This window comes from Pseudomonas marginalis (genome assembly GCF_008692035.1).
Lineage (GTDB): Bacteria > Pseudomonadota > Gammaproteobacteria > Pseudomonadales > Pseudomonadaceae > Aquipseudomonas > Aquipseudomonas marginalis.
On record NZ_VTFG01000001.1, the window covers coordinates 4,172,856 to 4,228,472 of the forward strand.

Consider the following 55,617-nt stretch of genomic DNA (forward strand, 5'->3'; position numbering starts at 1 on the left):
GGTACTGGCCCTGGGTGTGCAGCACATCATCGTGTGCGGGCACTCCGATTGTGGCGCCATGCGCGCGGTCCTCAACCCCGCCAGCCTGGAGAAGATGCCAACGGTAAGGGCCTGGCTGCGGCACGCCGAAGTCGCCAAGTCCATGGTCGAGGACAACTGCGACTGTGCCAACGAAGGCGAGAGCATGAAAGTGCTCACCGAAGAAAACGTCATCGCCCAACTGCAGCATTTGCGTACCCATCCTTCGGTGGCGTCGCGCATGGCCAACGGTCAGCTGTTTATTCACGGCTGGATCTACAACATCGAGACCAGTGAAATTCGAGCCTACGATGCTGATCAGTCGGCGTTCCGACCGTTGAGCGGCGAAGGGCCGATTCCTTCCGCGACGCCTAAAGCGCGCTTCTAAACACTTCCCTGCCGGGTAAAGCGGTGGCTGCCATGGATGCAGCCAGGCTTTGCCGCGCCCGGCGAATACCTCGGGAGAGCCATCATGCGTGCTGCTCAATTGAAAGCTGTATTGCCACGGGAGCTGCTCGCCTCCGTGGTTGTGTTTCTGGTCGCCCTGCCCCTGTGCATGGGGATCGCCATCGCGTCCGGCATGCCGCCGGCCAAGGGCCTGATCACCGGGATTATCGGTGGCCTGGTGGTGGGCTGGCTGGCGGGTTCGCCGCTGCAGGTCAGCGGCCCGGCAGCGGGGCTGGCGGTCTTGGTGTTCGAGCTGGTGCGCCAGCACGGGATGCTGATGCTCGGGCCGATCCTGCTGCTGGCCGGCTTCCTGCAACTGGTGGCCGGGCGCCTGCGCCTGGGTTGCTGGTTCCGCGTCACGGCGCCGGCGGTGGTGTACGGGATGCTGGCGGGGATCGGCGTATTGATTGTGCTATCGCAGATCCATGTGATGCTCGACGGTGCGCCCAAGCCCTCAGGGCTGGATAACCTGGCGGGCTTCCCCGCCGCGCTGGCGGAGGCGATTCCTACCTTGGGTGGCGGCCTGGGTTGGCAGGCCGGATTGCTCGGGTTGTCGACGATGCTGGTGATGTACCTGTGGGATAAATTCCGTCCGCAAACCCTGCGTTTCGTGCCGGGAGCCCTGTTGGGCGTGGGCCTGGCAACGGTGGCCAGCCTGGTGCTGGCGTTGCAGGTCAAGCGTGTGGAAGTCCCGGAGAATCTCGCCGACGCCATCGATTGGCTGCGTCCCAGCGACCTGTTGAGCCTGGCTGACCCTCAGTTGTTGATCGCTGCGTTTGCGGTGGCGTTTATCGCCAGTGCCGAAACCCTGCTCTCTGCGGCAGCGGTCGACCGCATGCACAGTGGCCAGCGTTCTGATTTCGATAAGGAATTATCCGCCCAGGGTGTGGGCAACATGCTGTGCGGCCTGGTGGGTGCCCTGCCGATGACCGGTGTGATCGTGCGCAGCTCGGCCAACGTGCAGGCCGGTGCCACCACGCGGTTGTCAGCGATGTTCCATGGCGTATGGCTGTTGGGGTTCGTACTGTTGCTGTCGAGCGTGCTGCAAAGCATTCCTGTGGCAAGCCTGGCGGGTGTGTTGGTGTACACCGGGATCAAGCTGGTGGACATCAAGGCCTTCAAGGCCCTCGGTCGTTATGGGCGTATGCCGATGTTTACCTACGCGGCCACGGCGTTGGCGATCATTTTCACCGACCTGCTGACCGGTGTGCTGGTGGGCTTCGGGCTCACACTGGTCAAGCTGGCGCTCAAGGCCTCGCGCCTGAAAGTCAGTCTGATCGACCTGCCCCTGGAGGGGGAAATGGAGCTGCGTTTGACCGGTGCGGCGACTTTCCTGAAAGTGCCGGCGTTGACCCAGGTGCTGGCGACGGTGCCTCCGGGCACGACTGTGCACGTACCGCTGAGTAACCTGAGTTATATCGACCATTCCTGCCTGGAGTTGCTGGAGGAGTGGGGCCGGGCGAATGCGGCCAAGGGCTCGAAGCTGGTGATCGAAGCGCGTGGGTTGAAGCGCAGGCTCGAAGGCCGGGTCAGGATGACGACAGGGATCGGCTCGGCGCCCTCAATCGGCTGAGGGAGTGGGATCAACATGTGGGAGGGGGCCTGCCCCTCCCACATTCGTTCTCTGTGTAATTCAGGATTTAAGCTGGCTGGTCCAGCGCCAATTCAACCCCCAGCTGGCGGGACAGGCACGGCCAGCGCTTCCACGCGGCTTCCGTTGCCGGGCTTTTCAGCTGTTCGCGATATGCTTCGACAGACTCCAGTGCAAAGCTGTCTTCGTTGAGCATTTCATCCACCGCATGATGAACGGCTTCATCCAGCTGGTTGGCGAATGCTTCGCCGATCAACTGATGGGCAATCACGTTGGCCACGGTGGTATCTGCCGGAATCAGTGGCTGGCCAAAGTGTTTGATGTACAAATCGTTGACCTCTTCCACCAGGCGATGGGCCAGGTAAGCCTCGTCCAGCAGACCGTCGAGCCCTTCATGGCCGGCCAGGATGGCGGGGGGCTGCAGGAAGAAATGCTCGGCGATTTTCAGCACTGGCTTGATCTGGCTTTCGATACCGGCCTCGCGGGCCACGTCGTTGGCGGCGTCCAGCAGGTCCGGTACCAGATCGATGTAGGCCGTGACGAAGCGGGTCATGACAATGTTGCGATCGCCATCAGCCAGGGAAATGGCCGAATGCAGGTGCGGCAATTGCTCTTCCAGCTGCTTGGCCAACTGGCCAGTGCTGGATTCGTGTTGATGGGCACGGGAAATCTGCTCGCGCAATGCGGCGGTGTTCATGAAGGCTCCAGTGAAGCAGGCGTAGGAATAGGGACAGCATAAAGTAGCTCGTTTATACGAGCGCCTAAGACGCATTTGTCATAATTATTTCATGGTTATGCACAGGCGTTATATCGAATTGCCATCGTTGGTCGGATAAACGATTCCGCACCCGGTTTTATTAGGCCTGGCCACTCATTTTTGCTCATTTGCCCCTACACATTGCGGGGTTGCAGAGCGTGTCTATACTCGGGTTTGTACGCGATTAGCTGATGACGCCAGACTGCATAAGCAGGTAAGGCTAAGCGGTTGTAAGCAGTATGGAAGCCGCTCCCTTCGACGCAGGTGCAAACCGGCGGGATAACAAGAACGATAAGGGGAACCCGCAATGACGCGACATCCACATGTTTGGATGGGCCTCCTGTTGTGGTCGGTATTCGGCCAGGCGCACGCCGCCTGGACAACGAATATGGCGCCAGGGGCAACTGAAGTCAGTCACGCTGTGTTCGACCTGCACATGACCATTTTCTGGATCTGTGTAGTGATCGGCATTGTCGTTTTTGGCGCGATGTTCTGGTCGATGATCCTTCATCGCCGCTCTACGGGCCAGGTCGCGGCCAAATTCCACGAAAGCACCACCGTGGAAATCCTCTGGACCGTGGTGCCCTTGCTGATCCTGGTCGCGATGGCCATTCCGGCGACCAAGACCTTGATCAATATCTACGACAGTACCGAGTCGGATATCGATATCCAGGTCACCGGCTATCAGTGGAAGTGGCATTACAAATACCTGGGCCAGGACGTGGAGTTCTTCAGCAACCTGGCCACGCCCGCCGAGCAGATCCATAACCAGGCCACCAAGGGCGAACATTACCTGCTGGAAGTCGACCAGCCGCTGGTGCTGCCGGTGGGCGCCAAGGTGCGCTTCCTGGTGACCGCCGCCGACGTGATCCACTCCTGGTGGGTGCCGGCCTTTGCGGTCAAGCGTGACGCCATCCCGGGGTTCGTCAACGAGGCCTGGACCCGCGTCGAGAAGCCCGGCATCTACCGTGGCCAGTGCGCCGAACTGTGCGGCAAGGACCACGGTTTCATGCCCATCGTGGTCGAGGTCAAGTCCAAGGCCGACTACGACACCTGGCTCGGCGAGCGCAAGGCAGAGGCCGCCAAGCTCAAGGAGCTGACCTCCAAGGAGTGGACGCTGGAAGAGCTGGTGGCCCGTGGCGACAAGGTCTACCACACCACCTGCGTGGCCTGTCACCAGGCCGAAGGCCAGGGCCTGCCACCGATGTTCCCGGCGCTCAAGGGTTCGAAGATTGCCACCGGGCCTAAGGAAGCCCACCTGAATCTTGTCTATCACGGCAAGGCCGGTACGGCGATGGCGGCTTTCGGCAAGCAGCTCTCGGAAGTGGATATCGCCGCCGTGGTGACCTACGAGCGCAACGCCTGGGGTAACAACAAAGGCGACATGGTCACGCCTAAAGACGTGCTGGCCATCAAGCAGGCGGAAAGCAAATGACTTCATTCATTGCGTATGCCCCGAACCGCCCCGCCCACTCGCTTGCAGGAGAACGGCCATGAGCGCTGTGATCGATGACCATGGCCACGCCGGTGACCATGCCCACGGCCCCGCCAAGGGTTTGATGCGCTGGGTGCTGACCACCAACCATAAGGACATCGGCACGATGTACCTGTGGTTCGCGTTCACCATGTTCCTGCTCGGCGGCTCGTTCGCCATGGTGATCCGTGCCGAGCTGTTCCAGCCTGGCCTGCAGATCGTCGAGCCGGCGTTTTTCAACCAGATGACCACCATGCACGGCCTGATCATGGTGTTCGGTGCGGTAATGCCGGCGTTTGTCGGCCTGGCCAACTGGATGATTCCGCTGATGATCGGCGCGCCGGACATGGCCTTGCCGCGCATGAACAACTTCAGCTTCTGGCTGCTGCCGGCGGCGTTCCTGCTGCTGGTCTCGACCCTGTTCACGCCCGGTGGCGGGCCGAACTTCGGCTGGACGTTCTACGCCCCGCTCTCCACCACCTACGCGCCGGAAAGCGTGACGTTCTTCATCTTCGCCATCCACTTGATGGGCATCAGCTCGATCATGGGTGCGATCAACGTGGTTGCCACCATCCTCAACCTGCGTGCGCCCGGCATGACCCTGATGAAGATGCCGCTGTTCGTCTGGACCTGGCTGATCACCGCATTCCTGCTGATCGCGGTGATGCCGGTGCTGGCCGGCTGCGTGACCATGATGCTGATGGACATCCACTTCGGTACCAGCTTCTTCAGTGCGGCCGGTGGCGGTGATCCGGTGCTGTTCCAGCATGTGTTCTGGTTCTTCGGCCACCCCGAGGTGTACATCATGATCCTGCCGGCGTTTGGCGCCGTCAGTTCGATTATCCCGACCTTCTCGCGCAAGCCATTGTTCGGCTACACGTCGATGGTCTACGCCACGGCGAGCATCGCGTTCCTCTCGTTTATCGTGTGGGCGCACCATATGTTCGTGGTGGGCATTCCGTTGGTCGGCGAGTTGTTCTTCATGTACGCCACGTTGCTGATTGCGGTGCCCACCGGCGTGAAGGTGTTCAACTGGGTCAGTACCATGTGGCAAGGCTCGCTGACCTTCGAGACGCCGATGCTGTTTGCCGTGGCCTTCGTGATCCTGTTCACCATCGGCGGCTTCTCCGGATTGATGCTGGCGATTGCCCCGGCGGACTTCCAGTACCACGACACCTACTTTGTGGTGGCGCACTTCCATTACGTACTGGTGCCCGGTGCGATCTTCGGCATCTTCGCCTCGGCCTACTACTGGCTGCCGAAATGGACCGGCCACATGTACGACGAAACCCTGGGCAAGCTGCATTTCTGGCTGTCTTTCGTGGGCATGAACATGGCGTTCTTCCCGATGCACTTCGTGGGGCTGGCCGGCATGCCGCGCCGGGTACCGGACTACAACCTGCAGTTCGCCGACTTCAATATGGTCTCGTCGATTGGCGCGTTCATGTTTGGCGCCACGCAGATCTTCTTCCTGTTTATCGTGATCAAGTGCATCCGTGGCGGCCCGCCCGCGCCGGCCAAGCCGTGGGATGGCGCCGAAGGCCTGGAGTGGAGCGTGCCCTCGCCCGCGCCGTACCACACCTTCACCACGCCACCGGAGGTCAAATGAACAGGGTAAGCGGAGGTGGTCATGGCTGACTCCGTGCCTCTCAAGCGCCTGGTTACCCGCCTGCTGATCCTGGTGGTGGCGATGTTCGCCTTCGGCTTTGCCCTGGTGCCGATCTACGACGTGATGTGCAAGGCATTCGGCATCAACGGCAAGACGGCCGGGCAGTACGAAGGCGAGCAGGTCGTCGACCTCACGCGCCAGGTACGGGTGCAGTTCCTGTCCACCAATGCCATCGACATGGTCTGGGAGTTTCATTCCAAGGCTGATGAGGTGGTGGTCAACCCCGGTGCCGTCACCGAGATGCTGTTCGTGGCCTACAACCCTACTGACAAGCCGATGACCGCCCAGGCGGTGCCGAGCATTTCCCCCGCCGAAGCGGCCATGTATTTCCACAAGACCGAATGCTTTTGCTTCACCCAGCAAGTGCTGCAGCCAGGCCAGCGCATCGAGATGCCGGTGCGTTTTATTGTCGACCGTGACATGCCCAAGGATGTGAAGCATTTGACCCTGGCGTACACGCTGTTTGATATCACTGCGCGCCAACCGCCCGTGGCTGTCCGTACCGGCGGCTAGCTACTGTTTGCCCGCTCAATCAGGAGAGCGAATACATGTCGACTCATGATACGTACTACGTACCAGCGCAAAGCAAATGGCCGATAATTGCCACGATTGGCATGCTGGTCACCGTGTATGGCCTGGCCGTGTGGTTCAACGACCTGAAGGCGGCACGCCCGGAATCCCACGGGCCGTGGATCTTTTTCGTCGGAGGGCTGTTGCTGGCCTACATGCTGTTTGGCTGGTTCGGGGCGGTGATCAAGGAAAGCCGCGCCGGTTTGTACAGCGCCCAGATGGACCGCTCGTTTCGCTGGGGCATGACCTGGTTCATTTTTTCCGAGGTGATGTTCTTTATCGCGTTCTTCGGTGCGCTGTTCTACGTGCGCCACTTGTCCGGCCCCGCGTTGGCCGGCGAAGGCCCCAAAGGTATTGCGCACATGCTGTGGCCGAACTTCGAGTTTGCCTGGCCGTTGCTCAACAACCCGGACCCGAAACTTTATCCCGCGCCGGAGGGCACCATCAGCCCGTGGGGCTTGCCGTTGGTCAACACCATCCTGCTGGTGAGTTCCAGCGTGACCATCACCATTGCCCACCACGCCTTGCGCAAGGGGCATCGCGGCGCGCTGAAGATCTGGCTGGCGATCACCGTCTTGCTGGGCCTGGCATTCCTCGGGTTCCAGGCCGAGGAATACATCCACGCCTATAAAGAGCTGGGCCTGACCTTGGGTTCGGGGGTGTACGGCGCGACGTTCTTTATGCTCACGGGCTTCCACGGTGCCCACGTGACTATCGGCACCATCATTTTGTTTGTGATGCTGATGCGCATCCTGCGCGGGCATTTCAATGCCGAGCATCAGTTCGGTTTCGAGGCGGCCAGTTGGTATTGGCACTTCGTGGATGTGGTGTGGATCGGGCTGTTTTTCTTCGTCTACGTGCTGTGAGGCGACTTACCAGGGCGCATGAGATACCAGCTGGCCGCTGAAAAATCCCCAGGCGATCAACGCCACGGTGATCACGGCCAGTACCACACGCACGGTCAAGGCCGTGACGAGGCGGTTGGAGTTGCCCTCGTCCTTGACCAGGAAGAACAGGCCACTGAACAGGCTCACGACGGTCGCGATCAGCATCAGGGCAATGGCTGCTTTGAGCATGGTCTGGTTCCTGGCGTTGGTGGGCATCAAGGGGATGGGCGGGCAATGAAAACAAGTATAGCCAGCGCCATGAAACGCTTTCGTCCAGGTATCGCACCGACCGTGGTGGTGGTGATTCTGCTGCCTTTGATGGTGGGCTTGGGCGTCTGGCAGCTGTCGCGCGGCCATGAGAAGCAGTTGCTGGTGGACAGCTATGCCGAACGCCGCGCCGCTGAGCCGATCAGCAGTGTGCAACTCGGGGATATGGCGGACCCGGCCTTTCGTCGCGTGCATCTGCGCGGCCAGTTCGATGCCGAGCACAGCGTATTGCTGGATAACCGCATGCGCGACGGCAGGGCGGGTGTCGAGTTGCTGCAACCCTTTCATGACCAAGCCAGCGGCCTGTGGCTATTGCTCAATCGGGGCTGGTTGCCGTGGCCTGATCGGCGCACCCCGCCCGTCTTCACTACTCCCGCTCAGCCCTTGAATCTCGACGCCTGGGTGTATGTCGCGCCCGGCGAAACCTTCCAGCTGCATGCGGACCCCACGACCGTGCAATGGCCGCGCCTGTTGACCGCGCTGCACCCCGCCGCGCTGTGGGCCGAGCTGGGCCGCAACGGTTTTGCCTACGAACTGCGCACCGAAGCCGGCCCCGGCACGTACGAAACCACCTGGCCCATCGTGGCGATGGGTCCGGAAAAACACCTGGCCTACGCGGTGCAGTGGTTCGCCATGTCCCTGGCGCTACTGGCTCTTTACCTCTACCTCGGATGGCACACCACAAAGGAGAAGCCCCATGGGAACGGCCACGAATCCACTCAACATGTCTGAGGTACCTGATCGGCGCAAAGGCCGCTGGCAGTTGATGCTGATCCTGCTGATGGTGATCGGTCCGATGGTGCTGGCCACCTTCATGTACAAACTGCAGTTCTGGGTGCCGGACAGTCGCAGCTACCACGGAGAAATGATCGGTAACGGTCAGACCCGCGCCGATATTGGCGTGCAGGCCGATGAACAGCGCTGGCAGTTGCTGGTCACCGCGCCTGCCGCCTGCGCCGCCGATTGCCAGCAACTGGTGTACCTCGCGCGCCAGTTGCAGATCGGCCTGGGGCGCGACGCTTCACGCGCCAGCCATGCCTTGGCCAGTGCGCAACCGGTCGCTGCCGACTATGACACCAAGCTCAAGGCCGAATACCCGCAATTGCAGCGCTACTCACTGGACCTCTCGACCTTCACCAAAAACGCCGCCGCGCCGGGCGCTGCGCAACTGTGGATCGTCGACCCCCACGGCAACCTGGTGCTGCGCTACGACGCCAAGGTCAAGGGCAAGGACTTGCTCAATGACCTGCGCCACCTGTTGAAACTGTCGAACATCGGATAAGGGCATCGTCATGGCCAAACCTGGATTTCGCCTCGCGTTGTTTGCCACTCTGCTGGCGCTGATCGTCGTGCTGCTTGGCGCCTACACCCGCCTGACCCACGCCGGCCTCGGTTGCCCGGACTGGCCGGGCTGCTACGGGTTTATCAGCGTGCCGCAAAGCGAGGCCCAGCTGGCCCATGCCGAATTGCATTTTCCCGATACGCCCGTGGAGGCTGACAAGGGCTGGGCGGAGATGACCCATCGCTATTTCGCCGGCACCCTGGGCCTGTTGATTGTGCTGTTGGCGGCGCGTTCGTGGAGCCATCGGCGTGATCCGGGCCAGCCAGTGAAACTGCCGTTGTTTCTGTTGATGGTGGTGTTCGCCCAGGCCGCGTTTGGCATGTGGACGGTGACCTTGAAGCTGTGGCCCCAGGTGGTGACGGGGCATTTGTTGGGCGGCTTTGCGACCTTGAGCCTGCTGTTTCTGCTGACCCTGCGCTTGTCTGGGGTGTTGCCCGCGTTGATCGTGCCCAGGCGCCTGCAATATTGGGCCACGGCCGGCCTGGTGCTGGTGATCGGCCAGATCGCCTTGGGCGGCTGGGTCAGTTCCAACTACGCGGCGGTGGCCTGCATCGATTTACCCACCTGCCATGGCCAGTGGTGGCCTGCGGCGGACTTCGCCAACGGCTTTCACCTGACCCAGCACATCGGCCCCAATTACCTTGGCGGCCAACTCGACAGCGACGCGCGCACCGCTATCCACCTGACCCACCGCATCGGTGCGGTGCTGGTCACCCTGGTGCTTGCGGGGCTGGCCTGGCAGCTGCGTGCGGTGGGTATGACGCGGCTCGCGGGCCTGCTGTTGATTGCCCTGGCGGTACAAATCAGCCTGGGCCTGAGCAACGTGTATTTCCACCTGCCACTGCCGGTTGCGGTCGGCCATAACGCCGGCGGTGCGGCGCTGTTATTGACCCTGGTGCTGGTCAATTACCACGCCCGCACCAGTCTGGTCCGGGTGCGTCACCAGTTGCCGTTCGGCTGGCGCTTCAGCCCGCGCAAACACGTATCGGGCCTCATCACCCTTAAAGGAGAGATGCCATGGCGACCTTGATCGGCGCGCGCCACAGCCAGGCGATCTGGCGCGATTACCTGGAGCTGACCAAGCCGAAAGTGGTGGTGCTGATGCTCATCACCTCCCTGGTCGGCATGTTCCTCGCGACCCGCGCCGGTGTGCCGTGGGCGGTGCTGATTTTCGGCAACCTGGGAATAGCCCTGTGTGCCGGTGGTGCGGCGGCGGTGAACCATGTGGTGGACCGACGGATTGATGCAGTGATGGCTCGCACCCATAAGCGGCCGTTGGCGGAGGGACGTGTGTCGCCGGTGGCGGCGCTGGCCTTTGCTTTGTTTCTAGCCGTTGCAGGATTGGCCTTGTTGCTGGCGTTTACCAACCCTCTGGCGGCATGGCTGACGCTGGCTTCGCTGCTCGGTTACGCGGTGGTCTACACCGGTTTTCTCAAGCGGGCGACGCCACAAAATATTGTTATCGGAGGCCTGGCCGGTGCCGCGCCACCGCTGTTGGGTTGGGTCGCCGTTACCGGCCATGTCAGCGCCGAGCCCTTGTTGCTGGTGCTGATCATCTTCGCCTGGACGCCGCCGCACTTCTGGGCCCTGGCCATTCACCGCAAGGAGGAATACGCCAAGGCCGATATCCCGATGCTGCCTGTCACTCACGGCGAGCACTACACCAAGGTGCATATCCTGCTCTATACCTTCGCCCTGTTGGCGGTGAGCCTGATGCCCTATGTGATCCACATGAGCGGCCCGCTCTACCTGGCCTGTGCGCTGGTTTTGGGCGGACGCTTTCTGCAATGGGCCTGGGTGCTGTACCGTGGCGCTCAGCCGCACGCGGCGATCAACACCTTCAAGTACTCTATCTGGTACCTGTTCCTGCTGTTTATCGCCCTGCTCGTAGACCACTACTTACTGTTGAACCTATGACTCGAACTCAAAAAACCGTCTTTATCCTGGTGGCCATCGTCGCGTTGATCATGGGCCTGACCGTTAACAAAGTGCTCTCGGGCAAGGGCCAGGGCGACCCTACGGCATTGATTGATGCCGGTATCATCCTGCTGCCGCAAAGCCGCCAGCTGCCGTCGGTGAGCATGACCAACCAGGAAGGCCAGCCGGTGCTGGTCAACGAGTTGAAAGGCAAGTGGAGCCTGCTGTTCTTCGGCTACACCTTCTGCCCCGACATCTGCCCGACCACCCTCGCCCAACTGCGCCAGATCAAGAGCGAGTTGCCTAAGGAGGCTGTGGATAAGTTGCAGGTAATCCTGGTCAGCGTCGACCCGAACCGCGACACCCCGACCCAGCTCAAGCAGTACCTGGGCTACTTCGACCCGCAATTCCAAGGCCTCACCGGTGCGAACGTAGAGGATGTGCAGAAGGTTTCGAATGCCGTGAGCATCCCGTTCATCCCGGCAGACACCAACAAGCCCAACTACACCGTCGACCACAGCGGCAACCTCGCGCTGATCGGTCCGGATGGTACCCAGCGCGGCTTTATCCGTGCGCCGTTGAACAACCAGAAGCTGGTGGCGCAACTGCCGGGGCTGTTGCAGCGCAAGTAACAGGCAATGCACAACACATGTGGGAGGGGGCTTGCCCCGATGGCGGCAGATCAGTCAGCTCATGCAGCGACTGATACTCCGCAATCGGGGGCAAGCCCCCTCCCACATTTTTTGATCTCCAGCGTGTTGGAGACCGAGTCGGATCAGAACGCCGGCAGGATCGCGCCTTTGTACTTCTCTTGGATGAATTGCTTCACCTCAGGGGTGTGCAGGGCTGCAATCAGCTTTTTCATCGCGTCCGAATCCTGGTTGTCTTCGCGGCTCACGAGGATGTTCACGTAAGGCGAGTCATTGCCTTCGATCACCAGGGCGTCCTTGGACGGGTCCAGCTTGGCTTCCAGCGCATAGTTGGTGTTGATCAGCGCCAGGTCGACCTGGGTCAGCACGCGCGGCAGGGTGGCGGCTTCCAGTTCGCGGAATTTCAGGTTTTTCGGGTTTGCGGTGATGTCCTTGATGGTCGACAGGATATTGGTCGGGTCCTTCAGGGTGATCAGGTTGTGCTTGGCCAGTAGCAACAGCGCGCGGCCACCGTTGGTGGCGTCGTTCGGGATCACCACGTTGGCGCCGTCAGGCAGGTCTTCCAGTTTTTTGTACTTGCTGGAGTAAGCGCCAAGAGGCTCCAGGTGCACAGCGCCGACGCTCACCAGGTGAGTGCCTTTGGCTTTGTTGAATTCATCCAGGTATGGCTGGTGCTGGAAGAAGTTCGCATCCAGGCGCTTTTCCGCTACCTGGACGTTGGGCTGTACGTAATCGGTGAAGACTTTGACTTGCAGGTCCACGCCTTCTTTGGCGAGGGCAGGCTTCACGAATTCCAGGATTTCCGCGTGGGGCACCGGCGAGGCAGCGACTTTCAGGGTCTCGGCGGCGTGGGCGGAAAACGCGGCAACGGCGGCGAAAGCAACCAGTAGTTTTTTCATCCAACAAGCTCCTTGTTCGGGCATGTGCCGGCTTTTGACCGGCAATGGCCGTTATTTTCGAGAAAAGTGCACCACCAGCTTGTCGCCGACGGTTTGCAGAATTTGCACCAGGATCAACAGCATTACCACGGTGACCACCATCACGTCGGTCTGGAAGCGCTGGTAACCGAACCGGATCGCCAGGTCACCCAGGCCGCCGGCGCCGACAACACCGGCCATGGCCGTGTAGGACACGAGGGTAATCGCCGTCACCGTTATCGCCGCGAAGATGCCGGGGCGTGCTTCGGGCAGCAGAGCGTTGATGATGATCTGGCGGGTGCTGGCGCCCATGGACTGGGTGGCCTCGATGATGCCGCGGTCCACTTCACGCAAGGCGGTTTCCACCAGGCGCGCGAAGAATGGCGTGGCCCCTACGACCAGCGGCGGGATCGCCCCCGCTACGCCCAGGGAGGTACCGGTGATCAGCACAGTGAACGGGATCATCACGATCAGCAGGATGATGAACGGCAGCGAGCGCAGGATGTTCACGATCAGCGACAGCAGCGCGTACAGGCCTTTTTGCTCGAACAGCTGGCGTGGGCTGGTCAGGAACAGCAGCACGCCCAAAGGCAGGCCCAATACCACGGTGAAGAACAGCGAACCGAACAGCATGATCATGGTGTCGCCGGTGGCGAGCCAGATTTCGGACCAGTCGATATTGGCGAAGAAACTCAAGAAAACGTCCATCAGCGCAGCACCTCCATGTGGACGTCTGCGGCGGTAAAGCGGGCAAAGGCCGCTTCCATGTCACCGCCGGTGACCGCAAGGGTCAGTTGCCCGTAGGGGATGTCTTTGATGCGGTCGATGCGGCCGGCGAGGATGCTGTAGTCCACCCCCGTTTCCCGGGCGACGGTGCCCAGCAGTGGCGCGTAGGTCGCTTCGCCCTGGAACGTCAGCCGTACGATGCGACCCGGTACATGGGCGAAGTCATCGCGCTGCTCGCCTTCATCGACCTGCTCGGCTTCCTGCACGAAGCGCTTGGTGGTCGGGTGCTTGGGGTGCAGGAACACGTCGGCCACCGAGCCTTGCTCGACGATCACGCCGGCATCCATCACGGCGACTTGGTCGCATACGCGGCGGATCACATCCATTTCATGGGTGATCAGCACGATGGTCAGTTTCAACTCGCGATTGATCTCGGCCAGCAGTTGCAGGACCGAGGCGGTGGTTTGCGGGTCGAGGGCGCTGGTGGCCTCGTCGCACAACAGGATTTTCGGCTTGGTCGCCAGGGCGCGGGCAATGCCGACGCGTTGCTTCTGGCCACCGGACAACTGCGCCGGGTACTTCCTGGCGTGGTCCGACAGGCCGACGCGGGCGAGTAGCTCGGCGACGCGTTGGTCGATGTCCTTGCGCGACAATTCGCCGGCCAGGGTCAGTGGCAGGGCCACGTTGTCGGCAACGGTCTTGGACGCCAGCAGGTTGAAGTGCTGGAAGATCATCCCGACCTGCTGGCGGAAACGGCGCAGGCCGTTGGCGTCCAGGGCGGTGACTTCTTCGCCGTCCACCGTGATCTGGCCGCCACTGGGTTCTTCCAGGCGGTTGATCAGGCGCAGCAGCGTGCTTTTACCTGCACCCGAGTGGCCGATCAGGCCAAACACCTGGCCGTTTTCGACGCACAGGCTGGTGGGGTACAGCGCGGGAATATCCTTACCGGCGACGCGGTAGGTTTTATGGACGTTTTGAAACTCGATCACGTAGCGAACCTTGTGGGGCGCATTGAAAAGGGATCAGCGGTTAGCCGGGCGCGCATTTTAGCCTGTCCGTATAGCGTTTCTTAGCATTTATTTCGCATTCAACCAGTGATTTGGCAATAACGCGATCAAAGGTCATAAAAAAGGAACGGCAGAAAACCGTGTCAGTCACTACTTAAGCAACTCGATTTCCCAGGTGCCGTGCCTGGGGTTTTGCTCAAACGAGCCGGGGACCGCTCTGGCCACTTTGAATAAGGAGTTTTGACTGATGAGTACCAAGAAGCCAGCCACCCCGTCGAAGAGTGAACTTGCAGGCACCGACACCCTGGACCGTGGCAACACCAACGCCAAGCTGCAGGCTCTGGAGGAATTCCGTTCCGATGCGACCGGCCAGGCCCTGCGTACCAACCAAGGCGTGAAGATCTCCGACAACCAGAACACCTTGAAAGTCGGTGCCCGCGGCCCCTCGCTGCTGGAAGACTTCATCATGCGTGAAAAAATCACGCACTTTGACCATGAGCGTATCCCCGAGCGCATCGTGCATGCCCGGGGCACCGGCGCCCATGGCTATTTCCAGACCTATGAAAACCATTCCGCGCTGAGCAAGGCAGGTTTCCTGCGTAACCCCGAGCATAAAACCCCGGTGTTCGTGCGTTTCTCCACCGTGCAGGGCCCGCGTGGTTCGGGCGATACGGTGCGTGACGTGCGCGGTTTCGCGGTGAAGTTCTTCACCGACGAGGGCAACTTCGACCTGGTCGGCAACAACATGCCGGTGTTTTTCATTCAGGATGCGATCAAGTTTCCCGACTTCGTGCATGCGGTAAAACCTGAGCCGCACAACGAAATTCCTACCGGCGGCTCGGCCCACGATACATTCTGGGATTTTGTTTCGTTGCAGCCGGAGTCGGCGCACATGGTGATCTGGGCGATGTCTGACCGCGCCATTCCAAAAAGCCTGCGTGCCATGCAGGGGTTTGGCATCCACACCTTCCGCTTGATCAATACCGAAGGTAAGTCGAGCTTTGTGAAGTTCCACTGGCACCCGAAGGTCGGCACCTGCTCCCTGGTGTGGGACGAAGCGCAAAAGCTGGCCGGTAAAGATACCGATTACCACCGTCGTGACCTGTGGGAGGCGATTGAAAGCGGCGACTACCCTGAGTGGGAGTTGGGTGTGCAGATCGTTGCGGAAGAAGACGAGCATAAGTTCGACTTTGACCTGCTCGATCCGACCAAGATCATCCCCGAGGAACTGGTGCCGATCACACCGCTGGGCAAGATGGTGCTGAACCGCAACCCGGATAACTTCTTTGCCGAAGTCGAGCAGGTCGCGTTTTGCCCGGGCCACATCGTGCCGGGTATCGACTTCACCAACGACCCGTTGCTGCAAGGTCGTCTGTTTTCCTACACGGATACGCAGATCAGCCGTCTCGGTGGGCCGAACTTCCATGAGCTGCCGATCAACCGGCCGGTAGTACCTTTCCACAACGGCCAGCGCGACGCCCAGCATCGCACCGTGATCGACAAGGGCCGTGCTGCTTACGAGCCGAACTCGATCGATGGCGGCTGGCCGAAAGAAACGCCACCGGCTGCCCAGGATGGCGGTTTCGAAACCTATTACGAGCGCGTCGATGCCAATAAGGTACGTGAGCGCAGTGAGTCATTTGGCGACCACTTCTCCCAGGCCGCGCTGTTTTTCCACAGCATGAGCCACCATGAGAAAGAGCACATTATCGCGGCCTACAGCTTCGAGTTGGGCAAGGTGGAGCGTGAGTTTATCCGCGCGCGGCAGGTCAACGAGATTCTGGCCAATATCGATCTGGAACTGGCCAAGCGCGTGGCGCAGAACCTTGGTCTGCCGGCGCCGACCAAAGGCACGGTAGCGCCGCGTGAGTCTTCGCTGAAAGAGTCGCCGGCATTGAGCCAGGTGAACCTGCTGTCCGGCGATATCAAGACGCGCAAAGTCGCGATTCTCGCGGCTGACGGTGTGGATGGCGCGGCTATCGATGCGCTGAAAAAAGCCCTGGCGGCAGAAGGTGCCCATGCCAAGTTGCTGGGGCCGACCTCGGCGCCGGTGAAGACGGCCGATGGCAAGAGCCTGCCGGTGGATGCGTCGATGGAAGGCATGCCGTCGATTGCGTTTGACGCCGTGTTTATCCCGGGCGGAAAAGAGTCGGTGAAAGCACTGAGCGGTGATGGTGTGGCGCTGCATTACGTTCTGGAAGCCTACAAACACCTGAAGGCGATTGCGGTTGCCAGTGACGCGAAGCCACTGCTGGATCTGCTGAAGCTGGAGACGGATGCGGGGTTGATCGTGGGGTCGGATGCTAAGGCGTTCAAGGCGTTTTTTGCCGCGATTGCACAGCATCGGGTTTGGGATCGTGAGCCGAAGGCTAAGGCGATTCCGGCTTAATTTATTGGTTGCTTGTTGGATCGCTATCGGGGGCAAGCCCCTCTCACAATTCAAATGTGAGAGGGGCTTGCCCCCGATGCGTTATTCCGCCTTGCGCGGAGTCAGCACAACCTGCGCCGGAATATGTTTCAGAATCTGCCGGTGAATCTTCAGGTCATACCCTGAATCAATACGCTTCACCCGTTTGGTCAGCAACGTGGCCAGCCACGGGTAATCCTGGGTGCGTGGCGCCTGGATCGTCACATCACACTGGTAATTCACCACATCGGTGGCAATCGCATCCAGCTGATGGCGCAGCGCTTCAATATCAGTGAGGTTCAGCGCCACGGTGGTGCTTGGCGCGGCCGGGTCGATGACCTTGGCAGCGGGCTTGGCTTCGGCGGCCTTGAGGGCCTCTTCGGCTTTATCCAGCTCGACTTTACGGGCGTGGGTGATGGCGCTGTTGACGCCACCGGTCAGCGCCGGCGCCTTGGGCATCAGCGCGCGGGCACGGCTCAAGGCGGTGGCGGCGGCGTTTACATCGCCTTTTTGCAGCACGATCTGGCTGCGCTGCAGGTAAGCCTCGGCCAATTGCCGTTGGTAGGGTTCCAGCGTCGGGTCATTGGGCGACTGGGCCTGCAGTGCGGCCAGTTGGTCTTCGGCGGTGGCCAGCTCACTGCTGGCCAGGTTTTGCTCCAGCTGCGCGATGGCCGCAGCACGCGGATCCGGGGCCTCTGGGGCGGCGGGCGGTGTGCTTTGACAGGCGCCCAGCAGCAGGGAAAACGCGGCAAGGAGCAGATAACGGGAGGTGAACAGCTTCATTCCTGCGACTCTCTATTTGCGCAAAAAGCGAGCAAGTCTACACCCCTCGACGGGGCAGGACAAAACTCAGCAGAAACAGGGCGGCCGCCGTGACTACAATCGACGGTCCGGCAGGCGTGTCCTTGAACCATGACAACGCCAGGCCCCCGCACACTGCCAGCATCCCCAACAGGCTGGCACCGATCGCCATCTGCTCCGGTGAGCGGGCGTGGCGCTGGGCGGCGGCGGCGGGAATGATCAACAGCGACGTGATCAACAATACGCCGACAATCTTCATCGCGACAGCGATCACCACGGCAATCAGCAGCATCAGGGCCATGCGCAACGCTGGTACGGGCAAACCTTCGACCCTGGCCAGTTCTTCATGCACCGTGATGGCCAGCAGTGGGCGCCACAGGGCGACCAATAGCACCAATACGGCGGCGCTGCCGCCGAGAATCCAGGCAAGATCGGTGGGGCTGATCGCCAGCAGGTCGCCGAACAGATAGGCCATCAGGTCGATGCGCACTTCATGCATAAAGCTCAGCACCACCAGGCCCAGGGACAGCGTGCTTGGCGCCAGGATGCCCAGCAGGGTGTCCGAGGCCAGTGGCTGGCGCTGTTGCAGGGTCACCAGCAGCACCGCCAGCAGCAGGCAGCCCACGGTCACGGCGATGGTCGGGCTCACATCCAGCAGGAAGCCCATGGCCACGCCCAGCAGCGCGGCGTGGGACAAGGTGTCGCCAAAGTACGCCATGCGCCGCCAGACCACGAACGAGCCCAGTGGGCCCGCCACCAGCGCCAGAGCCAAGCCTGCCAGCAGGGCGTAAAGCAGAAAATCAGCCATGCTTGCAGCTATCTCCATGAACGTGGGTGTGGGGCGTCGCGGGATCGTCAACGACAGCACCATGCAGGTCATGGGCGTGATCGTGATGGTGGTGATAGATCGCCAGGCTCTGGGCGTTTTTGCCGAACAGTTCGACGAACGCCGGGTCGCTGCTGACTTGTTCCGGGTGGCCCGAGCAGCACACGTGGCGGTTGAGGCATACCACCTGGTCGGTGGTGCTCATCACCAGGTGCAAGTCATGGGAGACCATCAGCACGCCGCAGCCATGGCGGTCGCGCAGGCGGGTAATCAGGCTGTACAGCTCGGCCTGGCCGGCGACGTCGACGCCCTGCACGGGTTCATCCAGCACCAGCAACTCGGGCTCGCGCAACAGGGCGCGGGCCAGCAGCACACGCTGCATTTCGCCGCCGGAGATGCTTTGCACCGGGCTGTCGATGACCTGCTCGGCACCGACTTCCTTGAGGGCGGCCTGCGCGCGGGCGCGGTCCACGCCGGGCACCAGGCGCAAAAACCGCAGTACGGACAAGGGCAAGGTTGGATCAACGTGCAGCTTTTGCGGCATGTAGCCCACGCGCAGCCTGGGCTTGCGCCACACGCTGCCGGTGTCGGGCTTGAGCAGGCCGAGTACGGCGCGCACCAGGGTGGTCTTGCCGGCGCCATTGGGGCCGATCAGGGTGACGATCTGCCCCGGCTCGACGCTCAACGCGATGTTGTCCAGCACGTTTTGCCCGGCAAACGTGACGCCGACCTGCTCCAGGCGAATTAACACATTGCTCATCAAGCCCCCTGGCAGCCCGAGCACAGGCCGACCACTTCGACCGTCTGCCCTTCGACCCGGAAGCCTACGTCGGCGGAGCTCTTGATGATGGCGTCGCTGATGCTCTTTTGTTCAAGCTCGATGGCGGCGTGGCACTCGCGGCAGATCAGGAACTGGCCCTGATGCGCGTGTTCCGGGTGGTTGCAGCCGACAAAGGCGTTGAGCGAGGCAATGCGGTGCACCAGGCCGTTTTCCAGCAGGAAATCCAGCGCGCGGTACACGGTCGGCGGCGCGGCCCGGCGGCCGTCCTGCTCGCTGAGCACGCCCAGGATGTCGTAGGCACCCAGGGGCTTGTGGCTCTGCCAGACGAGTTCCAGCACCCGGCGACGCAGGGCGGTCAGGCGCAAGCCTTTCTGTGCGCACAGGGTGTCGGCCTCCGACAGCGCGGTATGCACGCAGTGAGAGTGGTCGTGTGGACGGCTGGCAAGCGGTGTTTTAGGCATGAGCGGCGACAGATATTTGATAGAGACGTTATTATGTTACCCGTTCCTACGTCATTGAGTGGTCATCGTGTCCCGACTTTTTCCCGTTTTTGTCGTATTTGTCACCAGTTTGTTCCTCGCTGGGGCCGCTCAGGCCGAGGTCAAGGTGCTCACGAGCATCAAGCCATTGCAGTTGATTGCCGCTGCCGTGCAGGACGGTGTGGCGGTTCCGGAGGTGTTGCTGCCGCCGGGTGCATCGCCCCATAACTTCGCCTTGCGCCCATCCGACGTACGGCGTGTGCAGTCGGTCGATCTGCTGTATTGGATCGGGCCGGACATGGAGGGCTTCCTGCCTCGCGTGCTCAAGGGGCGTACCGCACCGACCGTAGCGGTTCAAGACCTGCCCGGGCTGAAATTGCGTCGGTTCGCCGAAGATAGCCATTCCCACGCCGACGATGCCGACGAACATGACCATGATCACCGCCCGGGGAGCCTGGATGCGCACCTTTGGCTGTCCACGGTGAACGCTCGGGTGATCGCAGCGCGCATGGCCGCTGACCTCAGTGCTGCCGACCCCGTGAACGCCGCGCGTTATCAGAGCAATGCCAAGGCTTTCGACGAGCGCCTTGATGCACTGGATGCGCGCCTGAAAAAACGCCTGGCGAGCATCGGTGACAAACCTTACTTCGTGTTCCACGAAGCCTTTGATTACTTCGAAGACGCCTACGGGCTCAAGCACACTGGCGTGTTCAGCGTTGCTGCCGAAGTGCAGCCTGGCGCCCAGCATGTGGCGGCGATGCGTACGCGTTTGCAGGAAGTGGGCAAGACCTGTGTGTTCAGTGAGCCGCCGTTGCGTCCGCGTTTGGCCGAAACCCTGGTGGCAGGTTTGCCGGTGAAGCTGGCGGAATTGGATGCGCTGGGCGGCTACACCCCGGCCACGGCCCAGGGTTACGAACAGGTGCTGGAGAAGTTGGGGAACGACTTGGCAGGGTGCCTGGAGTCGTTATAAGCCGCAGCGCAGATCAAATGTGGGAGGGGGCTTGCTCCCACATTTTGACCGAGTTGGTCCTTAGAGCGCGAATGGCAGGTGGACGCTGACCTGCTGACGCTGCGTCAACCGATGCTCGAACTCGGCGGGATCGTGGATCAACACATCCTGCCCGGCAAACGATTCAGCGGCGATCAGGCGCGACAGCCAGAACCGCACGCACGCCACCCGCAGCATGGTCGGCCATAGCTCGGCCTCCTTGGCCGTGAACGGCCGCAGGCCCGCGTAGGCACCCAGCAGCGCACGGGCGCGCGGGCCATCAATCACGCCATCGGCGTCCGAACACCAGTCATTCAGGGCGATCGCCACGTCGTACAGCATCGGGCCCGAGCAGGCATTGTAGAAGTCGATCAGACCCGTCAGGTGCGTGCCCTCGAACATCGCGTTGTCACGGAACAGGTCGGCGTGCACGTTGGCGCGTGGCAGGGCGAGGATCTCGGCCTTATGGGCCTCGATTTCAGTCAATGCTGCTTGCAGCAGGCTTTGCTGCGCATCGTCCAGGTGCGAAATCAGCTGCGCACCTTCGCTGAGCATCCAATCCAGCCCGCGATCGGTCTTGCGCTCCAGCACCTTCTCGCCCTGCGTCGCCAAGTGCAGATGGCCGAGCAGGTCGCCGACCTGGGCGCAATGCTGTGGGTTGGCCTCCTTGATGTGTTTGCCGGCCAGGCGCGGTTGCAGCAGTGCCGGTTTGCCGGCCAATTCGCGCAGGGCCACGCCATCGGTGGTGCGCAGAGCGTAGGGCACCGGCAGGTCGGCGTCGTGGAGCACGTCGAGCAGTTCGATGAAGAACGGCATTTCCTGCACGGGGCCGCGCTCAACCAGGGTCAGGACGTACTCGCCCTGTTCCAGGCTGATAAAGAAATTGGTGTTTTCGCTACCAGCGGCAATCCCCTGGAAGTCAAGCAGGCGGCCGAGCCCGTAGGGGGCGAGAAAGGTTTCCAGCTCGGGCCGAGCCAGGGGGGTGAACACAGACATGGTTAAAACTGCCAGTACGGGCGCCGCGGTGCGCGGCGCCAATTGAAGTTAAGAAATCATTTCCATTCGAAGATCTTCCATGACGGGATCAGCATATCCGGCTGGTCAGAGCGGATGAAGTTCGCGTCGGTTCCGTCTGCGCGTACCAGGAAATACGGCGGTGCGCCTTTTACGGTCACCTTGATTGCATACAGGAAACCGTTTTGACGGTACTCCTGGATGGTCCGGTCGCCTTCCGTGCGAATGGTCACTTCCGGATCACCCGAAGGCGCGCCGTCTGCCGCCATGGCAGCCATCGGAGCGAGTGCAATCAGGCCGGTCAACAGCAGGCGATTGAATGTACGCATGATAACCTTGTCCCTTTGTTTTCATTGGTCCGGCTATTCTAGCGCCTGACCCGCCGAAAAGGTTGATCCTGCTCATGAGCCAAGCCCCCCTCGTCCTGGTGGACGGTTCGTCTTACCTGTACCGCGCGTTCCACGCGCTGCCACCGCTGACCACCTCCAAAGGCCTGCCGACCGGTGCGGTCAAGGGCGTGTTGAACATGCTCAAAAGCCTGCGCAAGCAGTACCCGGACAGCCCGTTCGCGGTAGTGTTCGACGCCAAGGGTGGGACGTTTCGCGATGACATGTACGCCGAATACAAGGCCAACCGCCCAAGCATGCCCGATGACATGCGCGTGCAAATCGAGCCCCTGCACCAGAGCGTGATCGCCCTGGGCTTCCCTTTGCTGTGCGTCGAAGGCGTCGAGGCCGATGACGTGATCGGCACCCTGGCCCGCAGCAGTGCCGCCGCTGACCGTCCGGTGGTGATCTCCACCGGCGATAAGGACATGGCGCAGTTGGTCGACGGGCACATTACCCTGGTCAACACCATGACCGGTAGCTCGATGGACATCGAGGGCGTAAAGGAGAAATTTGGCGTCGCTCCGGAGCAGATCATCGACTATCTGGCGTTGATGGGCGATTCGTCCGACAACATCCCGGGCGTTCCGGGCATTGGTCCGAAGACCGCTTCCGGCTTGCTGGTGGGGGTGAACGGCGGCCTCAAAGAACTTTATGAGCAGTTGGATATTGTGCCGAGCCTGCCGATCCGGGGTGCCAAGACGCTGCCGGCGAAGCTGGAAGAGCATAAGGAGATGGCATTCCTCTCCTATCAGTTGGCGACGATCAAGATCGATGTGCCGCTGGACGTGGGTCTGGACGATTTGCACCTGATTGAACCGGATCGCGAAAAGTTGCTGGAGCTTTACACCCTGCTGGAGTTCAAGAGCTGGTTCGATGAGATTCAGCGCGATGCCAAGCGAGTGGAGCTCAAGGCCGCGCCTGTTGCCGAAGAGGTTATTGAAGCTACTCCTGCGGCACCCGCAGAAACGACCTACACCACGATCCTCGACCAAGCCACATTCGATGTCTGGCTGAAGAAACTCAACGACGCGACGTTGTTCGCTTTCGACACCGAAACCACCGGGATCGACGCTCAACAGGCGCAACTGGTGGGGGTTTCCTTCGCCGTGCAGCCCCATGAAGCCGCCTACATCCCGCTGACCCATTCCTACATCGGTGCGCCGCAGCAGCTGGATCGCGACACCGTGCTGCTGGCCTTGAAGCCATTATTGGAAGACCCGAGCAAGCTCAAGGTCGGCCAGCACGCCAAGTTCGACATGAATATCCTGGCCAACTGTGCCATTGGCGGCGACCCGGCGAATGGCATCAGCGTGCGCGGTATCGCGTTCGACACCATGCTTGAATCCTACGTGTTGAATTCCACTGCGACCCGCCATGACATGGACAGCCTGGCCAAGAAGTACCTGGACTACGACACCGTCAGTTTCCAGGACATCGCCGGCAAAGGCGCCAAGCAGCTCACCTTCGACCAGATCCCGCTCGAACAGGCTGGCCCCTATGCCGCCGAGGATGCCGACGTGACGCTGCGCCTGCATCAGGCACTGTACGCACAGCTCACCGCCATACCGAGCCTGGCAAGTGTGTTGACGGACATCGAAATCCCCCTGGTACCGGTGCTGGCGCGTATCGAACGCCAGGGCGCGCTGGTGGATGCGCAGCTGCTCGGTGTCCAGAGCATCGAGCTGGGCAACAAGATGGTCGAACTGGAGCGCCAGGCGTTCGAGATCGCCGGCGAAGCATTCAACCTGGGTTCGCCCAAGCAGCTCGGCGCGATTCTCTACGAGAAACTCGGCCTGCCGGTGCTGAAAAAGACGGGCAAGGGCCAGGCATCCACGGCAGAGGAAGTGCTGGCCAAGCTGGCCGAAGATGACTATCCGCTGCCCAAGGTACTGATGCAGTACCGCAGCATGAGCAAGCTGAAAAGCACTTACACCGACCGCTTGCCGGAGCAGATCAACCCGCGGACCGGGCGTGTTCACACCTCTTACCATCAGGCGGTGGCGGCGACCGGGCGGCTGTCTTCCAGCGACCCGAACCTGCAGAACATCCCGGTGCGCACCGCCGAAGGGCGACGCATCCGCCAGGCATTTGTCGCGCCCAAGGGCTACAAACTGCTGGCAGCGGACTATTCGCAGATCGAACTGCGGATCATGGCGCACCTGTCCAAGGACGAGGGGCTGATGAATGCGTTCCGTAACGACCTGGATGTGCATACCGCCACGGCGGCCGAGGTGTTCAAGGTCGAATTGGCTGAGGTCACCTCCAATCAGCGTCGCAGTGCCAAGGCGATCAACTTTGGCCTGATCTACGGCATGGGGGCACAGAAGCTCGGCAAGGACATCGGTGTCGATACCAAGACCGCCAAGGCTTACATCGATGTGTACTTCGCCCGCTACCCAGGCGTTCGCGAGTACATGGAGCGCACCCGCGCCCAGGCTGCCGATCAAGGCTACGTGGAAACCTTCTTCGGACGTCGGCTGTATTTGCCGGATATCAACTCCAACAAGCCCCAGGAGCGCGCGGCCGCAGAACGCACGGCGATCAACGCGCCGATGCAGGGCACGGCGGCGGATATCATCAAGAAAGCCATGGTGCTGGTGGATAGCTGGCTGACCGCGTCGGGCCTGGATGCCAAGGTGATCCTGCAGGTACACGATGAATTGGTGCTGGAGGTGCGTGAGGATCTGGTGGCCGAGGTCAGCGAGAAGATTCGCGAGCACATGAGTGCGGCGGCGCAGTTGGATGTGCCGTTGGTGGTGGACGTTGGCGTAGGCGACAACTGGGACGAAGCGCACTGATTTCGCGGCATCGCCACCACCGAGCGTGGTGGCGGAATGCTTTAGATCGGAAATCCGCTTCAGTTATTTCCAATAGTTTTTTGGACCTGCCGGAACTTAACCTGTGAACTGCTACTCAGAGTTACTGAATGGGTGGTGAAGCCCTTCAATGCTCCTATGTTGTGTTAAGTGTTGGCAGATATCCGGACCCCGCCCTAGCGGTCCGGTACTTGAACCCCGAACTTCCCCTCCCCATACGAAGTCCGGGGTTTTTTTTGCCCGCAGAAAAGTTACTCGGCGAGTTCCGCGCCTTTGTCAGCCAACTCCATCCAGCCGGCCAGCACGGTATAGGCATCTTCCAGGCCCATGCGCTTGGGGGCCGAGAACAGCTGGATTGTGATTGTGTCACCCCAACCCTTGCGGATTTCGGACTGCACTTTAAGCAGGGTGTTCTTGGCGGCGCCGTAGGTGAGCTTGTCGGCCTTGGTCAGCAGGATATGCATCGGCATGCCGCTGGCGACCGCCCAATCCAGCATCAGCAGGTCGAAGTCGGTCATTGGATGACGGATATCCATCATCAGGATCAACCCCTTCAAACTCTCCCTGCCACCCAGGTAAGCCTCCAAGTGACGCTGCCAGTGCAGCTTCAGCGGGATAGGTACTTTTGCATAACCGTAGCCCGGCAGGTCGACCAGACGCCGATCATCGTCTAGCTTGAAGAAGTTGAGTAACTGCGTGCGGCCCGGGGTTTTAGAGGTGCGCGCGAGGCTGGCGTGGGTCAGGGTGTTCAGTGCGCTGGATTTACCGGCGTTGGAGCGACCGGCAAAGGCGACTTCAAAGCCTTCGTCATCGGGGCATTGGTCAACTTTGGCGGCGCTGAGCATGAAGGTGGACTGTTGGCACAGGCCGAGGATGGGGTTCTTGAGTTGCATGAGATTTCCGATGTGGGCGGTGCCGAAAAAGGGTGCGGCAAGCGGTGTCGTTTCCGTTTCAGTAGCGCCAGTATATAATGCCGCAGATTTTGTGTGTGCTTTGTCCCAGCGAAGGATGAAGTTCACGGGAGCGATAGACCTTTATTGCGCATTAGAACGCAAAACGCTCTCAAACCCTGAAAAGGTCGATGTATGACCCGATGGTTGCTCGCTTTCGGTGCCCTGGTTCCGCTGTATGGCGCTCAGGCTACACAGGATCCGGAAGCGGTGTACAACCGAGTTTGCGTGGCTTGCCATGCCGGCCAACTGCCGAACGCCCCGAAACGGGGTGACCAGGCAGCCTGGGCGCCAAGACTGGCGCAGGGCATGGACACGCTGGTGCAACACGTGACCCAGGGTTTCAAGGCAATGCCGCCGCGTGGTTTGTGCATGGACTGCAGTACCGAGGATTACCAGGCCATCATTGAGTTGATGGTGAGTAAACCCGGTAGATAACTCTTAAACCCTTAGCCGTAGTTGGATTAGCTGATGAACAAACTGATCGTGAGTCTGCTGTTGACCTTGGGCATCACCGGTGTTGCCGTCGCCGCAGAGGGCCCCCTTAAAGGTGATGCCACTGCCGGTCAAGCGAAAGCCGCCGTATGTGGTGCCTGCCATGGGCCGGATGGTAACAGCCCGGCACCGAACTTCCCCAAATTGGCCGGCCAGGGTGAGCGTTACCTGACCAAGCAGATGCACGACATCAAGGATGGCAAGCGCACGGTCCTGGAAATGACCGGCCTGCTGACCAACCTCAGTGACCAGGACCTGGCGGATATCGCGGCGTATTTTGCCAGCCAGAAAGGCAGTGTGGGAGCTGCTGATCCGAAACTGGTGGCCCGTGGTGAGAAACTGTTCCGCGGCGGTGACCTGGATAAAGGCCTGCCTGCCTGCACCGGTTGCCACTCGCCCAATGGCGCGGGCATAGCCGCCGCCGGCTTCCCGCACCTGAGCGGCCAGCACGCCACTTACATTGCCAAGCAACTGACCGATTTCCGTAAGGAAGAGGCAGGGCGAGCCAATGATGGCGACGCGGCAATCATGCGCACCATCGCCCGCAAGCTGAGTGACGAGGACATTGCCGCCGTCTCCAGCTACATCCAGGGCCTGCACTAAGTGCCCCGGCAACGTTAACGCTCGATTAATCCATCGATGCAAGCATAAAAAGGGTGGCTTAGGCCGCCCTTTTTTGTGGCCGCTGCCGTTACACTAACGAACTCATGCCCGCGTAGACCTGTCACAACAAAGGTCGCGTGAGGCGACTTTATTTGTCCAGGAGTAAAGCATGCGTAATCTGATCCTCAGCGCCGCTCTCGTCACTGCCAGCCTTTTCGGCATGACCGCGCAAGCTGCCGATGTGCCGCTTGAAGCCGGTAAAACCTACGTTGAATTGGCCAACCCAGTGCCGGTTTCGGTACCGGGCAAGATCGAGGTGGTGGAGCTGTTCTGGTACGGCTGCCCGCATTGCTACGCTTTTGAGCCGGTCATCAATCCTTGGGTCGAGAAGCTGCCCAAGGACGTGAACTTCAAGCGCATCCCCGCCATGTTCGGCGGCCCATGGGATGCACACGGCCAACTGTTCCTGACCCTGGAAGCCATGGGGGTGGAGCACAAGGTCCACAACGCGGTATTCGACGCCATCCAGAAACAAGGCAAGCGCCTGACCAAGCCGGACGAAATGGCTGACTTCATTGCTACCCAAGGCGTCGACAAGGACAAGTTCCTGGCCACCTTCAACTCCTTCGCGATCCAGGGCCAGATCAAGCAGGCCAAGGAGCTGGCGCAGAAGTACGGCGTGCAAGGCGTACCAACCATGATTGTCAACGGCAAGTACCGTTTCGACCTGGGCACTACCGGTGGTCCTGAAGCGACCCTCAACGTTGCCGACCAGTTGATCGCCAAAGAACGCGCAGCCAAGTAAGGGGCTCCTCATGCGCCGCTGGGGTACTGAACGTGTGGTTGGCCTGCGTGAACCGCAGGTCAACGAACATCACCTGGAGTCCACAGGTTTGCCGGCAGACAACCGCCTGCGCCTGCTCAGCTTCAATATCCAGGTGGGCAACAGCACCGAGAAGTACCGGCACTACCTCACCCGGGGCTGGCAGCATTTGCTGCCCCACAACGGCCGGGCCGGTAACCTGCAGAAGATCGGCGACCTGTTGAATGATTTCGACCTGGTCGCCCTGCAGGAAGCCGACGGTGGCAGCATGCGTTCCGGCTATATCAATCAGGTCGAACACCTGGCGCACCTCGGGGCCTTCCCGTACTGGTACCAGCAGCTCAATCGCAACCTCGGACGCCTGGCGCAGCACAGTAATGGTGTGCTCAGTCGTTTGAAGCCCACCTCCATCGAAGATCACCCATTGCCGGGCCCCAAGGGGCGCGGGGCGATTCTCGTGCGGTTTGGCGAAGGGCCTGAGGCCTTGGTGGTGGTGATGATGCACCTGGCGCTCGGGGGGCGTACGCGCAACCTGCAGTTAGCCTACGTGCGCGACCTGATTGGCAACTACAAGCATCAGGTGTTGATGGGTGACATGAACACCCATGCGAACGACCTCCTGCTGAATTCCCCGTTGCGTGACCTCGGACTACTGGCGCCGCAAGTCGAAGCCACGTTCCCCAGCTGGCGCCCGCAACGCTGTCTTGACCATATCCTGCTCAGCCCGAGCCTCACACTCGAGAGTGTGCAGGTACTGGCGCAGCCCATCTCCGATCACCTGCCGGTCGCGGTAGAGATTCGTCTGCCGGGTTCGCTCACGGCTGATGCATTGCCCGCGTTGAGCCCCGGCCCTCGCGGACCCCTTGCATGAGCGACGACGCCCAGCGCTGGAAAGAAAAATACCTGTTAAGCATCGAGCAACAAGAAAAGCTCGAACGCCGTTGGGCTGCCCGCCTCGACCTGCTGCGTCGTGGGCTGGTGCGCAGCACACTGGCGGCAGAAGGCACCGACCGCGCGGTTGACCAGTGCATGAAGGAAATGCGCGACGTCGTGCGTACCGACGACATGGACGCCGCCCTCGCCGCCTTGCTGCCGCGCCTGGAGAAGGCGGTACTGGATTCGGAGCAGCGCCGCGAAACCCGGATCGACCAGATGAGCACCGCACTGACCTCCCTGGTCACGCAGTTGCAAAAGCTGCCGCTGCCCCGTGAGGTCGCCCGTCCGCTGAAAACCTTTGCCAAGCAGTTGGATGGCCGCGTCAGTCAGGCGCGCGAGATTCCCTTATTGCTCAGCGAGTTGAGCAGCCTGCAAGGGCAGGCGCTGGATAACCTGGAGCCGGACGGTGAAACCGTGCGTCCCGGGCCGGGTTTGTTGCAACGCCTGTTTGGGGCCAAGGACGCTTCGAGCGAGGCGCCGGCCAGCGAGCCCATCCCCAGTCCGCCGCCGGCCCCTGTTGCCCCCAAGCCCGCCGCCGAGCCCCAGGAGCCCGAGCAGTCCGACGAGTTGACGCAAGCGTTGCGGGCCTTTGCGCCGCCGCCTCAGGCGCCGCTTGCCGCGCAGCCCGAAGCCGCAGCGCCCGCCAAGGCCGCCGATGTCGCCAGTGAAAAGTTTGTGTACGAGGCGCCTGCCCAAAGGGCCGCAGTAGCTGCGGCTGTCGACGTATCTCCAGCACCTGTCGAGCCCTGGGAGCCTGAGCCGCAGTTGCAAGAGCCCGCCACCGAAAGCGCGCTCGCCGCCTTTATCGAAACGCCGCAGGTTGCCGTCGAGGCGCCGCAGGAGACGGTGATCGGCAGCCTCTCGTTCCCTCCGGTTCTTGACGTCGAAGAACCGGACCCCGACGAACTTCAATCGGATGGCCTCTACTCCCTGCCGGATTCACCGGAGCCATCGTACAGCTCCGTGGCCAAGCACATCGAAGATACCCTGATCGGCCTGCTGGAGGAGCTGGCCCTGCCCGAGCGCCATCGGCCCCAGGCCGAAGCCATGCGTGAACGCTTGGCCCACGGCTTGAATTGGTACGAATTGCTGCCGATCCTCGATGACCTGGCGGTGCTGATGCTGGCGATCACCGACAGCGGCCAGCACGAGTTTGAGGCTTACCTCAAACAGCTCAACGAACGCCTTGAAGCCTTCCAGGGCCATCTGCAGGTGGCCAGCGACGGCCATGCCGACAGCCGCTCCGCTGCCAGGGAGCTGGACACGCAGATTCGCGAACAGGTCGACGGCCTGCAAAGCAGTGTCCAGGAAGCCGCGGACCTGGACAGTCTCAAACAGGTGCTCGAAAGCCATCTGGAGGGTTTGCTCGGGACCATGGACGAGCACCAGCAACAACGTGACCAGCGCGAGCAGGAAGTGGCGGCGCGCCTGAAAGGCCTGGCCGAGCGGGTCGCCAATATGGAGCAGGAAGCCCAGGGTTACCGTGAGCACCTGGAGGTGCAACGCCAGAAGGCCCTGGTCGATCCGCTCACCGGTTTGCCTAACCGTGCGGCCTGGAGCGAGCGTCTGGACCATGAGGTCAATGCCTGGCACCAGCGTGGCAATAGCCTGTCGCTGGCGATGTTGGACCTGGATCACTTCAAGCGCATCAACGATGGCTATGGCCATCTGGCGGGTGACAAGGTGCTGAAAATCATCGCCAACGTCCTGCGCAAGCGCCTGCGCCCCAATGACTTTATAGCGCGGTTTGGCGGTGAGGAGTTTGTGTTGCTGATGCCTGACTCGTCCCTCTCGGACGCCCTGGCAGTGGGGGAAGTACTGCGTGCCGCGATTGCCGCCTGCCCGTTCCACTTCAAGGGCGAGCCGGTGACGATTACCGTGTCCATGGGCGTGGCGCAACTGCAGCCGGGTGAGCGCAGCGAGCTGGCGCTCAAGCGAGCCGACGAGGCGTTGTATCGGGCCAAGGCGGCTGGGCGTAATCAGGTGCAGGCCGCGTAAAAGGCGTTCCATCGTGTAATTTGACCGCTGGCCACAAACGGTACGTTACACTGTTGCATTATCGTCTTCAGCGTACTGTCTTCCGCCATGAAATCCTTGTACTTCGCCTGTGTATTTCTTCTGCTCGCCGGCTGCGCCAGTGGTCCGCGCCTGGACACCCGCCACCCTTCGGCGAACCACGACAATCGCGTGCAGTTCGTGGTCGTGCACTACACCTCCACTAACCTTGAGCGTTCCCTCGCCCTGCTGACCCACGGCCAGGTCAGCGCTCATTACCTGATCGGTGACGACGCCGGTGCCACCATCTACAAGCTGGTGGATGAGAGCCAACGTGCCTGGCATGCGGGAGAAAGCGAGTGGATGGGGCGTACCTGGCTCAACTCCAGCTCCATCGGCATCGAGATCGTAAACCCTGGCTACAAGGACACCCCCACAGGCCGCTTGTGGTACCCGTACTCGGAGGCCCAGGTGAAATCGCTGGTGGTGCTGCTCAAGGACATCAGCAAGCGCAATGGCATCGACCCCAGGAACATCATCGGCCATAGCGATATCGCGCCGCTGCGAAAGCTCGATCCGGGGCCGCTGTTCCCCTGGAAGCGCCTGGCCGATGAAGGCCTGAGTGTGTGGCCGGATGCCCAGGCCGTCGCCCGTTTCCAGGTGCAGTACGCCGCTGAATTGCCGAGCATTACCTGGTTCCAGGAAGAATTGGCGCTCCTCGGTTACCCGACACCCCAGACGGGTGAGTTGGATGTCGCCACGCGCCATGTGATCGCGGCGTTCCAGATGCGCTTCCGGCCATCCCGGTTCGATGGCGTGCCGGATGCCGAAAGTGCTGCCATCCTGCGTGCCCTGAACCGGCGCTAAGCTGGCGCCTACAAGGGCAGCGCCATATAGAACTGGGTGCCCTGCCCCGGCCGCGAATACACCCCCATGCGGCCGCCGTGCAATTGCACGATCTCCTTGCACAGCGCCAGCCCCAGGCCGGCGCCGCCCTTCTTGCGCCCAACCTGGACAAAGGGTTCGAAGATGCGCCCTTGCTGGCCATAAGCGATACCTTCGCCGTTGTCTTCGACGCTGATAATCACCCGCTCGCCATGACGTCGCGCCTGCAGGCGAATTTGCCCACCGTCGGCGGTATGACGCAGGGCATTGCCCAACAGGTTGTCGAGCACCCGTTCCAATTGCGCCTGGTCGGCATACAGCCGTGGCAGGTCGGATTGCACTTCTACCAGCAGTTCGATGTGTTGCGCATTGGCGGGCTCCGCAAAGCGCGCGCGGGCGTGTTCGAGCAGATCGGTCACGTCGCAGGGGCCCAAGGTGAGTTTCTGCAGGCCATTCTGGTAGCGCGAGAAATTGAGCAGGTCGTTGATCAACTGCATCAGGCGCTGCATTTCTTCATTGACCGTATCCAGCAGGTCCGCTTCACGGGATTCCGGCGGGAACTTCGCGCGTTCACGGAACAGGCCGAACGCCATGTGCATGCCGGTCACCGGCGTGCGCAGTTCATGGGAGGCGCGCAAGACGAATTCGCTGCGCACCCGTTCGAAGGCGCGCTGTTCGGTGACGTCATGCAGCACCATCACCGCGCCAAGGATATGTCCCTGGGTATGGCTGACAGGGGTGAGGCTGTAGGTCAGCAGGCGCAGTTCGCCCTCGACTTCGACTTCCAGGTCCTCCGGCGCGCGCTCCAGAGTGCCGCCGCGCAACACCAGTTGCAGTTGTTCATCCAGCTCCGGGCGCACCAGGGCTTCGCCAAGGCCTTGGCCGAGGCGTTCCTCGTCCCAGCCCAATTGGCGTTGTGCAACCGGATTGAGATGCTCCAGGCGGCCTTGGCGGTCAATCATCAGCAGGCCGTCGTCGATGCTGTCGAGCACGGCTTGCAGGCGCTGCTGGCCGGCCAGCAACTCGTCAACATTAGTCGCCTGATGCTGGCGCACCGCCTCGGCCATAAGGCCGAAGCGACGGGTCAACAGGTTCATTTCCGCTGCCGAAGAGAGCGGCAGCGTCACTTCAAAATCGCCCTGGCCGATCTTGTCCGCTGCTTTTGCCAGCGCTTCGATCGGGCCGCCAAATCGCCGGGCGATGCCATGGGCCGTGACAAATCCGATGATCAGCACGGCAAGGCCCACCAACCCCAGCAAACCGGCGATCAGCAAGGCGCGTGCGCGGGATTTGTGTTCGCTGGTGCTGATGTTTTCCAAGGCCTGCTTATGTTCGGCAATCAGCCCGTTGCGCAGCACATTGAAGGTTTCGGTGAGTTTTTCCTTGCTGCCCGGTGGTGGCGACGCCTGCTGGGATTGCTCGAAGGCGTCCAGCAGGTCCTGGTATTGGGCTCGCGCCTGGCTGAAGCCGTGGCTATGGCCGTCGCGTTGCTCATGGGCGATGCCTTGGTCCAGCAGGTCGAAGTAATGCTGCTTGGAGCTTTGCAATGCCTGCGGATCGGGGCGATGTTCCAGCATCATGATCAATTGGTCGCCCAGGCTTTGGCGCAGCTTGAGCCCCAGGTCCAGCGTGACGAAGTTGCTGCGAATCAGGGACTCCTGGGTCTTGGCCATTTGCATGACGCTGACCAGACCCAGGATCAGACCCAGCAGGGCGACGGTGATCAGCGCTGAGATACTCAGGAACAATCGAGTGCGCAGTTTCATCGCTAGCTTCATAGGGTGCAGCTCACAGGTTGTACTGTTTGCGTTTGCGGTACAGGGTCGACGCGTCGATGCCGAGGGTGCGGGCGGCCTGGTCCAGGGTATCGCTGGTGGCCAGTACGGCGCCGATATGGGCTTTCTCCAGCTCGTCCAGGCTCAACGCCGCGCCAATGCGCGGGGCGTTATTGGTCGGTTGTTCGGCCATGCCGAGGTGGATGATTTCGACCTTTTCCTGTGGGCAGATGATGCTGGCGCGTTCCACCACATTGCGCAGTTCGCGGATATTGCCTGGCCAGCGATAGTTGAGCAGTGCTTCGCGCGCCTGATCACTGAAGCCCCGCGCCGGGCGGGCGTATTCCTTGACGAAGCGCGCCAGGAAGCGGTCTGCCAGGGTGAGGATGTCTTCACTGCGCTCGCGCAGCGGTGGCAGGTGCAAGGTGATGACGTTGAGGCGATACAGCAAGTCTTCCCGGAAGCGACCGTCGCGCACCATGTCTTCCAGGTTCAGGTTGGTGGCGGCCAGGATACGCACATCGGCGCGACGGGTGACCGGGTCGCCCACGCGCTCATACTCCTTGTCCTGGATAAATCGCAGCAACTTGGGTTGCAGAGTGAGGGGAAAGTCGCCGATCTCGTCGAGAAACAGCGTACCGCCGTCCGCCTGGTTGACTCGGCCCAACGTGCTCTCACTGGCGCCGGTAAAGGCGCCACGGCTATGGCCGAACAGCTCGCTTTCCATCAGTTCTGCCGTCAGCGACGGACAGTTGATGGTCACGCAGGATTTCTTCGCGCGCTTGCTCCAGCCGTGAATGGCCCGGGCCAGTTCGCCTTTACCCGTGCCGGACTCGCCGAGGATCAGGATGTTGGCATCGGTACCCGCCACCTGGCGTGCGGTTTCAAGCACAACCATCATTGACGGACTGTGGGAGTCGAGGCCGTCTTTCTGCTGGCGTACGGCGCCTTCCAATACTTCCAGGCGCGCGGAAAGTTGGCGTACTTCCAGCTGTTTGGCGGTGGCCAGGCGAAGTTGGTCGGGGCTGCAAGGCTTGACCAGGTAGTCGGCGGCACCGGCCTGGATTGCGTCCACGGCGGTATCCACGGCGGAATGGGCGGTCACGATCACCACGCGCATCCACGGCGCCTGGATACGCATCTGGGCCAATACCACCAGGCCATCGTCTTCACCCAGGCGCAGGTCCAGGAAGCACAGGTCGAACACCTGGCGTTGCATCAGGGCATCGGCCTGGGCGGCGCTGTTGGCGGTGGCGACGGTGTAGCCTTCATCTTCCAGGCAATAACGGAAGGTGCGGAGGATCGCGGACTCGTCATCCACTAAAAGAATGCGGCCTTGAAGTTCCTTGGCTGATTCCATCTGTCCCGCGCTCCTTAACTATATAAATGATGGTGTTTAGTCCCGGAATAATCGGGCAAGTTGCATGGTTTATTCTGATCGATAAAAGGCGATGTCGTGCAGCTATCTGCGCGGCTTCCTGCGAAGTCCCGCCTTACAGCGTTTTCATGCTGTCTGCCCCTTCGGCACCACCCTCCGTGCTTTCTATCCCTTCATCCGACCACTGACCATCGTGCATTTCGCACGGCGTAGCAGGCGGCATCGTGCAGGATGCTGGGCGATTTACCTAATGCATATATTTAAGCTGTTGATTTTATTAATTTTTATTTTATAAAAAAGCTGGCATGCGCTCTGCAATAGCTATCCCAACGAATAATCAGAATGTGGGAGAAATGCAGCATGACTCGCCAAAGCCTCAGCCAACTGCGTGTATCGCCACTGCGCTTGCAACAAGGGCTGTTTGCCAGCCTGGCCCTGATGGTCACGCTGATTGCAGGCCAGCAGTTGCAGCAATGGCAGCAGAGTCAGCAGCACGCCCCATCGTTCGACCGTCCGGTAACGACCCAGACCCATTTCAGTTCCATTGGCACCCGTAGCGCCGATGTAACCGCCCCGCAATTGCGTGTGGCCAACCAGGATTCCACCCTGGGCGAGCTGCCGACTCAAGAGCGCTGGGTGTTTTAAGCAAGAACGTCGGTCGCTTGATGTCGAGCGCCCGTCCGGCACTACCGCTGTTACCTCTTAAAAGAAGCGTAAGGAGAATCACCATGTTGAGTTGGGCAATCACATTTCTGATCATCGCCATTGTGGCTGCAGTCCTGGGCTTCGGTGGTATCGCGGGCACCGCCACGGGTATCGCCAAGATTCTCTTTGTCGTCTTCCTGGTGATGTTCATTGCTTCGTTCTTCTTTGGTCGTCGCGGCCGAGGCTGAATATGACCACTTTGTCCCTCAAAGCCATTGCTGCCGCCCTGCTCTTGGGCGGCAGCGGCTTGGCGATGGCCGCCAATGACGGCCAATCCCGAGCCAACGAATTGCTCAGTGCGGACCCGCAATACCGCGAGACCTGGCAAGGCGTGGTAAAGAAAGAAGAGCGCCTGCCGGAATGGGTGATGAACCTGTCGGGCACGGCCGAGCAAATGAATGCCGTGGAAGAAGATGGCGACAAGTACCTGGTGGGGCCGCTCTGCGAAACTGCGGATACATGCCTCCAAAAGCGCCTGATCGTCGCCTTCAGCCTCGACAAGGAAGATGCCTACGCCATGTTGGTGGAAGTCCCGGCCGGTTTGCCGGCGGACAAGTCCCCGACGCGGCACGCCGATTACCGGTTTATCGGTAAGCCGGACGAAGGCATGCAAAAGCTCCTCATGGAGCAGCTGAAGAAAGATCCGAATTGGTACTAGGTTGCGTCTGACGCGTCTGTCGTCTGCGCAATCAGCGTCCATGGAAAGAAGCCCCGCGCTTCTTTCTGTCTGCATTGCCCGCCAAGGGTGATGCATGACCAGGGGGCCGGGTTGCTCTGATCAATCGGGATCGGCGTGACCTACGGGCACAGGGAGTGCCTGCGCAAGGGCCGGGTCAGGCGAAAAGCTGCGACGCAGGTTCACAAGCCCACGGCTTGCTGAACTTGCGGCGGGCTTGTGACTCTTATTCCCGCCTCCTATGCTGCCCATAGCCGCAAATCCTGATTTTGCTTTCGACCAACCATTTCTGGGTGTGTCGGGGCGACCATCTATCGAGAAAGTTTTGCGCGCGCCATAGGACGTTTCCGACGCTCGACGGCAGAGTTCCCGGGCATTTCTGCCAACCTCTCCAAGACCTGCAAAATCTCTGCGCGAGCCTGAATTGGCCGGTTCACGGCATATTCACCGGACAAAATGTCACATTTGAACTGACCGTTCGGACAGTTATTATGAAAAAAAGTCATGCCGATTTGGCATGGGGTAGGCGTTTACGGCATTAGACGTCGTCCCCTTGCATGGGAATAGTTGCGCCTTTTTTCGCCTGCCAGTAAGCCATTTCGGCCATGCTGCGGTGACCTTCCATGGAGGCAGATGCACACACTTTTTCGCTCTCGAGCGTTGCAGCTGGCGCATTTGCCTTAAGTTCACTTGAAGTAAGGGTAATGACATGAAGAAGGCAAAGCTAAGCCTCGCCTGGCAGATCCTCATCGGTTTGGTATTGGGGATCGCAATCGGCGCAGTGCTCAACCATTTCAGTGCTGAGAAGGCCTGGTGGATCAGCAATGTGTTGCAGCCAGCGGGCGATATCTTTATCCGCCTGATCAAGATGATCGTGATCCCGATTGTGATTTCCTCGTTGATCGTCGGCATTGCCGGTGTCGGTGACGCGAAAAAGCTCGGGCGCATCGGCGTCAAAACCATCCTTTACTTCGAAGTGGTCACCACCATCGCCATCGTGGTAGGCCTGCTGCTGGCCAATCTGTTCCACCCGGGCGCAGGTATCGACATGAGTACCCTGGGTACCGTCGATATTTCCAAGTACCAGGCGACCGCCGCCGAGGTGCAGCATGAGCATGCGTTCATCCAGACCATCCTCAACCTGATCCCGTCTAACATCTTCGCCGCTGTAGCCCGTGGCGAGATGCTGCCGATCATCTTCTTCTCCGTGCTGTTCGGCCTGGGCCTGTCGAGCCTCAAGCCGGATCTGCGCGAGCCGCTGGTGACCATGTTCCAGGGCGTGTCCGAGAGCATGTTCAAAGTCACCCACATGATCATGAAGTACGCCCCCATCGGCGTATTCGCGCTGATCGCGGTGACGGTGGCGAACTTCGGCTTCGCTTCGTTGCTGCCATTGGCCAAGCTGGTGATCCTGGTTTACGTCGCCATCCTGTTCTTCGCCTTTGCAGTGCTGGGCCTGATCGCTCGCCTGTTCGGCTTCTCGATCCTCAAGCTGATCCGCATCTTCAAGGACGAGTTGGTGCTGGCCTACTCCACCGCCAGTTCCGAAACCGTGCTGCCGCGCGTGATCGAGAAAATGGAAGCCTACGGTGCGCCGAAGGCCATCTGCAGCTTCGTGGTACCGACCGGCTACTCGTTCAATCTAGACGGTTCGACCCTGTACCAGAGCATCGCGGCGATCTTTATCGCCCAGCTGTATGGCATCGACTTGTCGATTGGCCAGCAACTGATGCTGGTATTGACCCTGATGGTCACCTCCAAAGGCATCGCCGGTGTGCCGGGCGTGTCCTTCGTGGTGCTGCTGGCCACCCTGGGCAGCGTGGGCATCCCATTGGAAGGCCTGGCGTTCATCGCCGGTGTCGACCGCATCATGGACATGGCCCGCACCGCCCTGAACGTGATCGGCAACGCCCTGGCCGTGCTGGTCATCTCCCGTTGGGAAGGCATGTACGACGACGCCAAGGGCGAGCGCTACTGGAACTCCCTGCCGCACTGGCGCACCAAGGAAGCGCTGCCGGCCGGCGAGATCACTCGCGGCTGATAGTACGATTGCGCTGACACAAACCTCGGATAATTCCGGGGTTTGTCGTTTCTGCCAGCCCCGCTATCATTCGCCCCATCTTTCGGGGGATTCAACTGATGCTCAATGGCCTGTGGCTTGGCTTCTTTGTCGTGGCAATGGTGTCAGCACTGGCGCAATGGCTGGTGGGCGGTAACGCCGGGATTTTCGCGGCGATGGTCGAAAGCATTTTCGCCATGGCCAAATTGTCGGTGGAAGTGATGGTGCTGTTGTTCGGCACCCTGACGTTATGGCTGGGCTTCTTGCGGATCGCCGAAAAAGCCGGGATTGTCGAATGGCTGGCCAAGGCCCTGGGCCCGCTGTTCCTGCGCCTGATGCCGGAAGTGCCGGCCGGTCACCCGGCCATTGGCCTGATCACCCTCAACTTTGCCGCCAACGGCTTGGGCCTGGATAACGCAGCAACACCTATCGGCCTGAAGGCCATGAAGGCGCTGCAAGAGCTCAATCCCATCCCTAACACGGCGACTAACGCGCAGATCCTGTTCCTGGTGCTCAATGCATCCTCCCTGACCCTGTTGCCGGTGACGATCTTCATGTATCGCGCCCAGCAAGGTGCGCCCGATCCGACCCTGGTATTCCTGCCGATCCTGCTGGCCACCAGCGCATCCACATTGGTGGGCCTGCTGTCGGTGGCGGTGATGCAGCGCCTGCGGCTGTGGGACCCGGTGGTGCTGGCCTACCTGGTTCCAGGCGCATTGGTACTGGGTGGGTTCATGGCCCTGCTGGCGACCCTCTCGGCCACCGCATTGGCGGGATTGTCGTCAATCCTCGGCAACCTCACGTTGTTCGGCCTGATCATGCTGTTCCTGCTGATCGGCGCGCTGCGCAAGGTGAAGGTCTACGAAGCATTTGTCGAAGGCGCCAAAGAAGGTTTCGACGTTGCCAAGAACCTGTTGCCGTACCTGGTGGCGATGCTCTGTGCGGTGGGCGTGTTGCGTGCCTCCGGCGCGCTGGACCTGGGCCTCGAAGGCATTCGCCATGTGGTGGCCTGGACGGGCATGGACACGCGCTTTGTCGACGCCTTGCCGACGGCGATGGTCAAGCCCTTCTCCGGCAGCGCGGCCCGGGCGATGTTGATCGAGACCATGCAGACCCAGGGGGTGGACAGCTTCCCGGCGTTGGTGGCGGCGACGATTCAGGGCAGTACGGAGACCACCTTTTATGTGTTGGCGGTGTACTTCGGTTCGGTCGGCATCCAGCGGGCGCGGCATGCCGTAGGGTGCGCGTTGCTGGCTGAGTTTGCTGGTGTGGTCGCAGCGATCGCGGTGTGCTACTGGTTCTTTGGCTGAAGCTTAAATAGCTATCGGGAGCAAGCCCCCTCCCATATTTGAATGTGTTCACAGATCCACATGTGGGAGGGGGCCCCCCGATGAGGCCCTCAGCGTTTCCCCGCACCATTGCCCTGCTGAACAACCCACTCCACCACCTGCCTGTTCAACTGATCTCCCGCCAACCCAAACCCGGCCACCACCGCCGGCACTTTGGTGTCAGTCACCGCCTGCTGCACTTCAAACCGCCGGCTGGCAATAATCCGCTGATCACTCCCACGCACCAGGCGTGCGTCGAGGCGGATCACCACCGCTACCCCACTGCCCCGGTACTCGCTCTGAAACGCCTGCAACTGCCCGCCCAATTCATAATCGGCCTGCAGGTTGGTGTCGTCGGTGCTCAACAGCGTCACGCGTCCATCGCGCTGGAACCCGTCCATCAGGCGATTGCGCAGCAGCACGGGCACTGGGTCGCTCCAGCGTGAGTTCGCATAGCTGCTGATCAAATCGCCATTGGGCACCACGGCGATGCGCGGGCTGTCGAGGAACTCACTGGTCTGCGGCTTTGCCAGGCGCAGCGACCAACTGACCGGCGCTCCCTGGTTGGCGGCCTGGGCCGAGGGCAGTCGGTAGACGTCCGACGGATCCGCCTTGGGCAGGATCGAGCAGGCGCTGATCAGCGCCAAGGCCACAGGGGCGATCATTTGGTAAGCACGCTTCATGGCGTGAACTCCTTGTTCTTGTCGCTGCCCAGCAGGTAGCCGCTGGGGTTGGCTTCCAGGCGGCGAGAGATGGCGCGCAGTGAACCGAGGGTTTCGCGCAGTTCGCGCACGGCCGGCGCCAGTTCGTTGAGGCCCTGCATGCCGCTGTTCACCGAGTCCTTGTTGTTGGTGAGCAAGGTATTGATGGTGGCGGTGCTTTGCTCAAGGGATTTCATCGCCTGTTCGGCGCTGCCGAAGACCTGCTTGCCTTGATCACTGAGCAGGCCATTGGCGTTGCGCATCAGCGCCGTGGTCTGCTCCAGGGCGGCCCCGGCCTGCTTGCTTACCTGCATCAATTGCTGCATCACCACCTTGATATCCCCACGCTGGTCGGCAATCGCGCCGGTGGTTTGTTCCAGATGGTCCAGAGTGTTGCTGAGGCGCTCGACATTCTGCGCGGAGAACATGTCGTTGGCGTTGTGCAGCAGCAGGTTGATGCTGGTCATCAGGTCGTTGCTGTTATTGAGCAATCGCGCGATCGGCGATGGCGAGGCGATGATCTCCGGCAGGTTGCCGTCCTTGCCCTTGAGCTCCGGGCTTTGCGGCGTGCCGCCGCTGAGTTGGATGATCGAGGTGCCGGTGATGCCGGTCAGCGCGAGTTTGGCCTGGGTGTCTTCCTTGATCGGTGTCTGGCCGGCCAGGCGAATGCGCGCGAGTACGCGGCGCGGGTCCTTGGGGTCCAGGCGCAGGCTGATGACATCGCCCACCTTGATCCCGCTGTATTGCACCGAGCTGCCCTGGGACAGACCGCTGACCGCTTCGTTGAAGATCACTTCGTAATCCTGGAAGGCGCTGTCGACGCTGGATTTGGCCAGCCACAGGCCAAACAGCATCGCGCCGACCACCACGATCACGCTGAACAGACCGATCATCACATGATGGGCTCGGGTTTCCATGTCATACCTCGTTGAGCGGTTGAGCGGCATCCAATGCCGCGCGGCCTCGGGGGCCGTGGAAATATTCGTGAATCCAGGCGTCGTCCGTTTCCGAGACGATATCGATGGCATCGGCCACCAGCACCTTCTTCTGCGCCAGCACCGCCACACGGTCGGTGATGGTGTAGAGCGTGTCCAGGTCATGGGTGACCAGGAACACGCTCAGGTCCAGCGCATCACGCAGGGTCAGGATCAGTTGGTCGAATTGCGCCGCACCAATCGGGTCGAGGCCGGCGGTGGGTTCGTCGAGGAACAGGATGTCCGGGTCCAGCGCCAGGGCGCGTGCCAGGGCCGCGCGCTTGATCATGCCGCCGGACAGCGAGGCCGGGTATTTGTCGGCCGCCGACAGCGGCAGTCCGGCCAAGGCCAGCTTGACCGCCGCCAAGTGCTCGGCATCACGGCGGCTGAGCCCGGCATGTTCGATCAGCGGCAGCGCGACGTTCTCGGTCACTGTCAGCGAGGAGAACAGCGCGCCCTTCTGGAACAGTACGCCAAAGCGCCGTTCCACCAGCGAGCGTTCATGTTCCGGCAGGCTCGGCAGGTTCTTACCGAACACCCGCACTTCGCCTTCACTGGGCCGGCGCAGGCCGACGATGCTGCGCAGCAGCACCGACTTGCCGCTGCCGGAGCCGCCGACCACCGCAAGGATTTCGCCCTTGTACAGATCCAGGTCGAGATGCTCGTGTACGCGCTGGCTGCCAAAGCGATTGCACAGGCCACGCACTTCAATCACCGCCTCGGTGGGCGCACGGTGCAGACGACTCACCAGCCCATCTCCATGAAGAACAACGCGGCCACCGCATCCAGCACGATCACCACAAAGATCGATTGCACCACGCTGGAGGTGGTGTGGGCGCCGACCGATTCGGCGCTGCCGCTGACCTTGAAGCCTTCCAGGCAGCCGATGGCGGCGATCAGGAAGGCGAAGAACGGGGCTTTTACCATGCCCACCAGGAAGTGCTGCACGCCAATGTCCGATTGCAGCAGCGAGAGGAACATCGCCGGCGAGATGTCCAGGGCCACGGCGCAGACCACGCCGCCGCCGACGATCCCCGCCAGCATTGCCATGAACGTCAGCATCGGCAGTGCCACCAGCAACGCCAGCACGCGCGGCAATACCAGCAACTCCATCGGGTCCAGGCCCAGGGTGCGGATGGCGTCGATTTCTTCATTGGCCTTCATCGAGCCGATTTGCGCGGTGAAGGCGCTGGCGGTGCGACCGGCAATCAGGATGGCGGTGAGCAATACGCCGAATTCCCGTAGGAAAGAGAACGCCACCAGGTCCACGGTAAAGATCGTTGCGCCAAAGCTCTTGAGCACTGTAGCGCCGAGGAACGCCACGACGGCGCCCACCAGAAAGGTCAGCAACGCGACGATGGGCGCGGCGTCGAGGCCGACCTGTTCAAGATGGGCGACCATCGGCGTCAGGCGCCAGCGCTTGGGCCGGAAAATGCCCCGGGCAAAGGTTTCGAGGATCAGGCCGATAAAGCCCAGCAGTTGCTTGCTGTCTTGCCAGACCTTGTCCACGGCCGCGCCGATACGCGCCAGCACCTGAATGCCGGTGGCTTCTTCCGGCGCTTTGTCCGGCACGCAAAAATCGTTGAGGGAGCGGTAGACGGTCTTGAGCAGCGCGCGGTCGGCGGCGGACAGGCTGCAGTCGGTCTGCTCGGCGGATTGTTCGATACGGGTGGGCCCCAGCAGCTCCACCAGCAGCGAGGCGCCGGCGGTATCCAGGGCGCCGAGGCCATTGAGGTCGATGCGCGCGCCGGCGTCGTATTGGCCGTCGAGCTTGTCCGACAGCTTCTTCAGGTTTGCGTAGTGGGCAAGCGTCCAGTCCCCTGTAATCCGCAGTAATGGGGGGGCGGTGGACGTATCGAGGTGGGCTGTGCCGGCCGTGGTGCTACTGGTCATAAGCTCCGAGCTTGTTTGCTATCCACAATTCCTACGTAATAGCACGATCCTGCCTACTTTGGGTTGTCCGTTTGTGCTGCGTCAGTCACTTTGAAGCGCAGCACACCGATGACCTGCCCGTCTTCGGTCAGCACCCTCACCTGCCAGCGGCCGACCGCATCGGGCGGGAAGTTCTGCTTGTGGGTCCAGGCGCGATAGCCTTCCTTGCGCCCGCCGTGGATATCCAACGCGATGCGGTCCACCTCTTTGCCGTTGAGTTTCCACACGTGGTAGATCCGCTCATCCAGGCCGCGCGGCGCGTTGATTGCGGTGTAGGCATAGAGCCCGCCGCTGCGCAGTTGGGCGGCGCTGACTTCCTTGAGGTCGTCACCCGGCGTGCGGTCTTGCAGTTGGGTGCTGATCGCCACTTCGGTCATCCACAAGGTGGCCGGCGGTACCCAACTGCGCAGGAACCAGCCCGCGCAACCAATGGCGGCCGTTACCCCCAGCAGCATCGCCCAGCCCTTGAGGCTGCGCAGCGGCAGGCTCACCGCCAGGCTTGGAATCGACAAGGCCATGGCGACGCCGAGGGCGAGTTTGTAACTTTCGGCGGTGGTCAGGTGCAGGATGATCGGCAGCGCAGTGAGCAGCGCGGCGAACAGGGTCAGGGTGTGCAACGCGAGGAACAACGAACGCTTGGGCGCCAGCCATTTGTAGTACAGCGGGTCGACGATCGACACCAGCGCGGCCGCGCCGAGCAGGCCGGTGAACACCGATTGGCCGCTGTTCCAGGCAGTGGTGACGAAAAAGAACGGCAGCACGAAGAACAGACTTTCCTGGTGGATCATCTGGGTCGCGTAGCGCAGCAGGGGTTCGGGTATTTCGCGCTTGAAGACTTTGGTGAACAGCTGGGTAAAGCTGTTTTCCAGCATCAGCCACAGCCAGCTCACCAGCATGATCACCGCGATCCAACTGGCCATGCCCTGCTGGCGATCTACCAGGATGAAGCTGCAGACACCCGAGATAAAACCGCCGAGTGCAATCACCCCTGGGTAGCGCTTCATCAGTTCGAGGACGCGGGTGATTAAGCGGGTCAGGTTTTGCATTCGGCGGTTCGCAGTCTTTGTAGGAAAAAATCCCAGACAGAATAACGTCTTAGGCCAGGGTTCGGTGCCTCATTACGCGATCCGTTTGCGATAACGGCGCACGCCGATCAACGCAATGGCAATCAGCCCGAGGACGCCGGCGCCGATCCAGTTGAGCATGTCGTAGCTCAGGAGTGGTTTCTCGATGCGCCAGTAACCCGGTTGCTTGAGCAACTCGCGCATGGCCTGGCTGGTCTGCTCCAGGCTCACGGCCTTGATGCGTTTGACCGGGTCGCTGAAGTGGCCGTTGTCGTAATCGCCCGAGGCGCTCCAATAATAGTCGGCCAGCGCGCTGTTGCCCTGCACGGCCCAGGCCTGGCGGGCGATGGCGGCCTGTTTGAGGCGCGCGAATACCGTTGGGTCAAGGCCGTCCTTGAGCAGTTGCGCCTTGAGGTCTTGCAGCACCTGCTCGGCTTCGGGGAGGTTGTCCCGCTCGAGGTCGGCATTCAGGCTGAGGAAGCCAACGCCGCCGAGCACTTCGCGCTCGCTCCAGGGCCCGTAGGACAACCCATGCTTGAGGCGTAGTTGGCGGTACAGCGCCCAGTCCAGGTAATCCTTGAGCAGGTCGTAGGTTTCATCATGCTGGTCGTCCAGTACCGGCTCGGGGAACAGCCAGTGCAGTTTGGCACTGTCGCCCACCCAGCCGTGGATCAGGTCGCGGTGGCTGGCGGCGGCGTGCTGGATCTGCGGCAGCGCCGGGTGCTCGCTGGGTTCGATCGGGTCGAGTTGACCGTAGGTGCGCTCCAGGTAGGCCGGCAGCAGTTTGTCGAGGTCGCCGACGATGATCAGGGTCATGTTGTTGGGGGCGTACCAATTTTTGCGCAGCGTCTCCAGTTGGTCGCGGGTCAGGTGATCGACCTCGGCGCGCTCGGCGCATTTGAGCCCCAGCTCGATGGCCAGTTGATTGCTGGCGGTGTGGCCCAGGTCCTGGCGGTCGAGCAGGCGTTGCAGGTGGGAGTAATGACCGCCGTCTTCGCGCTCGACTACCTGTTTGGCCGCGTTGATATTGGCGTCGGTCAGCTGGGTGCGGGTGATGATCGCCAGCAGCAGGTCGAGCACCTTGCGCTGGTTTTGCGCGGGTGCCTCGATCACAAAGGTCGTATCGGCGTTGCTGGTGTAGGCGTTCCACTCGCCACCCAGGGCTTGCATGCGGTCTTCCAGCTCGCCTTCGCCGCCGCCGTCGATACCGCTGAACAGCAAGTGCTCAAGGAGGTGCGGCAGTTCCTTGTCTTCGCAACTGAAGTCGTCCAGGCCGACGCCAACCACCAGGCGAATCGCCACATGGCCGCGCTCGGTGCCCGGTTTAAGCAGCAATTGCAGGCCGTTGGGCAAGGTGTAGCCCTCAACCTGCAAGCGGTCAAAGGCAAAGACGTGGGCAGAACCCATGAGCAGGCAAGCGAACAACAGGCGACGCATAACAAGCTTCCTGGCGAGTGAGGTCAGCTTTAACTGACTTCACGGGCCATCGTACGTTCAGGGCGAATGTGTGATGTCGGCAATATCTTCGGCGGAGAGTGCGCCGGTGTCGGACGTTTCCAAGACTACATAAGCACTGCTGCAAAACAACGAGTTCAAGCGTTTCATGTCGGCAATCAGCTCCAGATGCAGGGAACTGGTCTCCAGGCTCTGCACGATCTTGCGCTGCAGGCGGCTGACGTGGGCGTGGGCCAGGCGGCGTTCCTGGGCGCGGAAGCGGCGCTTTTCGCGCAGCAGTTGGCGGGCGCTTTCCGGGTCGGCACTGAGGAACACCGACAAGCCCAGGCGCAGGTTGGCGATCAATTGGCTGTGCAGGCCGGTGAGTTCTTCCAGGCCCACTTCGGAAAACTGGCGGCGTTGGGAGGTTTTCTGCTGCTGGACTTTACGCAGCATGCGTTCGATCAGGTCGCCGGCCAGTTTCAGGTTGATCGACAGCTCGATGATTTCGGCCCAGCGCCGACTGTCTTGCTCGCTGAGGTCTTCGCGGGGCATTTGCGCCAGGTAGAGTTTGATCGCGCTGTAGAGTGCCTCGACATCATCGCTGAGGCTGCGTATTTCCTGGGTAATGGCTGTCTGTTTGCCGCGCAGCACTTCCTGCATGGCGGTGAGCATGTTGTCGATCAGATCACCCAGGCGCAGGGTTTCGCGCGCGGCGTTGGCCAGGGCCAGGCTCGGTGTGGTCAGGGCCGTGGGGTCCAGGTGGCGCGGTTGGGCCTTGCCGTTGACCTCGTCCCGCTCCGGCAGCAACCAGGCGCACAGCCTGGCCATGGGGCCGATGGTGGGCAGCAGGATCAGGCAACGGCTGACGTTGTAGAGCAGGTGGAAGGTGATGACCATGCCTTGGGCACTGTAGTCCAGCCCGTCCATCCACAGCACCAACGGGTCGAGTACCGGAATAATCAGCAGCAGGCCGATCAGTTTGTACAGCAGGCTGCCCAAGGCGACCTGGCGACCGGCGGCGTTCTGCATGCTAGTGCTGAGAAAGGCCAGCACGCCGCTGCCGATGTTGGCGCCGATTACCAGGCCGATGGCCACGTGCAAGCCGATCACCCCGGCGCCGGCCAGGGTGGCGGTCAGCAGGACAGCGGCGAGGCTGGAGTAGGAAATCATCGCGAACAGGGCGCCGACCAGGGCATCGAGCAAAATATCGCCGGTCAGCGAGGCGAACAGTACTTTCACGCCCTGGGCGTGGGTAATCGGCCCGGCGGCTTCGACGATCAATTGCAGCGCGAGGATGATCAGCCCGAGGCCGATCCCGACCCGGCCCAACTGCCCTGCCCGCGTCTGTTTGCGCGACAGGAAGAAAATCACCCCGAGAAAGATCAGCAGCGGCGACAGCCAGGACAGGTCGAAGGTCAGCACCCGCGCCATCAGCGCGGTACCGACGTCGGCGCCGAGCATGGTCGCCAGGGCGGGCACCAGCCCCATCAGGCCCTGGCCGACAAAGGAGGTCACCAGCATTGCCGTGGCGTTGCTGCTCTGCACCATGGCAGTCACCAGGATGCCGGCGACAAATGCCAGCCAGCGCTTGGACATGTTCTGCCCGATGACTTGACGCAGGTTTGAACCGTAGACCCGCAGGATGCCGGTACGGACGATGTGCGTGCCCCAGATAAGCAGGGTCACGGCGGAAAGCAGATTGAGCAAGGTCAGCATGCTCGGCCCCCCGTGTGGGTGCGCTCCAAGAGGAGCGAAGGAAAGTTGCCGCGTGCCGTTCTACGTCTTGTAGTTAAGCTGTAGTTGGCGAATGGGCTCGGCGCCAGCATCGCATAGCTAAAGTGGGGATTGAAACAAAACTGTCATGAAATCAGCTTTTTATGCATGAAAAAAAGGGGCTTATAAAAGCCCCTTTTTTGTCTGGCTCGGGTTTATTGACCCGGAATGTCCTTGCGCAGTTTCACAGGGTCCTGCTGTTTCTTCTTTTTCGCGATGGCGGTGCGCATCTTGATGTTCACCGCTTCCACCGCCAGCGAGAACGCCATGGCGAAGTAGACGTAGCCTTTTGGCACGTGCACGTCGAAGGATTCGGCGATCAGCACGGTACCGACCACCAGCAGGAACGACAGTGCCAGCATTTTCAGCGACGGGTGCTTGTCGATGAAGTCGCTGATGGTGCCGGCGGCCAGCATCATCACCAATACGGCAACAATGATCGCGGCAACCATGACCGGCACATGGGAGACCATGCCCACGGCGGTGATCACCGAGTCCAGGGAGAACACGATGTCGATGATCGCGATCTGGATGATGGTGTAGATGAACTTGCCACCGGCGCCCTTGGGTTCGTCGTGGGTTTCGTCTTCACCTTCCAGGGCGTGGTACATCTCCTGGGAGCTTTTCCACAGCAGGAACAGGCCACCGAAGAACAGGATCAGGTCGCGGCCTGAAATGCCTTGGCCGAAGACCACGAACAGGTCGTCGGTCAGGCGCATGACCCAGGTGATCGACAGCAGCAACAGGATTCGCGTGACCATGGCCAATGCCAGGCCGAAGATCCGGGTGCGTGCCTGCATATGCTTGGGCATGCGGCTGACCAGGATCGAAATCATGATGATGTTATCGATGCCCAGGACGATCTCGAGGGCCGTCAGGGTGAAGAAGGCAATCCAGATTTCCGGATTGGTCAGCCATTCCATGTGTATTCCTTTGAGCAAGTGTTAAACCGCGCAAGCTGCAGCGCCGCGCGGTGAGTGAGTCGGTACGATTATAGAGTGCTGAACAGCGGAAAAATCCCCATCAGCAATGCGGCGAACATTATGCACAGGCATACCAGGACTGCCCACTTCAGGGTGAAGCGCTGGTGATCGCCAAATTCGATACCGGCCAGGGCCACCAACAGGTAGGTCGACGGTACCAGCGGGCTGAGCAAGTGCACGGGCTGGCCAACGATCGAGGCGCGGGCCATTTCCACCGCGGTGATGCCGTAGTGGCTGGCGGCTTCGGCGAGTACTGGCAGTACGCCGTAGTAGAACGCATCGTTGGACATGAAGAAGGTGAACGGCATGCTCACCAGTGCGGTGATCACCGCCAGGTAAGGGCCCATGGCTTCCGGAATGACGGCCAGCAGGCTCTTGGACATGGCATCGACCATGCCGGTGCCCGACAGGATGCCGGTGAAGATCCCTGCGGCGAAGATCAACCCGACCACCGCCAATACGCTGCCGGCGTGGGCGGCGACGCGGTCTTTCTGCTGTTGCAGGCACGGGTAGTTGACGATCATCGCGATACTGAATGCCACCATGAACAGCACCGGCAGCGGCAACAGGCCGGCGATCAGGGTGCACATCAGGGCCAGGGTCAGGGCACCGTTGAACCAGATCAGCTTCGGACGGCGGGCGTCCGGGTATTGCGACACGCTGATCTCGCTGTGGTCGATCTCGTCGCCTTGCAGGTGCAGCTCACCCAGGCGCGCCCGTTCGCGCTTGCCGTACATGTAGGCAATCACCAGGATCGCCACCACACCGGCGGCCATCGCCGGGATCATCGGGACGAAAATATCCGAGGGGTCCACGTGCAGCGCACTGGCGGCGCGGGCGGTCGGGCCGCCCCAAGGGGTCATGTTCATCACGCCACCGGCGAGGATGATCAGGCCGGCCATGATCCGCGGGCTCATACCGATGCGCTGGTACAGCGGCAGCATGGCGGCCACGCAGATCATGTAGGTGGTGGCGCCGTCACCGTCGAGGGACACCACCAGGGCCAGCACCGCGGTGCCGACCGATACCTTCAGCGGGTCGCCCTTGACCATCTTGAGGATCTTGCGCACGGCCGGGTCGAACAGGCCGGAGTCGATCATCAGGGCAAAATAGAGGATGGCGAACATCAGCATCACGCCGGTCGGCGCGAGCTTGGTAATGCCTTCGAGCATCATCGGGCCGATCTTCGGTGCGAAACCGCCGAACAGCGCGAACAGGATAGGCACGATGATCAGGGCGATCAGCGCGGACAGGCGCTTGGTCATGATCAGGAACATGAACGTGATGACCATGGCAAAGCCAAGGAAAGTCAGCATAGGAATACTCCAGGCGTAGCGCGGCTAGGGAATGGCAAACCGGGGTGGGGTCAGCGCAGAACGAAAGGCACTAGGCGTACGGGTGGAGTTGGGGCGAACAGGCGGGTACGGACGGACATCGGGGATCACCATTGTTGTTGTGTACAGCCGGTCTGTTGCCGGCAGTTGGGGGCGATCCTAGACGCGTTAGCTTTCAGCCAGCTTTCGTTGGCAAAACAGTTGGTGGTGGGAAGATGTACGGTCTTCAGGTGTACACAATTCAAATGTGGAAGGGGACTTGCTCCCACATTGGAATGTGTTTATTCCGTGTACTTCAGGGCAGCTCGAGGCCGCCCGCTGCTTTGTGCAGTTTGCGCAGGTGTTCACCCACCTGCTTGAGGTTGGCTTCACACGCGGCAATTTCGGCCGCGCGGGACGGCTCCAGCAGCGCCCTCACCTCTTTATCCAGCTCGCCGGTGAGCGATTGCAGCTGCTTCTGGCGCTCAGCGCTTTCCGATTCCAGGCGCTTGGCTTCCGATGGTTGCGGCAGGCCATAGCCACCGCTGCCCAGCAGTTCCGCCGGGCGGCTGAGGAAGCCACTGTTGGCGAGGATCTGCTGCAGTGTGGCGTTGGCTTTCTCCATGCCGCCGTTTTTCAGCTCGCGTGCACCGAGGTAGCGTTGCTTGACTTCGTCCTGGGCCAGCATCAGCTGTTTGCGAAAGCTCGCCTGTTCCAGCAGCAGCAGTGCGGCGCTGGTGCGCAGGTCGGCCTGGTCAAACCACTGCCGGCGCTCTTCGGCGCTGAGGGACAGCCAGTCTTCAACCTGGGTCTGTTTGATCGGCAGATGTTTGCGCAGCACGTCGAACATGGCCTGGTAGCGTTCGCGGAAGGAGTCGAAGTGATACCCCAGGCGCATGGCCTCGCGTTTGTCGTTGAGTACGCTGGTATCCGCCAGGCCACGGGCTTGCAGCACTTCCAGCAGGCCATTCGGTGTGATGTTGTCCAGGCCGGTCAGCTGCGGGTTGGCGCTGCCGCTGCGCAGCAGTTTCAGGCTTTCGACCGCGCAGTTGTTGGACAGGAAGTAATAGTTGCCGTCATAGCTCCAATGCATTTCAGCGGCGTGCTCGACGGTGTCGTTGATCTCCTGGCGCGACAGTTTCAGCGGCACGGACGCCAGGCCGCGCAGTTCGGTCTTGGTGTATTCGTCGATCACCTGGGCCAGCGGCAACACGAACAGCCGTGACGGGTACTTGCCCACCAGGCCGTCCCAGCTGGACAGCTGTACATCGCCGACGAAGGCGCGGTAGGACAGCACCAGGTGCTGGTCCAGGTCGAGTCGGCAGTCCGGCCCACGGGGGCGGCCCGGCGCGCAGATCACCAGGCGCAACATACTGTGGCCCCAGCGGCTGACCAGGTTCTGGTTGGCTTCGGCCAGCAGGTAGTCGATTTCGTAGACCCGCTCCGGGTCGACGTGGCCCAGGGGGGTCTTGGCGAAATCGTTGCCGGCGTTGAGGAACGCGTAGGTCTTGGCGCAGGTGTCTTGTTCCGGTGGGGCCCAGCCGAAGTGTTCCTTGTAATAGCGGAACAGCGCGGGGCGCCGGCAGGCATAGCTTGGGTCGAGGAGGAAGTACTCCATATTGACCGCTACGAATTCCAGCGGGCTGGTGGTTTCGTAGATATCCGGGCTGCGCGCGACCTGACGGTTGTGTTGTTCGCGCTCACCGCGACGGCCGACATATTGCGGCCAGCCCGCCAGGTCCAGCAGGCGCGGGTCATCGCTGAGGGTGAAGCGCCGGTCATTCTGGCCACGACATTGGTCGGGCAGGCCGATCAGGCCGGTGATGTTGTTCTGGCGGCTGCAACGCTGGATCAGCGCGCGTTCGTCCTTGGGCCACAGGCGCGCACGGTCATAGATGTGGGTCAGTTCGTGCAGGACGGTGGCGAGCATTTCCCGGCGCACGGTGCCGTGGGGGCGATTGGTTTTCTGCGTGGCGGCGCTGCCGTCGGTCAGGCTGTCGAGCAGGTTGCGGTTGAGGTCCAGCTCGGACACCAACGAAGCCTGGCCATAGGCATTTTCGGGCATCTTGTCGGTCCAGCCGACATCGATGCGCCGGTCCAACTGCTCGACGAAGCGCGGTGGCAGCGAGCGCATCGCCTCATCGAGCAATGCCTGGCTGGCCTGCTGTTCGGCCGGGCTCAAGCCATCTGTCTTGAGCCGCAGTTGCAGGCTGGCCTGGGCTGCGCTGGCACACAGCAGCACAGTCCCGGCCAGGAGCCAGGCGACAAGGCGCCTCACAGAGCGAGGATAGCTTCGGCGAGGGTCTGGTCGCTGGCATCGCGCGCTTCCGGCAGGCGGGTGCGCAGGGTGTCGAAGGCGGCTTCCAACTGTGCGCCGCGGATCTCGCCGTTGGTGGCGACGAAACTGGCCGCGTCATCGTGGGCTTCGCGCACGACTTTGGAGTCGCGGATGGAGGTGGTGGTGTCCGAAGTGAAATCAATGGTGCGGCCAGAGGCGCGAACAATGATGTTACTGGTGGCCACCAGGGTATGTGCCTGGGCAACGTCGGCCAACAACAGCAGGCCAAGGGTGGCGGCGATCAGCGGGCTACGCATGGAATGACTCCGAAATACAAAGATGATTATTGGACGAGAATTGCCTGCGCCAGTTCAAGGTCGCTGGCGTTAAGTTTTGGTTGGGTACGGCGCAGGTAATCCAGCGCGGATTCCAGCCGTGCGCCCCGCCATTGGCCGTCAGTGGCGATAAACGCAGCGGCATCATCCTGGGCCGCCACGACTACTTTCCGGTCGAACGGCGCGGAGGTCACCTTGCTGGTGGCGTACGCACTCGCGACGGTACCTTGGATGGTCAGGTCAAAGGCCGAAGCCAATGGCGACCAGCTGGCACACAAACACACAGGGACTATTAGCAGGCGGTATGAAAAAGCCATGGGACTCGACAACTGAAAGCGAGCGCCAAGGCTAGCGTAATGCCCGGGCGAGAGCCAGTGCGGCGGCATCGGGGAGCGACGGGCGCTCCCTTTGTGTCAACTCACTCAAATAGCCAGGATGGCTTGGGCCAGCTGTGCGTCAGTCGCGGTGTTCAGTTGCGGCGCCTGTTGGCGGATCTGGGCCAGGGCGCTTTCCAGCTTCACACCACGAATGGCGCCTTCGCTTGCGACGAAGCTGGCTGCGTCGTCACGGGCGGCGCGCACGACCTTGTTATCCCGCAGTGACGAAGTGGCATCGGAGGTGGCGTCGGAAGTAGCCTTCAGTGCGCCGACGATGGAGTCGGTGGTCACGATGAAGCTGGATGCGCTGGCGTTGGTGGCCAGGGCCAGCAGGGCAGCAGCACTCAGCAGGCGAATACGGGACATGGGGTGACTCCTGTAGGTGAACGAATAAGGTGGCGCAGGGCAGCCATTCGGGATCAGACGCCTGTTCTAAACGGTTCGCCACGTTGTGCATGGATATTAAGCCGCTGTTTATCCGTTCGGAAAGCTTCTTGACTGCCTAGTCTCGCCAGAACGGCTTGGACAGCTCGGCCATTCGGTCTCCCGGGCTGATGCCGACATCGGAGAGTTCTCGAAGATCGAGTTGCGCCAGTTGGCGGCGTTCGTAGGCGTGGCGGAGCCATTTGGCCAGCGTGGAAGCTGTCCTGTGTAACAGCCGTTTATAGAGAGAGGGTTGGGTGTCCATGGTGAGCGCCTTTCGTGAGGTCCTGGAACACCATGGTGGGCGAGTGGCTCTGACCGTTACAGATACACCAATGTTTAATTGTACTGCTTAACTGTTATATTTTTTGAACTGTACTGGTTTGGATGAATGGCTTCTGTTTGGACGGAAAGAAGGCTCTCCCGGAAAACAACAAAGCCCGCCTCCGGTTTCCCGGGGCGGGCTTTGTTTTGACAAATCAGTGCTGGCTGTGGACCCGGTGGGTCAGGGCCAGCGGGCGTCAATTAACGCCAGAACGGCTTGCTCAGCTCTTCGTAGCGTTGAGCTTCGCTGATACCGGCATCAGCCAGCAGACGCGAATCCAGACGAGCCAGTTGATGGCGGCTGGAGATGCGGCGCTGCCACAACATCAGGTTGGCGAGAACGCGCAAAGGCAGGGAAGCCTGGGTGTTTACAGCTTTTTCTTCGAAGAACAGTTCGGAACTGAGTGTACGTTCCATGATGACATCCTTCCGCTTGTGGCGGGATTAGGTAGTGGTTTAACTGATGCCAATGATCCTCCTCCGGCGCAAGACTCTCTAGATACAGTTCACCTGTATTGTGAGGGGCCAGTTAACTGTTTATAGGCGCTGTACTGTACGGAAATGGGGCAACTGTACTTGTACGCACTGAAATAGTGCGAAATAAGCATTTTGTGACGTGAGTGTGGGAATTTTCGGTAGGAAATGACCGGTACAGCAGTACAGTTTTTTCAAGAAGCGAGGGTTGTGGCATCGAGCTGACGAAACTGTGTTTGCGTCAGCTCGAATCTGTATCAATCAAGCCTTGAGCATATGCCCGGTTTCTTCCAGGTTAATGTGCCAACTCAGTGCTTCGCGCAGGATGTGTGGCGTGTGTCCGCCGATGGCGCAGGCTGTGTTGAAGTAACTGTTCAGCGCATCGCGGTATGCCGGATGCACACAGTTGTCGATGATCACCCGGGCTCGCTCCCGTGGCGCCAGGCCCCGCAGGTCGGCGAGGCCTACTTCGGTGACCAGGATGTCGACGTCGTGCTCGGTGTGGTCCACATGGCTGACCATCGGCACCACGCTGGAAATCGCGCCGCCCTTGGCAATCGACTTGGTGACGAAGATCGCCAGATGCGCGTTGCGCGCGAAGTCGCCGGAACCGCCGATGCCGTTCATCATCCGCGTGCCGCAGATGTGGGTGGAGTTGACGTTGCCGTAGATGTCGAACTCCAGCGCCGTGTTGATGCCGATAATGCCCAGGCGCCGCACTACTTCAGGGTGATTGGAGATTTCCTGCGGGCGCAGCACCAGCTTGTCTTTGTAGTGCTCCAGGTTGCCGAACACGTCGGCATTGCGCCGCTCCGACAGGGTGATCGAGCTGCCCGAGGCAAAGCTCAGTTTGCCGGCGTCGATCAGGTCGAACGTCGAGTCCTGCAACACTTCCGAATACATGGTCAGGTCTTCGAACGGCGAATCGATCAGGCCGCACATCACTGCGTTGGCAATGTTGCCGATCCCGGCCTGCAGCGGGCCAAGCTTGTTGGTCATGCGCCCGGCGTCCACTTCCTGCTTGAGGAAGTTGATCAGGTGGTTGGCGATGCCCTGGGTATCGCTGTCGGGTGGTGTCACGGTGGAGGCTGAGTCGGCCTGATTGGTGATCACGATGGCGACGATCTTCTCCGGCGGGATCGGGATCGCGGTGCTGCCGATGCGGTCGTCGACCTTTACCAGGGGGATCGGCGTACGGGTTGGTCGGTAGGTCGGGATATAGATGTCGTGCAGCCCTTCCAGATTCGGGTTGTGTGCCAGGTTGATCTCGACGATCACTTGCTTGGCGAAAATCGCGAAGCTGGCGGAGTTACCCACGGACGTGGTGGGCACGATATGGCCTTGTTCGGTGATCGCAACGGCCTCGATGACGGCAATGTCCGGCAGCTTGAGCTGGTTGTTGCGCAGTTGCTCGACGGTTTCCGACAGGTGCTGATCGATAAACATCACTTCGCCGGCGTTGATCGCCTTGCGCAACGTGCTATCGACCTGGAACGGCATGCGTCGGGACAGCACGCCGGCTTCGGTCAATTGCTTGTCCAGGTCGTTACCCAGGCTGGCGCCGGTCATCAGGGTGATTTTCAGCGGGGACGTCTTGGCGCGTTCGGCCAGGGCGTGGGGGACGGCCTTGGCTTCACCGGCACGGGTGAAGCCGCTCATGCCGACGGTCATGCCGTCCTCGATCAATGCGGCGGCGTCTGCCGCGCTCATGACCTTGTTCAACAACGAAGGCAAGCGGATACGATCACGGTACATGAATTGTTATCTCAGGCTACGGAAGCAAGGTGGGCAGTGTAGTGATTTCAAAAAGTTTCGGCCCGCTACCATGGTCGAATGCGGGGCAGCGATTTAGAGCCTTTGGTCGGGTTTCATGGGGTAATA

At 61.1% G+C, this 55,617-nt stretch carries 55 protein-coding genes (1 of these 55 cut by a window edge); 25 read left to right on the forward strand and 30 right to left on the reverse strand.

Translation table 11 applies throughout. The features are described from left to right. Both FX984_RS19555 and FX984_RS19560 read left to right on the forward strand, forming a co-directional pair. A protein-coding gene (locus FX984_RS19555; protein ID WP_027608119.1) for a carbonic anhydrase crosses the window boundary here: on the forward strand, positions 1–406 show its 3' portion. The gene continues 326 nt to the left of window position 1, outside the view; only the last 406 of its 732 coding nucleotides appear in the window; its start codon lies beyond the left edge, outside the window; the stop codon is at positions 404–406. Between the two features lie 84 nt (positions 407–490). Next, the gene (locus tag FX984_RS19560) at positions 491–2,038 is read left to right on the forward strand and encodes a SulP family inorganic anion transporter (protein ID WP_146476874.1); all 1,548 of its coding nucleotides are present in this window, start codon (positions 491–493) and stop codon (positions 2,036–2,038) included. 67 nt (positions 2,039–2,105) lie between these two features. On the opposite strand, the gene FX984_RS19565 is transcribed toward FX984_RS19560, so the two are convergent. After that, entirely contained in the window at positions 2,106–2,753 is a 648-nt protein-coding gene (locus FX984_RS19565) for a hypothetical protein (protein ID WP_027608050.1), read from the reverse strand. A gap of 367 nt (positions 2,754–3,120) precedes the next feature. Here FX984_RS19565 and coxB point away from each other — a divergent pair, with 367 nt between their 5' ends. Genes coxB through FX984_RS19585 form a run of 4 tightly spaced genes read left to right on the forward strand, consistent with a single transcriptional unit; the run spans position 3,121 to position 7,392 of the window. Beyond that, the gene (coxB, locus tag FX984_RS19570) at positions 3,121–4,248 is read left to right on the forward strand and encodes a cytochrome c oxidase subunit II (protein WP_092356028.1); all 1,128 of its coding nucleotides are present in this window, start codon (positions 3,121–3,123) and stop codon (positions 4,246–4,248) included. 58 nt (positions 4,249–4,306) lie between these two features. Further along, positions 4,307–5,896 carry a cytochrome c oxidase subunit I gene (gene ctaD / locus FX984_RS19575; RefSeq protein WP_024072609.1) on the forward strand — a complete coding sequence of 530 codons (1,590 nt, stop codon included), beginning with the start codon at positions 4,307–4,309 and terminating at the stop codon, positions 5,894–5,896. Positions 5,897–5,917: 21 nt separating this feature from the next. Further along, complete coding sequence (locus FX984_RS19580; protein ID WP_065926844.1) at positions 5,918–6,469, forward strand: cytochrome c oxidase assembly protein; 552 nt, start codon at positions 5,918–5,920, stop codon at positions 6,467–6,469. A 35-nt stretch (positions 6,470–6,504) separates the two neighbouring features. Beyond that, positions 6,505–7,392: a cytochrome c oxidase subunit 3 gene (locus tag FX984_RS19585; RefSeq protein WP_027608047.1), complete on the forward strand. Its 888-nt coding sequence runs from the start codon at positions 6,505–6,507 to the stop codon at positions 7,390–7,392. 6 nt (positions 7,393–7,398) lie between these two features. On the opposite strand, the gene FX984_RS19590 is transcribed toward FX984_RS19585, so the two are convergent. Next, on the reverse strand, positions 7,399–7,602 hold the full coding sequence (locus FX984_RS19590) for a twin transmembrane helix small protein (RefSeq protein ID WP_016978774.1): 204 nt from the start codon (positions 7,600–7,602) through the stop codon (positions 7,399–7,401). A 45-nt stretch (positions 7,603–7,647) separates the two neighbouring features. Between FX984_RS19590 and FX984_RS19595 the strand changes: the two genes are divergently transcribed. From FX984_RS19595 to FX984_RS19615, 5 genes are read left to right on the forward strand one after another with little or no spacing between them, the layout of a single operon-like run. Further along, complete coding sequence (locus FX984_RS19595; protein WP_146476873.1) at positions 7,648–8,412, forward strand: SURF1 family protein; 765 nt, start codon at positions 7,648–7,650, stop codon at positions 8,410–8,412. Then, the gene (locus tag FX984_RS19600) at positions 8,378–8,962 is read left to right on the forward strand and encodes a hypothetical protein (protein WP_027608045.1); all 585 of its coding nucleotides are present in this window, start codon (positions 8,378–8,380) and stop codon (positions 8,960–8,962) included. Before FX984_RS19595 ends, FX984_RS19600 begins: the two co-directional genes overlap by 35 nt. 10 nt (positions 8,963–8,972) lie before the next feature. Continuing rightward, positions 8,973–10,052, forward strand: a complete 1,080-nt coding sequence (locus FX984_RS19605) for a COX15/CtaA family protein (protein ID WP_092356034.1) — start codon at positions 8,973–8,975, stop codon at positions 10,050–10,052. After that, complete coding sequence (gene cyoE, locus FX984_RS19610) at positions 10,040–10,939, forward strand: heme o synthase (protein WP_027608043.1); 900 nt, start codon at positions 10,040–10,042, stop codon at positions 10,937–10,939. The genes FX984_RS19605 and cyoE overlap by 13 nt, the downstream gene beginning before the upstream one ends. After that, on the forward strand, positions 10,936–11,571 hold the full coding sequence (locus FX984_RS19615) for an SCO family protein (RefSeq protein ID WP_027608042.1): 636 nt from the start codon (positions 10,936–10,938) through the stop codon (positions 11,569–11,571). Before cyoE ends, FX984_RS19615 begins: the two co-directional genes overlap by 4 nt. A 143-nt stretch (positions 11,572–11,714) precedes the next feature. Here FX984_RS19615 and FX984_RS19620 read toward each other — a convergent pair whose 3' ends face one another. From FX984_RS19620 to FX984_RS19630, 3 genes are read right to left on the reverse strand one after another with little or no spacing between them, the layout of a single operon-like run. Next, positions 11,715–12,488, reverse strand: coding sequence for a MetQ/NlpA family ABC transporter substrate-binding protein (locus tag FX984_RS19620; protein WP_027608041.1), 774 nt, complete (start codon positions 12,486–12,488; stop codon positions 11,715–11,717). A 51-nt stretch (positions 12,489–12,539) separates the two neighbouring features. Next, positions 12,540–13,214, reverse strand: a complete 675-nt coding sequence (locus FX984_RS19625) for a methionine ABC transporter permease (RefSeq protein ID WP_098480654.1) — start codon at positions 13,212–13,214, stop codon at positions 12,540–12,542. Then, positions 13,214–14,221 (reverse strand): methionine ABC transporter ATP-binding protein, encoded by a 1,008-nt coding sequence (locus FX984_RS19630; protein WP_146476872.1) that lies wholly within the window; start codon positions 14,219–14,221, stop codon positions 13,214–13,216. Before FX984_RS19630 ends, FX984_RS19625 begins: the two co-directional genes overlap by 1 nt. Positions 14,222–14,486: 265 nt before the next feature. Here FX984_RS19630 and katE point away from each other — a divergent pair, with 265 nt between their 5' ends. Then, positions 14,487–16,628 (forward strand): catalase HPII, encoded by a 2,142-nt coding sequence (gene katE, locus FX984_RS19635; RefSeq protein WP_027608038.1) that lies wholly within the window; start codon positions 14,487–14,489, stop codon positions 16,626–16,628. Positions 16,629–16,709: 81 nt separating this feature from the next. On the opposite strand, the gene FX984_RS19640 is transcribed toward katE, so the two are convergent. Genes FX984_RS19640 through zur form a run of 4 tightly spaced genes read right to left on the reverse strand, consistent with a single transcriptional unit; the run spans position 16,710 to position 19,515 of the window. Further along, positions 16,710–17,429, reverse strand: a complete 720-nt coding sequence (locus FX984_RS19640) for a PA5502 family lipoprotein (protein ID WP_027608037.1) — start codon at positions 17,427–17,429, stop codon at positions 16,710–16,712. 37 nt (positions 17,430–17,466) lie between these two features. Further along, positions 17,467–18,255 (reverse strand): zinc ABC transporter permease subunit ZnuB, encoded by a 789-nt coding sequence (gene znuB / locus FX984_RS19645; protein ID WP_027608036.1) that lies wholly within the window; start codon positions 18,253–18,255, stop codon positions 17,467–17,469. Continuing rightward, positions 18,248–19,033 (reverse strand): zinc ABC transporter ATP-binding protein ZnuC, encoded by a 786-nt coding sequence (znuC, locus tag FX984_RS19650; RefSeq protein WP_146476871.1) that lies wholly within the window; start codon positions 19,031–19,033, stop codon positions 18,248–18,250. The genes znuB and znuC overlap by 8 nt, the downstream gene beginning before the upstream one ends. Further along, positions 19,033–19,515: a zinc uptake transcriptional repressor Zur gene (zur, locus tag FX984_RS19655; protein ID WP_026136513.1), complete on the reverse strand. Its 483-nt coding sequence runs from the start codon at positions 19,513–19,515 to the stop codon at positions 19,033–19,035. Before zur ends, znuC begins: the two co-directional genes overlap by 1 nt. A 58-nt stretch (positions 19,516–19,573) precedes the next feature. On the opposite strand from zur, the gene FX984_RS19660 reads away from it, so the two are divergent. Next, entirely contained in the window at positions 19,574–20,503 is a 930-nt protein-coding gene (locus FX984_RS19660) for a zinc ABC transporter substrate-binding protein (protein ID WP_043293815.1), read from the forward strand. A 60-nt stretch (positions 20,504–20,563) separates the two neighbouring features. Here FX984_RS19660 and FX984_RS19665 read toward each other — a convergent pair whose 3' ends face one another. Beyond that, positions 20,564–21,517 carry a homoserine kinase gene (locus tag FX984_RS19665; RefSeq protein WP_027608033.1) on the reverse strand — a complete coding sequence of 318 codons (954 nt, stop codon included), beginning with the start codon at positions 21,515–21,517 and terminating at the stop codon, positions 20,564–20,566. Between the two features lie 56 nt (positions 21,518–21,573). After that, on the reverse strand, positions 21,574–21,864 hold the full coding sequence (locus FX984_RS19670; protein WP_027608032.1) for a DUF2782 domain-containing protein: 291 nt from the start codon (positions 21,862–21,864) through the stop codon (positions 21,574–21,576). 74 nt (positions 21,865–21,938) lie between these two features. Between FX984_RS19670 and polA the strand changes: the two genes are divergently transcribed. After that, positions 21,939–24,722: a DNA polymerase I gene (gene polA, locus FX984_RS19675; protein ID WP_027608031.1), complete on the forward strand. Its 2,784-nt coding sequence runs from the start codon at positions 21,939–21,941 to the stop codon at positions 24,720–24,722. Between the two features lie 269 nt (positions 24,723–24,991). Here the strand turns inward: polA and yihA are convergent, their stop codons facing one another. Then, positions 24,992–25,633 (reverse strand): ribosome biogenesis GTP-binding protein YihA/YsxC, encoded by a 642-nt coding sequence (gene yihA, locus FX984_RS19680; protein ID WP_027608030.1) that lies wholly within the window; start codon positions 25,631–25,633, stop codon positions 24,992–24,994. A 192-nt stretch (positions 25,634–25,825) separates the two neighbouring features. Here yihA and FX984_RS19685 point away from each other — a divergent pair, with 192 nt between their 5' ends. The 6 genes from FX984_RS19685 (at position 25,826) to FX984_RS19715 (ending at position 31,409) form a co-directional block, all read left to right on the forward strand. After that, on the forward strand, positions 25,826–26,128 hold the full coding sequence (locus tag FX984_RS19685) for a c-type cytochrome (RefSeq protein WP_027608029.1): 303 nt from the start codon (positions 25,826–25,828) through the stop codon (positions 26,126–26,128). Positions 26,129–26,161: 33 nt separating this feature from the next. Beyond that, on the forward strand, positions 26,162–26,788 hold the full coding sequence (locus FX984_RS19690; protein ID WP_027608028.1) for a c-type cytochrome: 627 nt from the start codon (positions 26,162–26,164) through the stop codon (positions 26,786–26,788). 169 nt (positions 26,789–26,957) lie between these two features. After that, positions 26,958–27,593 (forward strand): thiol:disulfide interchange protein DsbA, encoded by a 636-nt coding sequence (gene dsbA / locus FX984_RS19700; RefSeq protein WP_027608027.1) that lies wholly within the window; start codon positions 26,958–26,960, stop codon positions 27,591–27,593. Positions 27,594–27,603: 10 nt separating this feature from the next. Beyond that, the gene (locus FX984_RS19705) at positions 27,604–28,482 is read left to right on the forward strand and encodes an endonuclease/exonuclease/phosphatase family protein (RefSeq protein ID WP_065937860.1); all 879 of its coding nucleotides are present in this window, start codon (positions 27,604–27,606) and stop codon (positions 28,480–28,482) included. Next, positions 28,479–30,545 carry a GGDEF domain-containing protein gene (locus FX984_RS19710; RefSeq protein WP_146476870.1) on the forward strand — a complete coding sequence of 689 codons (2,067 nt, stop codon included), beginning with the start codon at positions 28,479–28,481 and terminating at the stop codon, positions 30,543–30,545. Before FX984_RS19705 ends, FX984_RS19710 begins: the two co-directional genes overlap by 4 nt. An 87-nt stretch (positions 30,546–30,632) precedes the next feature. Next, positions 30,633–31,409: an N-acetylmuramoyl-L-alanine amidase gene (locus FX984_RS19715; protein WP_027608024.1), complete on the forward strand. Its 777-nt coding sequence runs from the start codon at positions 30,633–30,635 to the stop codon at positions 31,407–31,409. An 8-nt stretch (positions 31,410–31,417) separates the two neighbouring features. Here FX984_RS19715 and FX984_RS19720 read toward each other — a convergent pair whose 3' ends face one another. Both FX984_RS19720 and algB read right to left on the reverse strand, forming a co-directional pair. Beyond that, positions 31,418–33,205, reverse strand: coding sequence for a KinB sensor domain-containing domain (locus tag FX984_RS19720; RefSeq protein WP_027608023.1), 1,788 nt, complete (start codon positions 33,203–33,205; stop codon positions 31,418–31,420). 10 nt (positions 33,206–33,215) lie between these two features. Further along, positions 33,216–34,562 (reverse strand): sigma-54-dependent response regulator transcription factor AlgB, encoded by a 1,347-nt coding sequence (gene algB / locus FX984_RS19725; RefSeq protein ID WP_027608022.1) that lies wholly within the window; start codon positions 34,560–34,562, stop codon positions 33,216–33,218. A gap of 378 nt (positions 34,563–34,940) precedes the next feature. On the opposite strand from algB, the gene FX984_RS19730 reads away from it, so the two are divergent. From FX984_RS19730 to FX984_RS19750, 5 genes are all read left to right on the forward strand, one after another. Continuing rightward, entirely contained in the window at positions 34,941–35,225 is a 285-nt protein-coding gene (locus tag FX984_RS19730; protein ID WP_146476869.1) for a hypothetical protein, read from the forward strand. Between the two features lie 83 nt (positions 35,226–35,308). Further along, positions 35,309–35,473, forward strand: a complete 165-nt coding sequence (locus tag FX984_RS19735; protein ID WP_003170804.1) for a DUF1328 domain-containing protein — start codon at positions 35,309–35,311, stop codon at positions 35,471–35,473. Between the two features lie 2 nt (positions 35,474–35,475). After that, positions 35,476–35,943, forward strand: coding sequence for an inhibitor of vertebrate lysozyme family protein (locus FX984_RS19740; RefSeq protein ID WP_027608020.1), 468 nt, complete (start codon positions 35,476–35,478; stop codon positions 35,941–35,943). A 727-nt stretch (positions 35,944–36,670) separates the two neighbouring features. Then, a complete protein-coding gene (gene gltP / locus FX984_RS19745) occupies positions 36,671–38,002 on the forward strand; it encodes a glutamate/aspartate:proton symporter GltP (protein WP_108573568.1) in 1,332 nt (443 codons plus the stop codon). 98 nt (positions 38,003–38,100) lie between these two features. Further along, positions 38,101–39,330: a nucleoside recognition domain-containing protein gene (locus FX984_RS19750; RefSeq protein ID WP_027608018.1), complete on the forward strand. Its 1,230-nt coding sequence runs from the start codon at positions 38,101–38,103 to the stop codon at positions 39,328–39,330. Between the two features lie 89 nt (positions 39,331–39,419). On the opposite strand, the gene FX984_RS19755 is transcribed toward FX984_RS19750, so the two are convergent. From FX984_RS19755 to scpC, 16 genes are all read right to left on the reverse strand, one after another. Continuing rightward, the gene (locus FX984_RS19755; protein ID WP_108573570.1) at positions 39,420–40,031 is read right to left on the reverse strand and encodes an ABC-type transport auxiliary lipoprotein family protein; all 612 of its coding nucleotides are present in this window, start codon (positions 40,029–40,031) and stop codon (positions 39,420–39,422) included. After that, a complete protein-coding gene (locus FX984_RS19760) occupies positions 40,028–40,966 on the reverse strand; it encodes an MlaD family protein (RefSeq protein ID WP_027608016.1) in 939 nt (312 codons plus the stop codon). Before FX984_RS19760 ends, FX984_RS19755 begins: the two co-directional genes overlap by 4 nt. Position 40,967: 1 nt before the next feature. Next, a complete protein-coding gene (locus FX984_RS19765; protein ID WP_027608015.1) occupies positions 40,968–41,771 on the reverse strand; it encodes an ABC transporter ATP-binding protein in 804 nt (267 codons plus the stop codon). Further along, a complete protein-coding gene (locus FX984_RS19770; RefSeq protein WP_027608014.1) occupies positions 41,768–42,916 on the reverse strand; it encodes an ABC transporter permease in 1,149 nt (382 codons plus the stop codon). Before FX984_RS19770 ends, FX984_RS19765 begins: the two co-directional genes overlap by 4 nt. A gap of 53 nt (positions 42,917–42,969) precedes the next feature. After that, complete coding sequence (locus FX984_RS19775; RefSeq protein WP_027608013.1) at positions 42,970–44,001, reverse strand: DUF5924 family protein; 1,032 nt, start codon at positions 43,999–44,001, stop codon at positions 42,970–42,972. 72 nt (positions 44,002–44,073) lie between these two features. Continuing rightward, positions 44,074–45,456: a M16 family metallopeptidase gene (locus tag FX984_RS19780; RefSeq protein WP_115488285.1), complete on the reverse strand. Its 1,383-nt coding sequence runs from the start codon at positions 45,454–45,456 to the stop codon at positions 44,074–44,076. A gap of 57 nt (positions 45,457–45,513) precedes the next feature. Further along, positions 45,514–47,172 carry a Na/Pi cotransporter family protein gene (locus FX984_RS19785; RefSeq protein ID WP_092356058.1) on the reverse strand — a complete coding sequence of 553 codons (1,659 nt, stop codon included), beginning with the start codon at positions 47,170–47,172 and terminating at the stop codon, positions 45,514–45,516. A gap of 212 nt (positions 47,173–47,384) precedes the next feature. Then, positions 47,385–48,152: a TerC family protein gene (locus FX984_RS19790; protein ID WP_027608010.1), complete on the reverse strand. Its 768-nt coding sequence runs from the start codon at positions 48,150–48,152 to the stop codon at positions 47,385–47,387. Positions 48,153–48,220: 68 nt separating this feature from the next. Continuing rightward, positions 48,221–49,528, reverse strand: a complete 1,308-nt coding sequence (locus FX984_RS19795) for a CitMHS family transporter (RefSeq protein ID WP_003170826.1) — start codon at positions 49,526–49,528, stop codon at positions 48,221–48,223. Positions 49,529–49,841: 313 nt separating this feature from the next. Next, positions 49,842–51,803 (reverse strand): DUF7844 domain-containing protein, encoded by a 1,962-nt coding sequence (locus FX984_RS19800; RefSeq protein ID WP_146476868.1) that lies wholly within the window; start codon positions 51,801–51,803, stop codon positions 49,842–49,844. Beyond that, a complete protein-coding gene (locus FX984_RS19805; RefSeq protein WP_027608008.1) occupies positions 51,800–52,120 on the reverse strand; it encodes a DUF2388 domain-containing protein in 321 nt (106 codons plus the stop codon). The genes FX984_RS19800 and FX984_RS19805 overlap by 4 nt, the downstream gene beginning before the upstream one ends. 26 nt (positions 52,121–52,146) lie before the next feature. Further along, on the reverse strand, positions 52,147–52,455 hold the full coding sequence (locus tag FX984_RS19810; RefSeq protein ID WP_027608007.1) for a DUF2388 domain-containing protein: 309 nt from the start codon (positions 52,453–52,455) through the stop codon (positions 52,147–52,149). 105 nt (positions 52,456–52,560) lie between these two features. Continuing rightward, positions 52,561–52,881 (reverse strand): DUF2388 domain-containing protein, encoded by a 321-nt coding sequence (locus tag FX984_RS19815; RefSeq protein WP_027608006.1) that lies wholly within the window; start codon positions 52,879–52,881, stop codon positions 52,561–52,563. Between the two features lie 136 nt (positions 52,882–53,017). Continuing rightward, entirely contained in the window at positions 53,018–53,203 is a 186-nt protein-coding gene (locus FX984_RS19820; protein ID WP_027608005.1) for a DUF1127 domain-containing protein, read from the reverse strand. Positions 53,204–53,463: 260 nt separating this feature from the next. Beyond that, on the reverse strand, positions 53,464–53,679 hold the full coding sequence (locus FX984_RS19825) for a DUF1127 domain-containing protein (RefSeq protein ID WP_003187413.1): 216 nt from the start codon (positions 53,677–53,679) through the stop codon (positions 53,464–53,466). Between the two features lie 318 nt (positions 53,680–53,997). Further along, entirely contained in the window at positions 53,998–55,491 is a 1,494-nt protein-coding gene (scpC, locus tag FX984_RS19830; protein ID WP_027608004.1) for a succinyl-CoA:acetate CoA-transferase ScpC, read from the reverse strand. Positions 55,492–55,617 lie beyond the last annotated feature (126 nt).

What these genes read in the sequence shown, in the direction of transcription:
- FX984_RS19825 (WP_003187413.1), bottom strand. Translation starts at nt 53,679, where the DNA reads ATGGAACGTACACTCAGTTCCGAACTGTTCTTCGAAGAAAAAGCTGTA.
- katE (WP_027608038.1), top strand. Translation starts at nt 14,487, where the DNA reads ATGAGTACCAAGAAGCCAGCCACCCCGTCGAAGAGTGAACTTGCAGGC.
- FX984_RS19665 (WP_027608033.1), bottom strand. Translation starts at nt 21,517, where the DNA reads ATGTCTGTGTTCACCCCCCTGGCTCGGCCCGAGCTGGAAACCTTTCTC.
- cyoE (WP_027608043.1), top strand. Translation starts at nt 10,040, where the DNA reads ATGGCGACCTTGATCGGCGCGCGCCACAGCCAGGCGATCTGGCGCGAT.
- FX984_RS19770 (WP_027608014.1), bottom strand. Translation starts at nt 42,916, where the DNA reads ATGACCAGTAGCACCACGGCCGGCACAGCCCACCTCGATACGTCCACC.
- FX984_RS19710 (WP_146476870.1), top strand. Translation starts at nt 28,479, where the DNA reads ATGAGCGACGACGCCCAGCGCTGGAAAGAAAAATACCTGTTAAGCATC.
- coxB (WP_092356028.1), top strand. Translation starts at nt 3,121, where the DNA reads ATGACGCGACATCCACATGTTTGGATGGGCCTCCTGTTGTGGTCGGTA.
- FX984_RS19795 (WP_003170826.1), bottom strand. Translation starts at nt 49,528, where the DNA reads ATGCTGACTTTCCTTGGCTTTGCCATGGTCATCACGTTCATGTTCCTG.
- FX984_RS19640 (WP_027608037.1), bottom strand. Translation starts at nt 17,429, where the DNA reads ATGAAGCTGTTCACCTCCCGTTATCTGCTCCTTGCCGCGTTTTCCCTG.
- FX984_RS19560 (WP_146476874.1), top strand. Translation starts at nt 491, where the DNA reads ATGCGTGCTGCTCAATTGAAAGCTGTATTGCCACGGGAGCTGCTCGCC.
- FX984_RS19750 (WP_027608018.1), top strand. Translation starts at nt 38,101, where the DNA reads ATGCTCAATGGCCTGTGGCTTGGCTTCTTTGTCGTGGCAATGGTGTCA.
- FX984_RS19740 (WP_027608020.1), top strand. Translation starts at nt 35,476, where the DNA reads ATGACCACTTTGTCCCTCAAAGCCATTGCTGCCGCCCTGCTCTTGGGC.
- FX984_RS19815 (WP_027608006.1), bottom strand. Translation starts at nt 52,881, where the DNA reads ATGTCCCGTATTCGCCTGCTGAGTGCTGCTGCCCTGCTGGCCCTGGCC.
- FX984_RS19760 (WP_027608016.1), bottom strand. Translation starts at nt 40,966, where the DNA reads ATGGAAACCCGAGCCCATCATGTGATGATCGGTCTGTTCAGCGTGATC.
- FX984_RS19755 (WP_108573570.1), bottom strand. Translation starts at nt 40,031, where the DNA reads ATGAAGCGTGCTTACCAAATGATCGCCCCTGTGGCCTTGGCGCTGATC.
- yihA (WP_027608030.1), bottom strand. Translation starts at nt 25,633, where the DNA reads ATGCAACTCAAGAACCCCATCCTCGGCCTGTGCCAACAGTCCACCTTC.
- FX984_RS19820 (WP_027608005.1), bottom strand. Translation starts at nt 53,203, where the DNA reads ATGGACACCCAACCCTCTCTCTATAAACGGCTGTTACACAGGACAGCT.
- znuC (WP_146476871.1), bottom strand. Translation starts at nt 19,033, where the DNA reads ATGAGCAATGTGTTAATTCGCCTGGAGCAGGTCGGCGTCACGTTTGCC.
- FX984_RS19790 (WP_027608010.1), bottom strand. Translation starts at nt 48,152, where the DNA reads ATGGAATGGCTGACCAATCCGGAAATCTGGATTGCCTTCTTCACCCTG.
- FX984_RS19595 (WP_146476873.1), top strand. Translation starts at nt 7,648, where the DNA reads ATGAAAACAAGTATAGCCAGCGCCATGAAACGCTTTCGTCCAGGTATC.
- FX984_RS19805 (WP_027608008.1), bottom strand. Translation starts at nt 52,120, where the DNA reads ATGCGTAGCCCGCTGATCGCCGCCACCCTTGGCCTGCTGTTGTTGGCC.
- FX984_RS19605 (WP_092356034.1), top strand. Translation starts at nt 8,973, where the DNA reads ATGGCCAAACCTGGATTTCGCCTCGCGTTGTTTGCCACTCTGCTGGCG.
- FX984_RS19690 (WP_027608028.1), top strand. Translation starts at nt 26,162, where the DNA reads ATGAACAAACTGATCGTGAGTCTGCTGTTGACCTTGGGCATCACCGGT.
- FX984_RS19735 (WP_003170804.1), top strand. Translation starts at nt 35,309, where the DNA reads ATGTTGAGTTGGGCAATCACATTTCTGATCATCGCCATTGTGGCTGCA.
- FX984_RS19625 (WP_098480654.1), bottom strand. Translation starts at nt 13,214, where the DNA reads ATGGACGTTTTCTTGAGTTTCTTCGCCAATATCGACTGGTCCGAAATC.
- FX984_RS19580 (WP_065926844.1), top strand. Translation starts at nt 5,918, where the DNA reads ATGGCTGACTCCGTGCCTCTCAAGCGCCTGGTTACCCGCCTGCTGATC.
- FX984_RS19600 (WP_027608045.1), top strand. Translation starts at nt 8,378, where the DNA reads ATGGGAACGGCCACGAATCCACTCAACATGTCTGAGGTACCTGATCGG.
- FX984_RS19590 (WP_016978774.1), bottom strand. Translation starts at nt 7,602, where the DNA reads ATGCTCAAAGCAGCCATTGCCCTGATGCTGATCGCGACCGTCGTGAGC.
- FX984_RS19730 (WP_146476869.1), top strand. Translation starts at nt 34,941, where the DNA reads ATGACTCGCCAAAGCCTCAGCCAACTGCGTGTATCGCCACTGCGCTTG.
- polA (WP_027608031.1), top strand. Translation starts at nt 21,939, where the DNA reads ATGAGCCAAGCCCCCCTCGTCCTGGTGGACGGTTCGTCTTACCTGTAC.
- FX984_RS19780 (WP_115488285.1), bottom strand. Translation starts at nt 45,456, where the DNA reads ATGCGTCGCCTGTTGTTCGCTTGCCTGCTCATGGGTTCTGCCCACGTC.
- dsbA (WP_027608027.1), top strand. Translation starts at nt 26,958, where the DNA reads ATGCGTAATCTGATCCTCAGCGCCGCTCTCGTCACTGCCAGCCTTTTC.
- FX984_RS19685 (WP_027608029.1), top strand. Translation starts at nt 25,826, where the DNA reads ATGACCCGATGGTTGCTCGCTTTCGGTGCCCTGGTTCCGCTGTATGGC.
- FX984_RS19715 (WP_027608024.1), top strand. Translation starts at nt 30,633, where the DNA reads ATGAAATCCTTGTACTTCGCCTGTGTATTTCTTCTGCTCGCCGGCTGC.
- zur (WP_026136513.1), bottom strand. Translation starts at nt 19,515, where the DNA reads ATGCCTAAAACACCGCTTGCCAGCCGTCCACACGACCACTCTCACTGC.
- FX984_RS19670 (WP_027608032.1), bottom strand. Translation starts at nt 21,864, where the DNA reads ATGCGTACATTCAATCGCCTGCTGTTGACCGGCCTGATTGCACTCGCT.
- FX984_RS19775 (WP_027608013.1), bottom strand. Translation starts at nt 44,001, where the DNA reads ATGCAAAACCTGACCCGCTTAATCACCCGCGTCCTCGAACTGATGAAG.
- scpC (WP_027608004.1), bottom strand. Translation starts at nt 55,491, where the DNA reads ATGTACCGTGATCGTATCCGCTTGCCTTCGTTGTTGAACAAGGTCATG.
- FX984_RS19585 (WP_027608047.1), top strand. Translation starts at nt 6,505, where the DNA reads ATGTCGACTCATGATACGTACTACGTACCAGCGCAAAGCAAATGGCCG.
- FX984_RS19785 (WP_092356058.1), bottom strand. Translation starts at nt 47,172, where the DNA reads ATGCTGACCTTGCTCAATCTGCTTTCCGCCGTGACCCTGCTTATCTGG.
- znuB (WP_027608036.1), bottom strand. Translation starts at nt 18,255, where the DNA reads ATGGCTGATTTTCTGCTTTACGCCCTGCTGGCAGGCTTGGCTCTGGCG.
- FX984_RS19615 (WP_027608042.1), top strand. Translation starts at nt 10,936, where the DNA reads ATGACTCGAACTCAAAAAACCGTCTTTATCCTGGTGGCCATCGTCGCG.
- algB (WP_027608022.1), bottom strand. Translation starts at nt 34,562, where the DNA reads ATGGAATCAGCCAAGGAACTTCAAGGCCGCATTCTTTTAGTGGATGAC.
- FX984_RS19565 (WP_027608050.1), bottom strand. Translation starts at nt 2,753, where the DNA reads ATGAACACCGCCGCATTGCGCGAGCAGATTTCCCGTGCCCATCAACAC.
- FX984_RS19620 (WP_027608041.1), bottom strand. Translation starts at nt 12,488, where the DNA reads ATGAAAAAACTACTGGTTGCTTTCGCCGCCGTTGCCGCGTTTTCCGCC.
- FX984_RS19810 (WP_027608007.1), bottom strand. Translation starts at nt 52,455, where the DNA reads ATGGCTTTTTCATACCGCCTGCTAATAGTCCCTGTGTGTTTGTGTGCC.
- ctaD (WP_024072609.1), top strand. Translation starts at nt 4,307, where the DNA reads ATGAGCGCTGTGATCGATGACCATGGCCACGCCGGTGACCATGCCCAC.
- FX984_RS19720 (WP_027608023.1), bottom strand. Translation starts at nt 33,205, where the DNA reads ATGAAGCTAGCGATGAAACTGCGCACTCGATTGTTCCTGAGTATCTCA.
- FX984_RS19705 (WP_065937860.1), top strand. Translation starts at nt 27,604, where the DNA reads ATGCGCCGCTGGGGTACTGAACGTGTGGTTGGCCTGCGTGAACCGCAG.
- gltP (WP_108573568.1), top strand. Translation starts at nt 36,671, where the DNA reads ATGAAGAAGGCAAAGCTAAGCCTCGCCTGGCAGATCCTCATCGGTTTG.